Source organism: Streptomyces sp. NPDC001848, from assembly GCF_042891915.1.
GTDB lineage: Bacteria > Actinomycetota > Actinomycetes > Streptomycetales > Streptomycetaceae > Streptomyces.
The window spans coordinates 26370-84040 of record NZ_JBIATP010000028.1; the positions used below are offsets into that span (position 1 = coordinate 26370).

At 70.0% G+C, this 57671-nt stretch carries 42 protein-coding genes and 3 pseudogenes (1 of these 45 only partly in view); 12 read left to right on the plus strand and 33 right to left on the minus strand.

Features of this window, described 5'->3' with window-relative positions; translation table 11 throughout:
- From ACFYZJ_RS37110 to ACFYZJ_RS37140, 7 genes are all read right to left on the minus strand, one after another.
- On the minus strand, nt 1–2945 hold a 2945-nt coding region (locus ACFYZJ_RS37110), incomplete at its 3' end, for a type I polyketide synthase (protein ID WP_388576172.1).
- Entirely contained in the window at nt 2938–3273 is a 336-nt protein-coding gene (locus tag ACFYZJ_RS37115; RefSeq protein WP_388576173.1) for a phosphopantetheine-binding protein, read from the minus strand. The genes ACFYZJ_RS37115 and ACFYZJ_RS37110, both read right to left, overlap by 8 nt.
- A gap of 140 nt (nt 3274–3413) precedes the next feature.
- Nucleotides 3414–4325, minus strand: coding sequence for a methylenetetrahydrofolate reductase [NAD(P)H] (metF, locus tag ACFYZJ_RS37120; RefSeq protein ID WP_388576174.1), 912 nt, complete (start codon nt 4323–4325; stop codon nt 3414–3416).
- Complete coding sequence (locus tag ACFYZJ_RS37125) at nt 4322–5305, minus strand: carbohydrate kinase family protein (protein WP_388576176.1); 984 nt, start codon at nt 5303–5305, stop codon at nt 4322–4324. Before ACFYZJ_RS37125 ends, metF begins: the two co-directional genes overlap by 4 nt.
- 29 nt (nt 5306–5334) lie before the next feature.
- On the minus strand, nt 5335–6498 hold the full coding sequence (gene metK / locus ACFYZJ_RS37130; RefSeq protein ID WP_388576178.1) for a methionine adenosyltransferase: 1164 nt from the start codon (nt 6496–6498) through the stop codon (nt 5335–5337).
- A gap of 79 nt (nt 6499–6577) precedes the next feature.
- Entirely contained in the window at nt 6578–8005 is a 1428-nt protein-coding gene (locus ACFYZJ_RS37135; protein WP_388576180.1) for an aldehyde dehydrogenase family protein, read from the minus strand.
- Nucleotides 8005–9105, minus strand: a complete 1101-nt coding sequence (locus tag ACFYZJ_RS37140) for a phenazine antibiotic biosynthesis protein (RefSeq protein ID WP_388576182.1) — start codon at nt 9103–9105, stop codon at nt 8005–8007. Before ACFYZJ_RS37140 ends, ACFYZJ_RS37135 begins: the two co-directional genes overlap by 1 nt.
- Before the next feature lie 199 nt (nt 9106–9304).
- Here ACFYZJ_RS37140 and ACFYZJ_RS37145 point away from each other — a divergent pair, with 199 nt between their 5' ends.
- Nucleotides 9305–9652, plus strand: coding sequence for a hypothetical protein (locus ACFYZJ_RS37145; protein ID WP_388576184.1), 348 nt, complete (start codon nt 9305–9307; stop codon nt 9650–9652).
- Between the two features lie 53 nt (nt 9653–9705).
- Here the strand turns inward: ACFYZJ_RS37145 and ACFYZJ_RS37150 are convergent, their stop codons facing one another.
- The 15 genes from ACFYZJ_RS37150 to ACFYZJ_RS37220 all read right to left on the minus strand — a co-directional run bounded on the left by ACFYZJ_RS37150 (nt 9706) and on the right by ACFYZJ_RS37220 (nt 25091).
- A complete protein-coding gene (locus tag ACFYZJ_RS37150) occupies nt 9706–11085 on the minus strand; it encodes an FAD-binding oxidoreductase (RefSeq protein WP_388576187.1) in 1380 nt (459 codons plus the stop codon).
- Nucleotides 11086–11141: 56 nt separating this feature from the next.
- A complete protein-coding gene (locus ACFYZJ_RS37155) occupies nt 11142–12773 on the minus strand; it encodes an amino acid adenylation domain-containing protein (RefSeq protein WP_388576189.1) in 1632 nt (543 codons plus the stop codon).
- A gap of 67 nt (nt 12774–12840) precedes the next feature.
- Nucleotides 12841–13488: a phenazine biosynthesis FMN-dependent oxidase PhzG gene (phzG, locus tag ACFYZJ_RS37160; RefSeq protein ID WP_388576192.1), complete on the minus strand. Its 648-nt coding sequence runs from the start codon at nt 13486–13488 to the stop codon at nt 12841–12843.
- A gap of 49 nt (nt 13489–13537) precedes the next feature.
- The gene (locus ACFYZJ_RS37165; protein ID WP_388576194.1) at nt 13538–14377 is read right to left on the minus strand and encodes a PhzF family phenazine biosynthesis protein; all 840 of its coding nucleotides are present in this window, start codon (nt 14375–14377) and stop codon (nt 13538–13540) included.
- Between the two features lie 24 nt (nt 14378–14401).
- Nucleotides 14402–16285, minus strand: a complete 1884-nt coding sequence (locus ACFYZJ_RS37170) for an anthranilate synthase family protein (RefSeq protein ID WP_388576197.1) — start codon at nt 16283–16285, stop codon at nt 14402–14404.
- Nucleotides 16282–16905, minus strand: a complete 624-nt coding sequence (locus tag ACFYZJ_RS37175) for an isochorismatase family protein (protein WP_388576200.1) — start codon at nt 16903–16905, stop codon at nt 16282–16284. The genes ACFYZJ_RS37170 and ACFYZJ_RS37175 overlap by 4 nt, the downstream gene beginning before the upstream one ends.
- Nucleotides 16906–16955: 50 nt before the next feature.
- The gene (locus ACFYZJ_RS37180) at nt 16956–18140 is read right to left on the minus strand and encodes a 3-deoxy-7-phosphoheptulonate synthase (protein ID WP_388576203.1); all 1185 of its coding nucleotides are present in this window, start codon (nt 18138–18140) and stop codon (nt 16956–16958) included.
- 31 nt (nt 18141–18171) lie between these two features.
- Nucleotides 18172–18657: a PhzA/PhzB family protein gene (locus ACFYZJ_RS37185; protein WP_388576205.1), complete on the minus strand. Its 486-nt coding sequence runs from the start codon at nt 18655–18657 to the stop codon at nt 18172–18174.
- Between the two features lie 171 nt (nt 18658–18828).
- Complete coding sequence (locus ACFYZJ_RS37190; protein WP_388576208.1) at nt 18829–19782, minus strand: aromatase/cyclase; 954 nt, start codon at nt 19780–19782, stop codon at nt 18829–18831.
- A gap of 33 nt (nt 19783–19815) precedes the next feature.
- A complete protein-coding gene (gene fabG / locus ACFYZJ_RS37195) occupies nt 19816–20601 on the minus strand; it encodes a 3-oxoacyl-ACP reductase FabG (protein ID WP_388576211.1) in 786 nt (261 codons plus the stop codon).
- Nucleotides 20602–20678: 77 nt separating this feature from the next.
- On the minus strand, nt 20679–20939 hold the full coding sequence (locus tag ACFYZJ_RS37200; protein WP_388576213.1) for an acyl carrier protein: 261 nt from the start codon (nt 20937–20939) through the stop codon (nt 20679–20681).
- A gap of 295 nt (nt 20940–21234) precedes the next feature.
- A complete protein-coding gene (locus ACFYZJ_RS37205) occupies nt 21235–22446 on the minus strand; it encodes a ketosynthase chain-length factor (RefSeq protein ID WP_388576216.1) in 1212 nt (403 codons plus the stop codon).
- Nucleotides 22443–23723, minus strand: coding sequence for a beta-ketoacyl-[acyl-carrier-protein] synthase family protein (locus ACFYZJ_RS37210; protein ID WP_388576219.1), 1281 nt, complete (start codon nt 23721–23723; stop codon nt 22443–22445). Before ACFYZJ_RS37210 ends, ACFYZJ_RS37205 begins: the two co-directional genes overlap by 4 nt.
- Complete coding sequence (locus tag ACFYZJ_RS37215; protein ID WP_388576222.1) at nt 23720–24049, minus strand: TcmI family type II polyketide cyclase; 330 nt, start codon at nt 24047–24049, stop codon at nt 23720–23722. The genes ACFYZJ_RS37210 and ACFYZJ_RS37215 overlap by 4 nt, the downstream gene beginning before the upstream one ends.
- A gap of 400 nt (nt 24050–24449) precedes the next feature.
- On the minus strand, nt 24450–25091 hold the full coding sequence (locus tag ACFYZJ_RS37220; RefSeq protein WP_388576224.1) for a response regulator transcription factor: 642 nt from the start codon (nt 25089–25091) through the stop codon (nt 24450–24452).
- Between the two features lie 560 nt (nt 25092–25651).
- Here ACFYZJ_RS37220 and ACFYZJ_RS37225 point away from each other — a divergent pair.
- Together ACFYZJ_RS37225 and ACFYZJ_RS37230 are read left to right on the plus strand one after the other, a co-directional pair.
- Entirely contained in the window at nt 25652–26683 is a 1032-nt protein-coding gene (locus ACFYZJ_RS37225) for a ketoacyl-ACP synthase III family protein (protein ID WP_388576227.1), read from the plus strand.
- 30 nt (nt 26684–26713) lie between these two features.
- Nucleotides 26714–26995, plus strand: a complete 282-nt coding sequence (locus ACFYZJ_RS37230) for a phosphopantetheine-binding protein (RefSeq protein WP_388576229.1) — start codon at nt 26714–26716, stop codon at nt 26993–26995.
- Between the two features lie 50 nt (nt 26996–27045).
- Here ACFYZJ_RS37230 and ACFYZJ_RS37235 read toward each other — a convergent pair whose 3' ends face one another.
- The 3 genes from ACFYZJ_RS37235 to ACFYZJ_RS37245 all read right to left on the minus strand — a co-directional run bounded on the left by ACFYZJ_RS37235 (nt 27046) and on the right by ACFYZJ_RS37245 (nt 31808).
- Entirely contained in the window at nt 27046–29610 is a 2565-nt protein-coding gene (locus tag ACFYZJ_RS37235; protein ID WP_388576232.1) for a LuxR C-terminal-related transcriptional regulator, read from the minus strand.
- A gap of 107 nt (nt 29611–29717) precedes the next feature.
- The gene (locus ACFYZJ_RS37240; RefSeq protein ID WP_388576235.1) at nt 29718–30485 is read right to left on the minus strand and encodes a class I SAM-dependent methyltransferase; all 768 of its coding nucleotides are present in this window, start codon (nt 30483–30485) and stop codon (nt 29718–29720) included.
- Between the two features lie 339 nt (nt 30486–30824).
- Nucleotides 30825–31808, minus strand: coding sequence for a ParB and winged helix-turn-helix domain-containing protein (locus tag ACFYZJ_RS37245; protein WP_388576237.1), 984 nt, complete (start codon nt 31806–31808; stop codon nt 30825–30827).
- Nucleotides 31809–32003: 195 nt separating this feature from the next.
- Here ACFYZJ_RS37245 and ACFYZJ_RS37250 point away from each other — a divergent pair, with 195 nt between their 5' ends.
- The 4 genes from ACFYZJ_RS37250 (at nt 32004) to ACFYZJ_RS37265 (ending at nt 35469) form a co-directional block, all read left to right on the plus strand.
- Nucleotides 32004–32453 (plus strand): helix-turn-helix domain-containing protein, encoded by a 450-nt coding sequence (locus tag ACFYZJ_RS37250; protein WP_388576240.1) that lies wholly within the window; start codon nt 32004–32006, stop codon nt 32451–32453.
- Between the two features lie 78 nt (nt 32454–32531).
- Entirely contained in the window at nt 32532–33047 is a 516-nt protein-coding gene (locus tag ACFYZJ_RS37255) for a hypothetical protein (protein ID WP_388576242.1), read from the plus strand.
- On the plus strand, nt 33044–34237 hold the full coding sequence (locus tag ACFYZJ_RS37260; RefSeq protein WP_388576245.1) for an MAB_1171c family putative transporter: 1194 nt from the start codon (nt 33044–33046) through the stop codon (nt 34235–34237). Before ACFYZJ_RS37255 ends, ACFYZJ_RS37260 begins: the two co-directional genes overlap by 4 nt.
- Complete coding sequence (locus tag ACFYZJ_RS37265) at nt 34234–35469, plus strand: amidohydrolase family protein (protein ID WP_388576248.1); 1236 nt, start codon at nt 34234–34236, stop codon at nt 35467–35469. Before ACFYZJ_RS37260 ends, ACFYZJ_RS37265 begins: the two co-directional genes overlap by 4 nt.
- Before the next feature lie 69 nt (nt 35470–35538).
- Here the strand turns inward: ACFYZJ_RS37265 and ACFYZJ_RS37270 are convergent, their stop codons facing one another.
- The 4 genes from ACFYZJ_RS37270 to ACFYZJ_RS37285 form a co-directional block, all read right to left on the minus strand.
- A complete protein-coding gene (locus tag ACFYZJ_RS37270; protein WP_388576250.1) occupies nt 35539–35823 on the minus strand; it encodes a hypothetical protein in 285 nt (94 codons plus the stop codon).
- Nucleotides 35824–35921: 98 nt separating this feature from the next.
- Nucleotides 35922–36671, minus strand: a complete 750-nt coding sequence (locus ACFYZJ_RS37275) for a hypothetical protein (RefSeq protein ID WP_388576253.1) — start codon at nt 36669–36671, stop codon at nt 35922–35924.
- Between the two features lie 68 nt (nt 36672–36739).
- Nucleotides 36740–47413 carry a LamG-like jellyroll fold domain-containing protein gene (locus tag ACFYZJ_RS37280; RefSeq protein WP_388576256.1) on the minus strand — a complete coding sequence of 3558 codons (10674 nt, stop codon included), beginning with the start codon at nt 47411–47413 and terminating at the stop codon, nt 36740–36742.
- Between the two features lie 569 nt (nt 47414–47982).
- Nucleotides 47983–48483: a BMP family ABC transporter substrate-binding protein gene (locus ACFYZJ_RS37285; protein ID WP_388576258.1), complete on the minus strand. Its 501-nt coding sequence runs from the start codon at nt 48481–48483 to the stop codon at nt 47983–47985.
- Nucleotides 48484–48791: 308 nt separating this feature from the next.
- Here ACFYZJ_RS37285 and ACFYZJ_RS37290 point away from each other — a divergent pair, with 308 nt between their 5' ends.
- A complete protein-coding gene (locus tag ACFYZJ_RS37290) occupies nt 48792–50849 on the plus strand; it encodes an aconitate hydratase (RefSeq protein ID WP_388576261.1) in 2058 nt (685 codons plus the stop codon).
- A 139-nt stretch (nt 50850–50988) separates the two neighbouring features.
- On the opposite strand, the gene ACFYZJ_RS37295 is transcribed toward ACFYZJ_RS37290, so the two are convergent.
- Entirely contained in the window at nt 50989–51387 is a 399-nt protein-coding gene (locus ACFYZJ_RS37295) for an ArsR/SmtB family transcription factor (RefSeq protein ID WP_388576264.1), read from the minus strand.
- A gap of 98 nt (nt 51388–51485) precedes the next feature.
- Here ACFYZJ_RS37295 and ACFYZJ_RS37300 point away from each other — a divergent pair, with 98 nt between their 5' ends.
- Complete coding sequence (locus ACFYZJ_RS37300) at nt 51486–53462, plus strand: heavy metal translocating P-type ATPase (RefSeq protein WP_388576266.1); 1977 nt, start codon at nt 51486–51488, stop codon at nt 53460–53462.
- Between the two features lie 52 nt (nt 53463–53514).
- Here ACFYZJ_RS37300 and ACFYZJ_RS37305 read toward each other — a convergent pair.
- Together ACFYZJ_RS37305 and rpmE are read right to left on the minus strand one after the other, a co-directional pair.
- Nucleotides 53515–54048 (minus strand): annotated as a pseudogene (locus tag ACFYZJ_RS37305) (cobalamin biosynthesis protein CobW); the annotation flags it as partial.
- Nucleotides 54045–54179: pseudogene (rpmE, locus tag ACFYZJ_RS37310) on the minus strand (50S ribosomal protein L31); the annotation flags it as partial. The pseudogenes rpmE and ACFYZJ_RS37305, both read right to left, overlap by 4 nt.
- Here rpmE and rpsN point away from each other — a divergent pair.
- Nucleotides 54178–54369: pseudogene (gene rpsN / locus ACFYZJ_RS37315) on the plus strand (30S ribosomal protein S14); the annotation flags it as partial. The pseudogenes rpmE and rpsN sit on opposite strands and share 2 nt — an antisense overlap.
- A 322-nt stretch (nt 54370–54691) precedes the next feature.
- Nucleotides 54692–54916: a cold-shock protein gene (locus ACFYZJ_RS37320; RefSeq protein WP_388576268.1), complete on the plus strand. Its 225-nt coding sequence runs from the start codon at nt 54692–54694 to the stop codon at nt 54914–54916.
- A 426-nt stretch (nt 54917–55342) separates the two neighbouring features.
- Here the strand turns inward: ACFYZJ_RS37320 and ACFYZJ_RS37325 are convergent, their stop codons facing one another.
- The gene (locus ACFYZJ_RS37325; protein ID WP_388576271.1) at nt 55343–55507 is read right to left on the minus strand and encodes a hypothetical protein; all 165 of its coding nucleotides are present in this window, start codon (nt 55505–55507) and stop codon (nt 55343–55345) included.
- Between the two features lie 1700 nt (nt 55508–57207).
- On the opposite strand from ACFYZJ_RS37325, the gene ACFYZJ_RS37330 reads away from it, so the two are divergent.
- Nucleotides 57208–57671, plus strand: the 5' portion of a protein-coding gene (locus ACFYZJ_RS37330) for a GNAT family N-acetyltransferase (RefSeq protein ID WP_388576273.1). Its footprint extends 76 nt past the window's final position; the window shows 464 of its 540 coding nt (coding positions 1–464); it begins with the start codon at nt 57208–57210; the stop codon falls past the right edge of the window.

Below are 57671 nucleotides of genomic sequence, written 5' to 3' on the forward strand. Positions count from 1 at the left end.
AGATCGAAGAAACTCTCCTCCGGCCCGATGTCCGGCAGCCCCAACGCCTCCCCGAACAACCGCAACACCACCGCCAACGGCGCGTCACCGGCCGGGCCGGCACAGACCCCCGCATCCGTTCCAGCCTGCGCAACCGGGCCCTCACCGGACCCGGCCAGCTCCTTCTCGATCAGGGCCGCCAGGTCCGCGGCCGTCGCCGCCGAGAACAGCTCCCGCATCGAGATCTCCACCGGATAGACCGCACGCAACTGCCCCAGCAGCCGCGTCGCCACCAGCGAATCCCCACCCAGATCGAAGAAACTCTCCTCCGGCCCGATGTCCGGCAGCCCCAACGCCTCCCCGAACAACCGCAACACCACCGCCAACGGCGCGTCACCGGCCGGGCGGACAGGGGTGTCGGTCCCGGGGCTGCCGCCCGTTTCGGCGATGTGGTCCTCGTGGGTGTCGTCGGCCGGGTCCAGTTCGGGTGTGCCGTCGACCAGGTGGTTCCTGCCAGGCTCGGGCGGGCGGGTGCCCATCGCGCGGGCGACCTCGGCCTCCGTCTCGTCCGGGTGCCGGATCACGTAGGGGAGGCGCTCGAAGGGATACGCAGGCAGCGGAACCTTCGCATGGCGGTCCCCGTCGTGCACGCCCTCCCAGGAGACCGGAGTACCCGCGAGCCAGAGCCGACCGAGCGCGGCGTACAGCACCGGCAGGACGTCGGCGCCCTCGTACTCAAGGCCGGGCAGCGCCGCGAGCAGCAGGTGGCGGTCGTCGCCGCCGGGCAGCTGCCGCGCGAGCGAGGTGAGGCGGGAACCGGCGCCGACCTCCAGCAGGATCCGCTCGGGGTCGGCGAGCAGGGTGGCGAGGGCCGGTTCCACGGACGGCCGCCCCTGCAACGCTCGCGCCCAGCGGTCGGGGTCGGCCGCCGTCCCGGCTTCGTGCCAGGTGCCGTCGCCGGCGAGCACCACCGGGACACGGGGCGCGCGCAGGGCGATGCCGTGCAGCGACTCCGCGAGGCCGCCTGCTTCCGAGTTCTGCGCCGAGCGGGCCCGGTCGACCACGAGGCGCAGCGCGTCCGGCAGGGTGCAGACCTCCGCGACCGCCGCCGCGGTCACCGCCCCCGCACCGGTGCCCAGAACCACGGCCGGACGCACGCCCCACCGCTGCCACAGCGCGGCGAGAGAGTACTCGACGGTGAAGACGTACGCGTCCCGGACGACCGGGTCGTCCGGCCAGTCGAGGCCGCGCGCCACGTCCTTGACGGACCGGGCGAGTTCGGGATCGAGCCCGTCCAGACAGGCCCGGAAGGCATCCCGGAACGCCGGCTCGGTGGAGTGCAGCCGCCACGTTTCGGCGGGCGCCACCTCGCCCGGGAACAGGAAGGCGACGGGGCGCTCGCGCGCCGGGCCGGCCGTCCGCGCCGCGCCCTCGCCGTCCGCAGCCGGAGCCTCGCCGGCACCGACGATCCGGAAGGACCGGTAGGGGTGCTCACGGCGACCGGTTTGCAGGGTCCAGGCGACATCGGCCGGTGCGAGACCGGGGTTGCGCTTCAGGTACTCGACCAGCCGGCGTTCCTGGGCGTGCAGGGCCGAAGGGGTGCGCGCGGAGTGGACGAACAGCTGTGCCGAGCGCGCGCAGTCCGTCGTGGGCCGGGCGGGAGCCTCCTCCAGCACCAGGTGAGCGTTGACGCCGCCGACCGCGAAGGAACTCACCCCGGCGCGCCGGATGCCGCCCGCGCCTTCCCACGGCTGCGGCCGGTCGGCCACACGGAACGGGCTGGAGGAGAAGTCGATCTGCGGGTTGGGGGCGGTGTGGTGCAGGCTGGGCGGGATCACGCCGTGTTCCAGCGCGAGGACGGTCTTGAGGAATCCGGCGGCTCCGGCGGCGGCGTCGGTGTGACCGATGTTGGTCTTCACCGACCCGACGGAGCAGAAGTCCCGGTCGTCGGTGTCCTCACGGAACGCCTGGGTCAGCGCCGCGATCTCGATCGGGTCGCCCAGCGGGGTGGCCGTGCCGTGCGCCTCGACGTACGTGACGGTTCTGGCGTGAACGCCGGCCGCCTGCTGGGCCTCACGGACCGCCGCGGCCTGGCCCCGCACACTGGGTGCGGTGAAGCCGATGCGGTCGGCGCCGTCGTTGGTGACGGCCGATCCGCGCAGCACGGCGCGGACGGGGTCGCCGTGCACAAGGGCGTCCTCCAGCCGCTTGAGGACGACGACTCCGACGCCGTTGCTCGCCACGGTGCCTTCGCCACGGGCGTCGAAGGCCCGGCAGACGCCGTCCGGCGCCAAGGTGCCGTCCGGGCCGGTCCAGGCGATCCGCTTCGGCGGCACATGGACGGCGACGCCTCCCGCGAGAGCCATGTCGCAGTCGCCGGCCAGCAGTCCCCGGCTCGCCGTGTGAATGGCCACGAGCGCGGTGGCGCAGGCGGCCTGGACGGCGATGGCGGGGCCGCGCAGGCCGAGTCGCTCGGCCGTGCGCAACGCCAGGAAGTCCGGTGAGGTGGCCAGCAGGATCTCGTCCTCGGTGATGTCGCCGAGCAGTTCCCGCCGGGCCAGCAGTGCCCCGGCGTACGAGGTCTCGGTGGATCCGCCGTAGACGCCGATCGCTCCGGGAAAGCGGTCGGGATCCTGTCCGGCGTTCTCCAGTGCCTCGACCGAACACTCCATGAACACCCGGTGCTGCGGGTCGATCAGAAAGGCTTCGCGCGCCGAATAACCGAAGTACTCGGCGTCGAACCATTCCGGCATGTCGAGCAGACCGCGGGCCGGTGTGTAGGTCTGGACGGGGTCGTCTGCGCCGCTCCCCGGATACACCTGCGGGGCACCTCGGGTGATGGTGTCGATGCCATTGACCAGATTCTCCCAGAAGGCGTCGGCGTCCGGGGCTCCTGGGAAGCGGCCGGCCATGCCGATGACGGCTATGAATTCGTTCTCGCCGTCCTGGTCGTCGAGGTCAGTCACCGAATTCTCCTCGGGGCTGTGAGTCGTTGCCGCCCAGTCGCGCCCGGCGCCCGGCGAGACGGTTACCCCGTCCGCCCGTCCGCCGCCCGCCGCGGGCTCCGCCACTGCCGGCCCCGTTTCCGTCGCTGTCGAGGAAGTGGGCGAGGGACCGGACGGTGGGATGGTTGAAGAGATCGATGAGCGCGATCTCCTTGCCGGTGCGCTCGGCAATTCCGCTCTGGACCATCTGCAGCAGAAGTGAATGCCCGCCGAGGTCGAAGAAATTGTCATCGAACCCGACCTCGGAAATCTCCAGAACATCACGCCAGATTCCGGCGACGGTGTCCATGCTGGTCGCATCAGAGCGCCCTGCGGGCCCCATTGTGCTCATCCCCCTTGAATCGCCGTTCTCAGCGGCTTCCCATTCATCTTCCGTTGCTTCTGCGGGAGTGTCCAATAAATACCTGCCGCAGCCCGCAGAAACGCCGGTTATGCGGCGGCCGCCGTATGACCGGCGACCGGCGACCGCCTTGCGGACAGCACGGCCCGGTGGATGTCCCGGGCGGCCGCGGACCGGTTGAGCGTGATGTGGTGCAGGCCCGGTGCTCCCTCGGCGAGCAGTCGCTGCGCCATGGCGGTCGCGTACTCCACCCCGATGCGGTACGCGTCCGCCGGCCGGTCGCGGGCCTCGTCGAGCCGCCGGGCGAGCTCCTCGGGGAAGGCGGCCTCGCTCAGTTCGGCGAAGCGCCGGATCTGACGGACGTCCGTGGCGGGCGTGATCGCCGGGATGATCGGCACGTGGCAGCCCGCGGCCGCCACCCGGTCGCGCAACCGCAGATAGTCCTCGACGTGGAAGAACATCTGCGTCACGGCGTAGTCGGCGCCGGCCCGGCACTTGTCGACGAAGTGCCGGATCTCGCTGTCCCAGTCGGGCGAGCGCGGGTGACGCTCGGGAAAGGCCGCCACACCGACGCTGAAGTCGCCCATCCCCCTCACCAGGGAGACGAGTTCATGCGCGTGGGTGAACCCCTCGGGGTGCGGTACCCAGGGAGCGCGCGGGCCGCTCGGCGGATCGCCGCGTAGCACCAGGACGTCCCTGACGCCCGCTTCGGCGTACTGGCCGATGATATGGCGCAGTTCGGCCACCGAGTGCCCCACGACGGTCAGATGGGCCACGGGACGCATGGTGGTCTCGGTCGCGATCCTGTGGGCGAGGTCGACCGTGCGGTCGCGCGAGGAGCCGCCGGCGCCGTAGGTGACCGAGACGAACGTGGGCGCCAGCGCCTCGATACGGCGCAGCGTCCGCCACACCGTGCGGGTGCCGTCGGCGGTCCGGGGTGGGAAGAACTCGAAGGAGAAGGAGGGTGCTCCCCTGGAGGTGAGCACTTCGCGCAGGCTCATGCCTCGCCCCCCAGCACCGGGGCCAGCCGCGCGGCCGCTTCCCGGCCGTACGTCTGCCGAACGCTGTGCCGCAGCAGGGCCCCGTCCGGGGTGTAGCCCTGCGGTCCGGCACTGTCCAGCACACAGGAGGCGACGGCGCAGCCGATCCGGGCGGCATCGGTGAGGGACAGGCCCCGCGCGACGGCGGCCAGGAAGCCCGCGCGGAAGCCGTCACCGGCGCCGGTGGGGTCGGTGACGTGGCTCCGGGGCACCGCGGGCACCAGCAGCTCGGGCCTGCCCTGGCGCGCGACGCGGACGCCCCGCTCGCCGAGCGTGGTCACCCAGGCGCCGACCCGGCCGAGGATGTCCTGCGGCGAGCGGCCGGTCCGCTCGGCGAGCAGCGCGGCCTCGTACTCGTTGGTGAACAGCCACTCGGCGCCGTCGATCAGTGCGCTCGCCTGCGGGCCCGTCAGCCGGGCCAGTTGCTGGGAAGGATCCGCGGCGAAGGGGATGCCGAGTTCCCTCGCCTGCCGGGTGTGGCGGGCCATGGCCTCGGGGTCGTTCGCGCACACCAGCAGCAGGTCGGGGCGAGTGCCGTCCCCGATGACGGAGCGCAGGTCGATTTCCCGGGCCTCTGTCATCGCCCCCGCGTAGAAGGCGGCGATCTGGTTGTTGTCCCGGTCGGTGAGGCACAGGAACCGGGCGGTCTGCCGCTCGGCCGAGACCCGTACCCCGCCTGTGTCGACACCGTGTTTCTCCAGGAGCTGCCCGTACTCCTCGAAGTCGCTGCCCACCGCACCGACGAGCAGCGGGTTCAGCCCCAGGCAGCCCAGGCCGTAGGCGACGTTGGCGGCCACACCACCACGCCGTACGAGCAGGTCGTCCACGAGGAAGGACAGCGAGACGTGGTCGAGACGGTCGGCGAGCAGCTGCTCGGTGAACCGGCCCGGGAAGTTCATGAGGTGGTCCGTGGCGATGGACCCTGTCACCGCGATACGCATGAACGCGCTCCTGTCGCCGTCTCGTCCGCTCAGCTGCCGACCGCGGCGCGCAGGGCGTCCACCCGGTCGGTGCGCTCCCAGGTGAAGTCGGGCAGCTCACGGCCGAAGTGGCCGTAGGCGGCCGTCCGGGCGTAGATCGGGCGGAGCAGGTCGAGGTCGCGGATGATCGCAGCCGGGCGGAGGTCGAAGACTTCGTCGATCGCCCTCTCGATCTTCTCGGCGTCGACCTTGGCCGTGCCGAAGGTCTCCACGAACAGACCCACCGGCTCGGCCTTGCCGATCGCGTACGCCACCTGGACCTCGCAACGGGAGGCGAGGCCCGCCGCGACCACGTTCTTGGCGACCCAGCGCATCGCGTACGCGGCCGAGCGGTCCACCTTGGACGGGTCCTTGCCGGAGAAGGCACCGCCGCCGTGGCGGGCCATGCCGCCGTAGGTGTCGATGATGATCTTGCGGCCGGTCAGTCCCGCGTCGCCCATCGGGCCGCCGATCTCGAACCGGCCGGTCGGGTTGACCAGCAGCCGGTAGCCGTCGGTCTCCAACTTGATGCCCTCCTCCAGCAGTGCCTTCAGCTCCGGCTCGACCACGAACTCGCGGATGTCCGGGGCGAGCAGCGACTCCAGGTCGATGTCGGAGGCGTGCTGGGAGGAGACGACCACCGTGTCGAGACGGACGGCCTTGTCGCCGTCGTACTCGATGGTGACCTGCGTCTTGCCGTCGGGGCGCAGATAGGGGACCGTGCCGCTCTTGCGGACGGAGGTCAGGCGCAGTGACAGGCGGTGGGCCAGCCGGATCGGCAGCGGCATCAGCTCCGGGGTCTCGTCGGTCGCGTAGCCGAACATCAGGCCCTGGTCTCCGGCACCACCGGTGTCCACGCCCTGCGCGATGTCCGGTGACTGCGCGCCGATGGACACCGACACACCGCAGGAGGCGCCATCGAAGCCCTTCTTGGAGGAGTCGTAGCCGATCTCGAGGATCTTGTTGCGGACCAGGGTCGCGATGTCCGCATACGCCTTGGTCGTCACCTCGCCGGCCACGTGCACCAAGCCGGTGGTGATCAGCGTCTCGACGGCGACCCGGGAGGAGGGGTCCTCGCGCAGCAGCGCGTCGAGAATCGTGTCACTGATCTGGTCAGCGATCTTGTCGGGGTGACCCTCGGTCACGGACTCGGAGGTGAACAGGCGACGGGACACAACGCTCCCTGGGGTTGCAGCGGCTGCTGACTGACGGTGGGCAACCGGGCCGTGGCACTGCCCGGTTCTTCGCTTCGGCTCAGCGGCGGAAGACGGTCTTGCTGCGCATCAGGAACTCGCCCAGGTGGCCGTCGTGCGGCAGTCCGGGGCGGTGCCAGTGCGTGGGGTGGCTGCCGATGTGCAGGTTGCTGATGGTCGGCTCGGCGACCAGCGCGTCGACAAGGGTCTCGTCCTCGGTGACGACCGTGAGGACGAGCGTGTCGCGCAGTGGCTCGATGCCGTCCTCACGGCTCCACGGCGCCACCCAGACGCAGGGGAAGGGCACCTCGACGCCGATCTGGGCGGCGTCCGGGGCGTCGACCTGGTGGACGGCGGGGCGCAGGACGGCGCTCCCGTCGCCGAGTTCGTCGACGAAACCGGAGCCGCCCAGCCAGGCCCGGCTGCCCCGCGCCCGGTCGAGGACGAACTTCTCCAGGGCGCGTGCCGCCTTGAGGTGCTGGACGGGTAGCCGGGCCTTGTCGTCGCCGGGCGGCAGGCTGGGCAGCGCGGCCAGCCGCTCGGCGAGCGCGCCCGCCACCGGTGCCGGGTCTCCCTCGACGAGGACCGCGGTGGCGTTGACACATCCACTTCCGGCGTGCTGGGCGACCGAGTCGACGATCATGTCCAGATGGTCGCGCCAGTCCGTGCCTGCGGTCAGCAGGATCTTCGAGCGGCCCGGCTGTAGCGAGAGCACGCCCGGGTCGTCCGCGTAGCCGCGGATGATCTCGTCGCCACCGTAGGCGAGGTCGGCTTCCCGCACGATGGCGTCCGCGGCCTCGTGGCCGCACGGCAGCAGCGCCACCTGATCCCCGCCGAACCCGGCTTCGCGCAGCGCGAGGACCAGCCGGTGGGCGGTGAACGGCTCCCGGGCGGACGGGCGCACCGCGACGCGGTAGCCGAGCGCGAGGGCTTCGGGCCAGAAGCCGTGCGTGCCGGGGTGGTTGCCCGGCACGTGCACGGCCAGTACCTCCCCGCGCCGGCTCCACACCGCCTGGCCCGTGCGGGCCAGGGGGTCGCGCCAGTCGGAGACGGCACCGGAGGGGCGGGCCAGCTGCGCGCTGCGGTAGGACTGGCCGACACGCTCGGCGCAGGTGCGGGTGGCGGTCCGCACGACGCGGGCCGGAAGCCCGGAGACCGCGGTGACGGCCCGCTCGTACGCCTCCACGGTCAGACCGCCGAGCGTCGCGGTGCCGAACAACTCGGCGGCGCGGGCCAGCGCGGCGGCCCGTTCCGCGGCGGGCAGGGGAACGGCTGCGTGCAGCGCCTTCATGGTGCGGCGCACGTAGAGCGCCGGCGCCAGGCTCAGCTGCGCGATCACCGAACCCGTCACATCGGTGACGTCCTGGCGGGTGTGGGCGCGGTAGGGGCCGGAGGGGCCCAGCGCGTCCAGCACGGGGACCTCGGCTGCCTCAGGGCTTCCGGTGGCCGTCCCGGCAGGAGCGCGGTCCGGGAGCTGCTGGGCGCCCATCAGTACACGCCCTCGATGACGACCTCGTCGTCGAAGCGGGCCACGGGCGCTATGCCCGCGGCCGCGTCCCCGATCCTGCCCTCGAGCGCGGGCACGCGGACCGCGGTGTCGCGCTCCAGGTTGTTCGGCAGCAGCAGCGCCTTGCTGACGTGGTGCATCACGACCTGGCCCCGTTCGCCGTAGGCGACGCTCTGCCGGGTCTCGGGGTTCACCACCTCGAAGGTGATGTACGGCGAGAAGGTGTCGAAGACACACGGCTCTCCCGGCGGGGTGCCGTGCCGCTCACCGGCGATGCCGAGGATCATCGTGCTGCCGTAGTGGCCGTAGAGCACGGTGTCGGGGAAGATCTCGGTGCGGTACAGCTGGGCCGTGTCGGGGTCCATCTGGGTGCCGCCCCAGCGGATGGCCCGCACCTTGGCATTGACGAGTTCCACGAGGTCCTCGCGCTGGGCGATGCGCTCCAGCAGGGGCGGGGTCACCGTCAGGACGCCGATGTTCTGGGTGCGCAGTATGTGCGTGGCCTGGTCGACGACGTGCTCGGCGTAGGCGTCGGCCTGGCCGCCCTTGCCCTCGGCGATCAGACGCTTGACCCAGCGCGGGTCCAGGTCGACCTGGAAGCCGTACCGGCCGTGGGTGTGGGCGGACCGACGGAAGATCTCCCCCACGATGTGCGGGCCGGAGGGGGTGATGCCGAGCCAGTCGACGCCGCGTGGGAATCCGTGCACGTCCAGGTTGGCGTTGCTCCAGCCGACCAGCTTCTCGAGCCAGTCGCGTGGGCAGACCACGCGCTTGGGCGCGCCGGTTGTGCCACCGCTCTCGTACACGCCGACGATGTCGGGACTCTTGCCGTACCCCCGCGGCACCAGGTCGGCGGCGGGGACGTCACGCAGCTCGTTGGCGACGTTCGGGAAGAGCCTGAGGTCCGCATGGGTCTTGACGTCGGACAGCGGGTCGAAGTCCAGCGTCGCCGCGCGGCGCAGCCAGAACGGCGTGCCCGTCTCAGGGCTGAAGTGCCACTTCATCGCGGCCCGGACGAGTTCGTCGGGATCCGGACTCGCCTCATGGGGCAGGTCCAGGATCGACAGCTCTGCACGCGCCACGCGTCCTCCCGGTCGCCACCGCCGGCCGCAGCCGGCGTCGTCGTTTGTCGCGGTGTTCGACATCGAATTGCCTCTGCACCGCATTCGATCAAGGCGGGACTCCAGCTGCCTGAGTATCCGCTACTCAATTCACGTGCAGGACAGGGGTTTTCGTGGAGCGGACCGGTGAGGGGCGATCGGGCATTCGTACGCTGGCCCGATGAAGGCAATGATCGCTTGGTGGGACCTCACCGACACCCAGCACACCGCCGCGAGCCTGCGCGCGTTCCTGCGCGAGGAGGAGCGGGCCTGGCAGGAGGTACCGGGTCTACTGCTGAAGGTGTGGGTCTCGGACCCGGACAAGAACCGCTGGGGAGCGGTGTTCCTCTGGGAGTCCGCGGAAGCAGCGGCCACGGCACGGGCCCGACTGCCACGCAGTGCCGGTGAACTGATCGGCCGCCCCCTGGAGTTCCGTGAGTGGTTCGACATCGAGGCCGTCGTCGAGGGACAGCACACACTGCCGTCGCTCGCGGGACTGGGCTTGGCCCTGCAGCCGTCCGCGGACTAGCGGCCGATACGTGAACGGCGCCCCGCAGGGCGGGGCGCCGTTCAGGAGGTGGATCAACACGCTCGGTCCGGTGGGATGTTCCGGTTGCAGCGGAGCAGGTTGGCCGGGTCGATGCGGGACTTGAGCCCCGTCAGCCACTGGTGGTCGGCCGGCTCCCAGAAGTCGTCGGCAGAGCCTGGCACCTGTCCGTACACGAGGTTCTGGCAGCGGCCGCCCACCCGTTGCCGCGCGGCGAGCGCGTCGAGCACCCGGTGCTGCGCCTCGACCGCCTGGTCCGGGCTCGCCCCCAGGAGCGGCGTCAGGACCCGCAGGAGGTAGCGGGCGTCCCGGTGGCCCACGACGTTCGGCACGGCGGGTGGTCGGCCGAGGGCCCCGCCCAGGTGGCGTACGTCCACCACGCACGGCACGGGTCCTGGCGCGGTGACCAGTTCGGTCACCGCATCGGCCTCGGTCGGATCGATGCCCCGCAGCAGGACGTTGTCGCCCAGGTACGCGTGCGGCATCGCCGGGTCGTTGTAGATCGCCCCGCACTCCGTGTAAGGCATCTCGGCGACGGTGTCGGTGAGCAACTGCCCGGCCGCGCGCAGCGGCGCCACCAACCGGGCACCCTCCTCACCGTCCCCGGTGTACGCGATCCGCACGTGACCGACGCGCCGGCCGCGCAGCCGTGGCGGGAACAGGGGCAGGTCGGGGTAGGCGAGCAGCGACACCGACGAGGTCAGCTCCTCGGGCAGGGCCTCGGTCCAGCGCAGATAACGGGCGAGGAGGCCGGGGGTGCGCGCGAGGTCGAAGACGAGCTCGCCGCCGTAGAGGCGGCTCACCGGCACCAGATCGATCTCCAGACCGGTGACCACTCCGAAATTGGCCCCCGCACCCCGCAGCGCCCGGAAGAGCTCGGGGTCCCGGTCGGCGGTCACCCGGCGTGGCCGGGCATCGGGCGTGACGACGTCCACAGCCCGCACATGGTCGACGGCGTATCCGAACTGCCGGGCGAGCAGGCCAAGTCCGCCGCCCAGTACGTAGCCGACGACACCCACGCCGGGGAACGATCCGTTCAGCGGCGCGAGGCCGTAGCGGGATGCGGCCTCGACGACCTCGGCGAACCGGGTGCCCGCCGCGACCCGGGCGGTACGGGCCGCGGCGTCCACGGTCACGCCCGTCAGACCGCCGGTGTCCAGGAGGACACCGCCGTCGAGGGTGGCCGACAGACCGTGGCCGGTCGCCTGCACGGCCACGGACAGTTCGTGCTCGGCCGCGTGCGCGACGGCCACGACGACGTCCTCGGTCACCGCAGGCCGTACCAGGACCGACGGCCGGTGCCGGTGGGCGGTCTGGAAGCCCGCGCACCGGGCGTCGAACCCCGGGTCAGAGGGCCGCAGCACCGCACCGCGCACCCGGTCCGCCAGCGTCTGCGCCGTGGCGGCGCCGTTCATGTCGAACCCTCCTCGTTCCTGTCGTGCTCCCCGCACCGCGCCGCGGCCGTCCGCCGTCACAGCGGATACGCCTTGAGCTCGCCGGAGACGACCCGCTCGCGCAACACCGTGCGGTCGACCTTGCCGTTGGCGTTGAGCGGGAGTTCGTCCAGCGGATGGTAGGTGAGCGGGATCATGTACGGAGGCAGGGCGTCGCGCAGTCCCTCGTCCACCTCGGCCACGTCCAGACCGGTGCCGGAGAGCACCGCGGCGAGCACGGTCACGCCGTCCTCGTCGCCCGGCACGGCCAGCACCACGGCCTGTTCCACCCCTGGCCGACGGAGCAGGTGAGCCTCGACCTCACCGGTCTCGATGCGATGACCCAAGACCTTGACCTGCGAGTCCAGGCGTCCGACGAAGGCGTACTGGCCGTCCCCGGTGACGCGGGCCAGGTCCCCGGTGCGGTACCAGCGGTCGGGCGCGCCACCGTGGGGCGCGGTGACGTGGAAGGCTCGCTCGGTCAGTTCGGGGGCGTTCAGGTATCCGCCGAAAACCTGGGCGCCGGACAGGCACAGCTCGCCCACCTCGCCGTCGGGCACCGGGCTGCCGTCCGCGGCGAGCACGGCGGCCGCCATCTCGGGGAAGGGTGTGCCGATCAGGACAGTGCCGTTGACCGCCTGCGCGGGTGAGGCACGCCGGTCCCACCGGTGGCCCAGACAGGCGATCGTCGCCTCCGTGGGGCCGTACAGGTTCTCCAGTACCGAGCCGGGCGCGGCTTCCTGCCAGGCCTGGGCGGTCGCCACGGGCAGCGCCTCACCGCAGAACAGGCTCCAGCGCAGCGACGGCAGGGAGCCGGGCGCGAGCAGTCCACGGCGTTGCTGGAGCACGGCCACGGAGGGCACCGAGAACCAGACCGTGACGGCGTTGTCCCGGACGAAGTCGAGCGGCGTCATGAGGTCGAAGGTGTCCATGGGCAGCAGACAGCCGCCGCTGCCCCAGGCCACGAACAGGTCGAAGACCGACAGGTCGAAGGTCTGGTCGAAGGTGTTGGTGAAGCGGTCCTCGGCCGTGAAGTCGTATCGCTCGCCGCAGGCGCGCAGGAAAGAGGTGACGTTGGCGTGCGAGACCGGCACGCCCTTCGGGCGGCCCGTGGAGCCGGAGGTGAACAGCAGATAGGCGATGCCGTGGGGGTCACCGAACGCGGGGTCGGCCGGCGGGGTGAGGGTGTCGACCTCCGGCCCGGCCAGGACGCGGACACCGCCCGGAAGGCCTTCGGGGATCCCGGCGGTCTCGGGCAGTACCACGGCCGGGGCGTCGCGCAGCCCGGTCAGCAGTTCGCCCAGCCGGGGCAGGGCCCCGCCGTCGGCGAGCAGCACGTCCACGCCGGCCCGTTCGAGGATGTCCCTGTTGCGGGCCACCGGGTACTTGGTGTGCAGGGGGACCACCGTGGCCCCGGCGTACAGGGCGGCCAGGAAGCCGGCGTAGGTGACGATGCTGCGGTGGCCGAGCAGGCCCACCCTCCTGGGCCGACCGCCCGCCTCGACCAGGGCCGCGGCCCAGTGCCGGGCGAGGGCGTCCAGTTCGGCGTAGGTCCAGGTGCGCCTGCCGAGGGTCAGGGCTGGACGGTCCGGGTGGCGTCGGGCCGAGGCGTGGAACCCGGCGTGGAGGAAGGGCGGGGCGGATCCCTGCATGGTGTTCTCGCGTTTCACGTCGATGAGGTCTCTTGTCCAGGGGTCGCGTGGGTGCGCTGGTGCCCCCGCGTGTCCGGCGCGGCCGTCACGGCTGCAGTCGTACGGCGTTCCAGCCTGCGCCGACCCGGTCGTAGCGCAGCCGCTCGTGCAGCCGGTCGGTCCCGTTGGCCCAGAACTCCACGGAGGCGAAGCGCAGTTCATAGGCGGCGAACGTGTCGGGGCAGGCCAACGGCTGTCCGCTCGCGCCGAGCCGCAGCGCCCGCTGGCGCAGCTCCGCCACCTGCTCCGGGCCGTCCAGCGGCCGGCTCTGCCGGGAGGCGGTCGTCATGGCGTGGGTGAACACCGGCCGCGCGTACCACATGGCCTCGGTCTCGGGCCTTGGCAGCTGGGTCACCGGCCCGGCGACGATGATCTGCTGGCTGGTCTCACGCCAGTAGAGCACGCCCGACGCCCAGGGGTTCACGGCCAGCTCGCGGCCCTTGCGGCTGTCGGCGTGGGTGATGAAGACGAACCCGCCGTCGGTCACCTTGTTGATCACGACGATCCGTGAGGAAGACCGGCCGCGTTCGTCGGCGGTGGCCAGGGCCAGCGCACGCGGCTCGCGGACGGCCTGCTGCGCGGCCGTGTCGAGCCAGTCCCGCAGCAGCCCCATGGGCTCGGCCGGGGGTTCTTCGAACTCCGGGAACTCCATCCGCACGGTGGCGGTGAGACTTTCCGACCTGGTGCTGCTCATGTGTGAAGCTCCGTCCGCCGGGTGGTGATGAGGGGCATCGCGGTCGTCCTCACAACCGCAGGGTGCCTTCGAGTACGACGACGCCGTCGCCGCCCACCTCGACGGAGGCCACCTGGTCGCCCTCGCCGCGGGCGATCGCGTGCATGGGCGAGGGCCGGCCCATCTCGACGCCCTGGGTGATCACGACGTGTTCCCCATAGGGAACCAGTCCGTGGCGGGCGAGGTGGATCGCGATGGGGCCGGCCGCGGACCCGGTGGCCGCGTCCTCCACCACGCCGTATGCCGGGGAGAACATCCGGCTGCGCCACTCGGTGCCGGAACCGGCGAAGCAGTTGGCAGCCATGTCCGGGAACTCCGCCAAAGCCCGGTGGTCGGGGTGCAGCGCCGAGAGTTCCTCGATGCTGCCGAGGCAGACGAGAACGTGGCGCGGGCCGTTGCGGTAGATGTCCACCGGGAGCCGGGTGTCCCGGACGCCCAGCGCGGCCAGCAGTTCCTTCCGCCGGTCGAAGGGCTCCCAGACCGGTACCGGCTGCCCCATCCAGGCGCCGGTCACCCGCTCGCCGTCCCGGGTCAGCTCGAACGGGATGACACCCATGGCCGTTTCCAGCTTCAGCTGCTGCGTCACCGCGCCGCGGTTGCCCAGGGCGATGGCGGTGCCGAGCAGGGGATGGCCCGCGAACGGAAGCTCGTTGACGGGCGTGAAGACGCGGATGTGCGCGTCGCCGCCCGCCTTGGGTCGCAGGACGAACGTCGTCTCCGAGAGGTTCATCTCGCGGGCGATGCGCTGCATCTGGTCGGCGGTCAGGTCGTCGGCGTCGAAGTAGACGGCGACCGGGTTGCCCTTGAGGGGTTCGGTCGCGAACGCGTCGACGACTGCGTAGTGGTACATGGCTGGCCTCGTGGTGTGAAGGGGTCAGATGCCGAGTGCGTCGCGCACCGCGTGGGCAAGAATGCGCGGACCTTCCCGGGTGAGGACCGACTCGGCGTGGAACTGCAGGGAGGTGAAGTGCGGGCCGCGCAGGGCGTGCACCTCCCCGGTGCGCGGGTCGCGGCACACCTCCACCACGCCCACGTTGTGCACGTCTCGTTTGTCGGTCGCGCTGCGGGCGGCGAACGTGTTGTAGAAGCCGACCCGTTCAGGGATGCCGAAGAGGTCGATCTCCTTCTGCAGTCCTTGGTGGGGGCTCGCCAGGCGGACCAGCTCGAAGCCGAGCTCCAGACTGAGGACCTGGTGGCTCAGACAGACGGCGACGAAGGGCAGACGCGCGCGGAGCAGGGTGCGCACCGCCTGACGCAGGTGCGCGATCTTGGGGTGACCGGTGTCGCCGGGGTCGCCGGGGCCCGGGCCCATGACAGCGAGTTCGTAGGCGTCGAAGGCGTACGCCTCGTCGAAGCGGCGGACGGTCACGTCCATCCCCAGGGCTCTCAACTGGTGGCCGATCATCGAGGTGAACGTGTCCTCGGCGTCGACGATCAGTACCCGACGGCCGGCCAGATCCCCGGCCGGGACGCGCCGCCCGTCGGTGTCGTGCAGCCAGAAACCGGCGATCGTGTCGTTGCGCCGCTCCAGGGCGGCCCGTACCCGGGAATCGGCGGCGAAACGGCGGCTCCCGCCCGACCCGAGGGCGGCGAGCAGACCGGAAGCCTTGGCCCGGGTCTCCGCGGCCTCGGCGGCCGGGTCGGAGTGGCGGACGAGGGTGGCGCCCACGCCGATGCTGATCCGGCCGGTGGCGTCGATGTCCGCGGTGCGGATGAGGATGGCCGAGTCCAGCGTGCGCTCGCCGCGCGCGTCGCGGCCGATGAGGGCCGCCACACCGCTGTAGTAGCCGCGTCCGCGCGGCTCGAAGCCCTCGATGACCCGGCAGGCGCTCTCCAGCGGGGAGCCGGTCACGGTCGGCGCGAACAGGGTCTCCCGCAGGATCTCACGCACGTCGCGCCGAGTACGGCCCTCGATGAAGTACTCGGTGTGCGCGAGCCGTGCCATCTCCTTGAGATAGGGTCCACGGACGCGGACGCCCGTCCCGCAGATCCGGGCCATCATCTTCAGTTCCTCGTCGACGACCATGTACAGCTCGTCGGCTTCCTTGCGGTCGGCGAGGAACTCCAGGACCTCGGACAGCACAGGCCCGCCAGGCGGATAGCGGTAGGTGCCGCTGATGGGGTTCATCACGGCGGTGCCGTCGTCGAGGCTGATGTGCCGCTCGGGCGAGGCGCCGACGAGGGTGCGCTCCCCGGTGTGGATGAGGAACGTCCAGTAGGCGCCGGTCTCCTGGGCGACGAGCCGGGCGAAGAAGGAAAGGGCGCTGTGCTCGCCGTAGTCGGTGATGTCCGCCACGAAGGAGCGCTTGACGACGAAGTTCGCGCCCTCACCGGTGCCGATCGCCTCGTCGACGACCCGGCGCACGACGGACTGGTAGGCGTCGTCGTCCACGTCGAAGTGCGCGCCGCTCAGCACGGTGGGCACCTGCGGCAGCCGGGCGAGTGCCTCCGCGAGGAGGACGCGCTCCTGCGCGGTGACGGTGAGCGCGATCAGCGGGGCCCCGTCGTCCACCGCGGCGAAGCCACGCTCGGCCACCTGTCGGTACGGGATGACGGTCAGGACCTCGTGGTGGGCCGGTGTGGGGCGGGCCGGGGCCTCCCGCAGGGGGATGTCGGCCAGCGTGGCGGGGGTCGACACCTCGCCGACGAGTACGTCGAGCACGCCGGGACCGGCGGCCTCGGGCCGGTACAGGAGGGCGTAGGCGGCGGGGCGGTCGCCGAGGATGCGATCGAGCAGTCCGCCGGGTCGTTGGGTCATGCGAAGACCTCCTTGGCGAGGACGAGCGACGCGCAGCACTCGGCGGCGTAGGTGAGCGCCATCCGGTGGTGGTGGGCGGAGAAGTCGCCGACCGCGTCAGCGACGAGGAACGGCTGGATGTCGTTGCTGAACGCCTCGATGGCGGTCACAAGGACCCCGATGTGGGCATAGACACCGCAGATGATCAGCTGGTCCCGTCCGGCGTCCCGCATGAGCTGCAGCAGCGGGGAGTTGTGGAAGGCGCTGTAACGCCACTTGGTCAACTGCCAGTCGCCGTCCGCCGGGGCCAGTTCGTCGAGCACCGCGCGGTCGTCGGAGACACGGCGCATCCCCGGTCCCCAGAAGTCCTTCAGCAGACCGCGCTGTTCCTCGGTCATGCTGCCCGGCTGGGCCGTGTACGCCACCGGTACGCCGGCGGCGGCACAGCGGCTCCGGAGTTCGGCGGCGTTGCGGATGAGCGGTTCGCGGACGGTGTCGGGGAACCGCGCCAGGAAGTAGCGCTGCATGTCGTGCAGGAGCAGGACAGCGCGGTCGGGGTCGGGCGCCCACCGGGCGGTGTTGGGGGGAAGATCGCCCGCGGTGGGTATCGCGTACGGCTCGATCGGGGGGATGCCGGCCATGGCCTCGCCTTCCAGTGACTGCTATGAGAGGTGTGACGGAGGGTTCGGAGTCATGCGTGCCAGCCCGCCACGACCGAAAGGGCCTGCCGCGGATTGAGTCTCGGGTCGCAGAAGGTCGTGTACTTGTCACCGACGTGGTCGAGTTCACCCTGGTGCATGACGCATTCCGTGACGTCGTTCGGGGTGGTCTCCAGATGGAGGCCACCGCACACTCCCCCGGCTGCCGAAACAGCCTCCTGAAAGAGCGTCACCTCGCGGGCCACGGTCTCCACGTACCGCGTCTTGATCCCGTCGGGGGCGGTGACCGTGTTGCCGTGCATGGGGTCGGACAGCCAGATGACCGGGTGGCCCGCCTCCCGCACCGCGGCGACCAGCCGTGGCAGCCGTCCGGCGACCAGGTCGGCGCCCATGCGCGCGATGAGGGTGAGCCGACCGGGTTCCCGGCCGGGGTCCAATCGCTCGCACAGGTCGAGCAGTTCTGCGGGACGCATCGACGGGCCGACCTTGCACGCCACGGGGTTGCTCACCGCGGCGAGCAGGGCCACGTGCGCCGCGTCCGGTTGCCGGGTGCGTTCACCGATCCACGGCCAGTGCGTGGATCCCAGGTGGAGGGTGCCCTGGCCATCGGTGCGCAGCATGGGGATCTCGTAGTCCAGCAGCAGCGCCTCGTGGCTCGTCCAGACCGGCGGTCCGAGCGGGTCCGGCTCGCCCGGCCCGGCGCAACTCCGGCTCCAGCCCAGACGCTCCATGATCTCGCCGGCGGCCGTGTATCCGGTGAGGATGCGGCCCGGATCGGGGCGTCGGGAGACGGGGTCCGGTTCCGGTCCGTTGACCATGTGCCCGCGGAAGGCCGGCAGGACCGTGTCCCCGAGGGTCTCGGTGGCCCGGGAGCGGGGCTTGGCGAACTGGCCTGCGATGCGCCCGACGCGGATCACCGGTTTGTGCGTGTTCATGCGCAGGGTACCGGCGAGCAGTTCGAGGAGCGCGACCTTGCGGGAGACGTCGCCGACGGCGCACTCCGCCGGGTCCTCGGCGCAGTCCCCGGCCTGCACGATCAGGGCCTCGCCGGCGGCCACCCGGGCCAGCCCCGCGCGCAGGCGCCCCAGGTCCTCGGCTCTCACCAGGGCGGGCCGGGTGGCGAGTTCGGCCCTCACCCGGGCCAGGTGCGGTATGTCGGGCCAGTCGGGCTGCTGCAGGGCCTCGCGGCCTCGGATGTCGCGCAGCACGTCGTCCACAGGATGACTCCTACGGGGCGGTGGTGGCCAGTCAGGTGGGTATGCCTGCGCGCTTGATCTCCGGAACGGGAATTCCGAGCGCACGCAACTGCTCGAACGGGTTCATGAACTCCCGCTGCCGCTTGATCTTGCCGTTCTCCAGCTCGAACGAGTGCAGGAAGTGGTTCTCGTAGTAACCCGCCGGATAGTCCGCGAAGAGAATTTTCCCGTGTCCGTCGCATTCCACCCAGAAACGGTTCGGATCCTGGGTCTCGAAGATTTCGACGTTGTACCACTCCCAGTCAGGAAAGGTCTTCAGGGACCATACGGCGTGCTCGCCGAGCCGGTCGCGGCCGTTGATGCTGATCGGGGCGCCGGTGTCGGTGGTCCACAGGCCGCCGACACCGTCCTCGGTGAACAGCAGATGCCGACGGAGGCGGTCCTCCCCCTTGGTGGCCATGTACTTCTCCACCGTCGCGCGGTTGATCCGACGCAGCTCGCGCTCGTCGGTGAAGCCTTGCGGAGCGGATTCCGGCATGCCTGCTCTCCCAGTCTTGAGAAATAGGGACGAGAAATGAAGGTCGTTGGCTCGATTCTTCCCTCGGCCCGACTTCCGCACAAGAATGAGACATTCAGCTCAGCGTCATACTCGGTCAGCTTCGTCACACAGTTGCGGGGACCGGTTCGGGAATGTCAGAGGAATGTCAACTCACCGTGCAGAACGGCCTTCCGCGTACTCCTTGGCATGCCCCAGCGTGGCGAGACTGTTGGCGCTCAGCGCGCCGTGCACATAGCCGCGGGCCTCCGCCGTACCAGCGGTCTCGCCCAGTACCCGCGCGATGTTCGCGGGGTTGAGGACGACGGAGTGCTGGGAGGTGGCGGCGACCCGGCCGTCCTCGCGCTCGACGAAGGTCCAGCACCCGGTGTGCAGCGTCATCAGTGCCGGCAGGGTCACCTGCTTGTAGGCGATCTTGTGGTGCGGGAAGCAGACACGGTACGAGTGCGTGGTGTGCGTCGAGCCGTCCTTGGCGCGGGTTTCCATGCGCAGGCTCTGCACCCCGGGGTTGTCCTCCCGCAGCTCGACGGAGGCGACGTGCGGCAGCCGTTCGGGCCACAGGTGCGCCTCGTTGACGAAGTCGTAGAGGTCCTTCGCCGACCCGTCCACGACCACGGTGTCCTCGAAGGAGAAGGCCAGTTCCTCCTCCGCCCGCACGCGTTCCACGTTCGCCTTGAGGGCGGCGAGTTCGGATCGGGAGTTGCGGTCCACGGCCCGGTCGATCCACTCCAGCCCGGTGGGGTCGTCGTCCACCGCGCGGTAATCGTGCAGCAGCCGGACGCGGGAGGCGTCCGCGCCGGTCGGTTCCACGATCCAGGCACCCCCCATCGCGGCGACGGGTGGTGCCGAGACCTCCTGACGGAAATCGATGCGCAGGGCCTCCGGGTCGAGGGTGCGGCGCGACGCCCAGTTCTTCACCTCACCGTTGGCGGTGGCCCAGATCGCTATGCGTTCCCGGTCACCGTCGCACTCCAGCTGTTCGACGTGGATGGTGGGCGGAAAGATGCGGGGCCAGTTCTCCAACCCGGCGATGAGCCTGAACACGGCCATCGCCGGGGCTTCGACGGTGATCCCGTGTTCCACTTCTCTCAGTCCCTCGGCTGCCATGGCTTCCTCTCGTACGGCGTCTGTGTAGTGGTGTCAGAAATTGCCCAGACCGCCGCACACGTTGAGGGCCTGGGAGGTGATGGACGCGGCGGTGTCGGAGGCGAGGTAGCCGACCAAGCCGGCCACCTCTTCCGGAGTGGAGTAGCGTCCGAGCGGTATCTTGGCCTGGAACTTCTCCAGGATGGCTTCCTCGGTGGTGTCGTAGGCGGCGGCGTAGCCCTGGCGCACGCGCTGCGCCATCGGCGTCTCCACGTAGCCGGGGCAGACGGCGTTGACCGTGATGCCGGTGGGTGCCAGCTCGTTGCCCAGGGCCTTGGTGAAGCCGACCACGCCGTGTTTGGACGCGGAGTACGGGGCCCCGAGCACGACGCCCTGCTTGCCGGCCGTGGAGGCGATGTTGATGATGCGGCCCCGGTCCTTGGCCCGCATGCCGCCCGTGTTGAGCACCTCACGCGTCATCCGGAAGACGCTGTTGAGGTTGGTGTCGATGACGTCGTGCCACAGCTCGTCGTCGATATCGGCGGTGACTCCACCGCCGCTGCGGCCGGCGTTGTTCACGAGGACGTCGATCGTGCCGAACCGCTCGACGGCGGCACGCACGAAGGCCCGCACGTCGGCGTCCCGGCGCACGTCCACGGCGGCACCCGCGACGTCGTGTCCCTTCTCCCGCAGGGACTTGACGGTGGTGGTCACGTTCTCGGCGGTGCGCGCGCCGATGAACACACGGTGACCCGAGGCCGCCAGGGTCTGTGCAACGGCGAGTCCGATACCGCTGGTCGCACCGGTGACCAGGGCGACCCGCGGCTCCTGCTCGGTCATACCCGCTCCTTCTCCTGCTCGATGGTTGATTGCTGAACCTGTCACTCTCGACGTTCGAGCCGCCGACGTACGCCGCTTCAGGCGGCGGCGAGCAGTCCGTTGACCGTGTCGATCACCAGCCGGGGGGTGGCGTCCTCGGCGAGCACCGTGTCGTCGAGTGACACGCCGTAGTCGCGCTCGATGCGGCCGCAGGTCTCCAGCAGAGCCAGTGACTCGTAGCCGAGGTCCTTGAACGTCCGGTCCAGGATGTCGCCGTCGAGGTCGAACTCGGCGTCGTCACCAGCGCTTTCCACAAGGATCCGCTTGAGGTCGGCCAGGCTGAACTCGGTGGTGGGCATGTCGCTTCCTTCTCACTGCTCGGTATCGGCTGGAGGCACCGTCCGTCGGGACAGCACATGTGTGATCTTGGGTCTTTGGTCGGGATCAGGCCGGGTCAGGGAGCGTGGCCCGGTGCGTGGAGCTGCACGGCGGGGCCGGGGGTCGACGCGGCGGGGTCCTCCCGGGCCGGCGTGTTCCAGCGAGGGCGAGTCCGGGACCGACGACGACAGCGCCGCTGGGGGTGCCCTCATGCCGTGGGGCAGTGGGGCAGCGCGGCCAGGTCCCGCGCGTCCGGCGTGATCCGAACGAGGGGCCCTAGGCGGCGCGTACGGCCATGGCGGAGTTGAACCCGCCGTACCCGCGGGCCAGCACCAGCGCCGTGCGCAGGCGTGCGGGGCGCGGCTGGGACACGACCAGGTCGAGGGCGTGCCCTGCGGCCGGCTCCACGTGCACAGTGGGCGGAACGAGCTGGTCCTGAAGGGACAGCAGCGCCGTCGCCAGGTCCAGGGCGGCGCCCCCGGAGTGCAGCCGGCCGGTCATCGTCTTCGGGGCGGTGACGGGTACCCCGCGCGGTCCGAAGACCGCCCCGATGGCCTCCGCCTCGGTCCGGTCCAGTTCCGCGACACCGGCGGCGTCGGCGAAGACCACGTCGATGCCGGACGGCTCCAGATCCGCGTCAGCGAGCGCCAGCTCGATGGCCTTGCGCAGGCCCGCCGGGCGCCCCGAGCCCGGCGCGGGGTCGATGGTGGCGCCGTACCCGGCGATCTCCCCGTACACCCTGGCACCGCGCGCCCGCGCGGCCACGGCCTCCTCCATGACGAGGATCGCCCCGCCCTCGCCCGGCACATGCCCGTTGGCTTCCTCGTCGAAAGGCAGATAGGCGCGGGAGGCCTCCTGGCGGGTGCTCAGCCGTCCGCCGGCCATCTGGGCGACCCAGCCCCAGGGGCAGATCGAGGCGTCCACTCCCCCGGTGACGATCAGCGGGACACCCTTGCGAATCTGCCTGCGCGCCTGCGCCACGGCGTCCAGACCTCCGGCCTGGTCGCTCACGACGACCCCGCTGGGACCCTTCATACCGTTGCGGATGGAGATCTGGCCGCTGTTGACGGCGTAGAACCAGGCGAAGGACTGGTACGCGCTGACGTACCGGCTGCCCCGGCTCCACAGGTTGCGCAGCTCACCCTCACCGAACTCGAAGCCCCCGGAGGCGCTCGCGGTGATCACCCCCATGTCGTACGGGGACCGCTCCGCCGGGTCGACGCCGGCGTCGGTCAGGGCCCAGTCGGCTGCGGCGAGCGCCAGCTGGGTCATCCGGTCGGTCTGCGGCAGCAGACGGCCCGGCAGGTGGTCCTCGGCCACGAAGCCGGGGACCTCACCGGCCAGACGGGCCGGGTAGCCGTCCGGGTCGAAGCGGGTGATCCTGCCGATGCCGCTCTTGCCGACCCGGGTGGCGGCCCAGAAGTCGCGGGTTCCCAGACCGTTGGGCGCGGCCACCCCGAGCCCGGTGATGACTGCCCGCGCGTTCATGCCGCCCTGCCCTTCAGCCGGTCCGGTCGGGTCAGCACCATGGCGCTCTGAAAGCCTCCGAATCCGCTGCCCACGGTGAGGACGGCCTCCGTGGTCTGCTCGCGGGCGGTCAGCGGGACGTAGTCCAAGTCGCACTCCGGGTCCGGCGTGGTCAGGTTGGCCGTGGGCGGCACGACCCCGTGCTCCATGGCCAGTGCACTGGCGGCGATCTCCAGGGAGCCGATGGCGCCCAGCGAGTGCCCGATCATCGACTTGATGGAGCTGACCGGTGTGCGCCGGGCATGTTCGCCGAGACTGGTCTTGAAGGCGGCGGTCTCGTGCCGGTCGTTCTGCTTGGTGCCGGAGCCGTGGGCGTTGATGTAGTCGATGTCCTCGGCGTTGAGCATGGCCTCGGTCAAGGCGGCCCGGATTGCTTCGGCCATCTCGGCGCCGTCCGGGCGCAGTCCGGTCATGTGGTAGGCGTTGCTGCGCGTGGCGTAGCCCGCGATCTCCGCGTAGACATGGGCTCCGCGCCGTCGCGCACTGTCGAGTTCCTCCAGCACGAACACCGCGCAGCCCTCGCCGAGCACGAAGCCGTCCCGGGTCGCGTCGAAGGGACGCGAGGCTGTCGCAGGGTCGTCGGTGCGGGGGGTGGTCGCCCGTATGGCGTCGAAGCAGGCCATCGTGATCGGTGAGATCGGTGCGTCGGAGGAGCCCGCGATCATCACGTCCGCGCTGCCCTCACGGATCAGCTCCGCCGCGTGGCCGACCGAGTCGATGCCCGAGGTGCAGCCGGTGGACACCATCGCCGAAGCGCCCTCGGCGCCGACGGCCCAGGCCACTTCGGCGACGAAGGAACTGGGCACCATCGCTTCGAAGAGGTGGGGAACGGCATAGTGGTGGTCCACCAGATCGAGCCGGCCGCCATCGCTGACCACCCGGTACTCGCGGTCCAGGCTCATGGTGGCACCGACGGCGCTGCCGAGGGTGACCCCGACACGATGCGGGTCGTACGCATCCAGCTCGACACCACTCTCGGCGACCGCCCGGCGAGCCGCGACCACTGCGAACTGCGCGGCACGGTCCATACGGCGGACCTCCTGAGGCGTCAGGCCGTGTTCCTCGGCATCGAAGTCCATTTCCGCGGCGACGCGGGAGCGGAACGGCGAGGCGTCGAAGAAGGTGATGCCGCGGGTCGCTGTGCGCCCCTCGCTGAGCAGGCTCCAGAACCGCGACAAACCCAGGCCGCCCGGGGCGAGCACCTCCATCCCCGTGATGGCGACACGTCTTCCGGTCACGACCGGGCCTCCCAGTGGTAGAAGCGGGTGGCCATGGCGTCGGCCGGCGAACGCCAGGTCTGCGGGTCGTAGGCCTCGATGTACGGCTTGAGGTCGTCGCTGATCCGCACGAAACGGGGATCGGTCTTGGCCTCCTCGATCCGCCGGCCGCCGTCTTCGCCGTCGAAGTCCTGCAGGTGGAAGTACAGGCCCCGGTACGAGAACAGCTGCCGACGGCGCGTTCCCATGCGGTGCGGCATGTGGCCGGCGTCGAAGTCGGCGAACAGCTTGGCGACGTCCTCGCTTGCGCTGGGGTGCATACGCGCCACAATCAACGTGGTGTGCAAGGTTCTCTCTCCTTCTGAGCCCACGGGTGGCTCACAGGGCTCGACGGGTCCGGAAGGCAGGCAGAAGGACCGGAAAGGAGCGGCAGGCGCCGCACACCGTCCAGGAAAAGGCGGGGATTCACAGACCACCGGTGCGTGCCCGCGACGCGTCGACAGTGGAGGCCTGGCCCGGGATACCGGACACCGGAACTGATGCACACAAGGTTCGCCGCTGAACGAGCCCGATTCAAGTCAAACTCGTTCAGGGCGAGGTCAGGAACCGTCAGGAAAAGCTGTGCAATGGCGCGGAGTTCTTGTCAAAGCGGTGTCAGGCGTGTGTCAAGTACCCAGCTCAGCCGGGTCCCTGAGCCGCTCTGGCCTGCCCGGGGCCGGCGCCGACCCCGGAGCGGTTCGTCGGGAGTCAGACTCCACCGAGCTGGAAACCGACGCCGCGAACGGTCAGGATCCAGTCCTTGTTACCCAGCTTGTTGCGCAGGCTGCTGACGTGCGTGTCGATGGTGCGACGGGACCAGTCGCCGCCCCAGACCTCCTGCATGATGCGCTTGCGCGGGAAGACGGTGTTGGGCTGGGAGGCGAGCAGGTAGAGAAGATCGAATTCTTTGCGGGTCAGGTCGATCCGGCGGCCGTCGAGGCAGACCTGCCGGGTGGTGGCGTTGATCCGCAATCCGCCGTTCGAAATCACGGACGGCGTGACCTCGTGGGCCTTGACGCGACGCATGACGGCCTCCATGCGCGCCATGAGCTCACGGAATCCATAAGGTTTGACGAGGTAGTCGTCCGCACCGGACTGCAATCCCAGAACTCGGTCGAGCTCGGTTCCTCGAGCGGTAATGGCGATGACCGGAACGGTGCTCGTCGAGCGAATCCTGCGGCAGACCTCCAGGCCGTCCAGATCGGGCAGTTCGAAGTCCAGCAGCATCATGTCCGCCCGGTCGTAGGACTTCAGCGCCTCGGCGCCCGTCTGCACCAACCGCACCTCGTGGCCGTGCCGCTGCAGGCCCTTGATCAGGGGCTCCGCGTCCTCACCGTCGTCCTCGACCACGAGGACCCGCCAGGTGGGCGCCGGTTGCGCAGCGTCTCCGCCCGCAGCCTGCGTATCCAATTCACTCGCCAATACCCTCGCCGCCCGGAATGTCGCCGGTCGATGAGCCTCCATCAGGCCAGTACGGCTCACTGTCTCCCCCTGTGAAAAGTCCGCACAAGAAAAACATAGACTTCATGGAGTGGCCGGGCGCGATTGTCATGCCGGACGCGCCAGTTCTCTCAAGCGCTACTCCGAAGGATGACAACCTCTGCCAACTGCACGGTCAGTTGCAGTGGACAAGTCCCCCTGATCACGTCTCAGCACCATAACAAACGTTCATTGCACACGCCTCAACAAAACAACATCAAAACCTGACGCTGCCTGACACAACTGCGTCACAGCCGGTCCCCCACCTGCGGCGGACCGCTCCGCCGCCGTACGCCCGGCATCCGCGCGCGGCCGGAATCTGAGTAGCCGTTACTCAGGCGTGCCCGAACGCGGCGTGGTCGCCTTGCCTACGGCGGTGTGCGCGGCACGCCACGCCGCATCCGTGTGCAGTGCGTCGGAGGGAATCGACGATGAAGTTCGAGGGCACCTACCTGGCAGGCCTCGGCACCTATGTGCCCGATCTGGTGACGACCGAACAGGCCGTGCAGGAGGGTTGGTACGACGCGGCCGTCCGGGAGGCGTCGGGGCTGGAGTCGGTGGCGGTCGCCGGCGACCTGTCGGCCCCCGACATGGCGGTCCGGGCCGCCAAGGCCGCCGTGGAGCGCTCGGGCCATGCCCCGGAGGACTTCGGCGCGTTGGTGCACAGCTCCGCCTACCACCAGGGCCCCGACGGCTGGTCTCCGCCGCACTACGTCCTCGCCAACGCCCTGGGCACCCCCATCACCGCGATGGAGCTCAAGCACGGGTGCCAGGGGATGCTCTCCTCCGTCGTCCTCGCGGCACACCGTCTCGCCTGCGAGCCGGAGCGGTCGGCGGTCCTGGTGACCGCTGCGGACAACTACTCGGCACCGCTGGTCGACCGGTGGACCACCTCCAGCCTTTCCATCTTCGGCGACGGCGCCGCCGCCGCAGTCGTCTCCCGCGTCTCCGGGTTCGCCAAGGTGCTGTCCGTGGGCACGCACTCGGCACCGACGATGGAGGCGGTGCACCGGGGCAACGAGCCGATCTTCCCGCCTGCCGTGACGGTCGGCCGGGAACTGAACTACGACTCCCGTGTCGCGTTCTGGATGGGCGAGTGGGCCGGCGGCAACACTCCGCCCATGGTGCACCCCGGCGAGGTGCTGAAGACGGCGCTGGACGAGGCTCTGAAGGATGCCGGTATCACCGCCGAGGAGGTCAGCCGGGTGATCCATCCCAGCGCCACTGTCGAGGCGCTGCGGGACCAGTGGCTCGAGCCGGTCGGCTTCACGCTGGAGCAGGGCATCTTCGACCACACCAAGCGCCTCGGCCACATCGGGCCCGCCGATGTCTTCATCGGACTGGAGCACGCCTGGAGCACCCGCCTGGTGGGTCCCGGGGACAAGGTGCTCCTCTTCACGGGCAGCCCCGGCTTCGAGGCCGGATGCCTGGTGGTGGAGATCCTCTCCGAGCCGGCTGCCTGAGCGGTGTAGGGCAGGAGGGAGAAGCCGACCATGACCAGCAGCGGCAACCAGCCGGACGCGGTGCCCGCCACGGGCGAGCAGCTGCGTTCGGCGCTCGGTTCCCTCATCGGTCTCGCCCCCGAGCAGATCGAGGACGACGCCAACCTCATCCGGCTGGGGCTCGGCTCGCTGCAGATGATGCGCCTCATCACCCAGTGGCGCCGGGCGGGCCTGACGGTGACGTTCCAGGAGATGGCCGAGCAGCCGACGTTCGGGTGGTGGAACGAGCGCATCAGCCGGGAACTGTCGGCGAGGACCGAGCGTTCCGGCTGAGACACACGTCGTGGGGACCCGGTGGCCGGGGTCCCCACGACGGCGCAGGCTCAGGCGATGCGAGTCGGCCGGGCGGGGCTCAGCCCCAGACGGTACGGAAGTTCGGAGCGTGAGGTGACCCCGAGTTTGCCGTAGGCACGGTAGAGGTGGTTCTCCACTGTGCGCACCGACAGCACCAGGCGGTCGGCGATCTCCTGGTTGGACAGCTGTGCGGCGGCCAGAGCGGCGACTTCCCGCTCCCTGGCGGTCAGGGACGGATCGGCCGGCGTCTCGGGTCGCCCGATCGCGGTCGGCTGGTGGTACGGGCGGGCGTCGCAGCGGGAGGACAGTTCCGTGCTGGCGGCCCGGGAGGCCCGGGCCCTGCGGCGGTCGTGGTGCGCTCTGGACGCCTGCGCGGCGGCCTCCGCGGCGAGAGGCAGCAGGCCCAAGGCGGCGAAGCGCTCCGAGACCTCGTCCAGAACGTCACCGTCGGCCGTGCTGAGCGCGCGGACATGGCGGATGACAAGCGCGTCGCGCTCCGCCTCGGCGGGACCCTCGGGCAGCAGCGCGACGGCGCGGCGGGCCGCCCCCGCTCGCGCGGCCAGGTGCAGTGCCGTGCGCGCCTGGACGACCCGGCCGGCGGCCGTGGCCCGCTCCGCGACGCCCAGCGCCCGGCGCACCGCGGCCGTGCTGTCCCCGAGCCGGGCCGCGACAACCGCGTTCTCCAACTCGACGGCGTCGGCCACGAGCGGATGGGCGAGCTCCTCGGCCTGCGCGCAGCGGACCTCGTCCAGCAGGCACAGCGCCTGTGCGCTCTCCCCGTGCTCGGCCAGAGCACCCGCCAGCTGGGCGAGCCGCCACGCCCTGGTCGCGAACCACTCACCCGCGCCCCGATGGGCGGCTGCCCGCCGGAGCAGTTCCATCGCCTGCACCGTCCGGCCGGCGGCACGATGGACGCTTCCCTCCAGCAGGGCGAGCTGCGCACGGTGCCGGGGCCCGCCCCGGGTCGCGTGCGCGCGCAACGGGTCGAGCAGCGCAGTGGCCTCGGCCACGCCTCGGGCATGCAGAGTGATCCAGGCCCTGACGAACAGGTGGTCCCACGTCGTCTCACGGCGGGCCGCAGTGGCAGGGTCGAGCAGGGACAGGGCCGTCTCGCTCGCGCCCCGCAAGTGCAAGGCGAGCGCGGTGACGGGCGCGGTGCCTTCGGTCACGGCCGCCGACGCCAACTCGTCGAAACGGCCGGCGAAGAGACGTACCAGCGCGAGTGACTCGGCGCAGGCATCGGCCCCGCCTGCACCCGGGCTCCCGATCGCCTCGGCCACGACTGCCTCAGCCTGCGTCGGTCTGCGCAGACCGACGGCGAGGTTGAGGACCCGCGCGCGCAGCAGCCGGGGGGCAGGGCCTGCGGCCGCTCGTGCCCGTGTCGCCCTCCGGAACTGCGTGTCCGCCTCGACGTGGCGGCGTTGCCCAGCCAGTGACTCGCCGAGCAGCAGGGCGAGTTCCGCGTCCGCGTCGGGCCCGTCGGCCTGATCGGCCCCGGTGCCCGCCACCGTGTCCAGAGCCGTGCGGCACAGCCGCTCGGCGGTGGCGAAGTCCTCATTCGTGAGGGCGCCCTCGATCGCGGTCCGCAGCTGCGCGAAGGGCGCCTGCCGACCCGCCGCGAGCCGCAGCGTCACGACGCGCGCCGTGTCCTCGGAGCGCCGTCGCCCTGCCGCCTCGATGGCGTCGGCTATGCGAAGTCCCAGCCTGCGTGCCGTGAGCTCGGGCAGGGCCGCCCGGAGCACCGAAGCGCACAGCGGGTACGACAGTCTCAGCGAGAGCCGGGCTCCGGTCCGCTCCGTCACCACGACGCCACGCCGGTTCAACGACTCGGCAGCCTCGCCCAGTTCGGTGACGGCCGGCAGCCCGGCCTCGAGTGATCCGGCGAGCGCCAGCATGTCGGCCAGTTCCCGCTCGTCCGGGTTCAGATCCCCGAGCAGCAGACCAGCCAGGTCGGTCAGGCGGCTGCCGGGCAGCTTGCTGAGTCCCTGCCACTGCCAGCTTCCCCTGACCACGCGCAGGCTGCCCTCCGCGAGGGACTGTTCCGTGAGTTCCCGCAGAGCAAGGGCGTTGCCGCGGGTCAGGTCCCACAGGCGTTCGGCGGTGTCGACCGTGACGGGGCCGCCCAACCGTGCGGTGAGGACCTTCGCGGCGCCCGTTCGCCCGAAGGGCTCGACGTGCACCCTGCGGATCCGTGCGTCGATCAGCAATCGCCGCACGCCTGACGGCAGTTGGCCGCTCGCTGACGCGGAGGCCAGAAGCAGGGCCTGACCTCCGGTCACCAACTGCTCGGTCAGGACGAGTGCGGGGGTGTCGGCCGATCGCAGGTCGTCGGCCGTGATCACGAGGCGTGGCCGGCGGCCGACGGGAAGCCGGGCTTGGAGGGAGTGCCAGGACCGCTCCAGCTGGTCGAGGCGCACGATCTGCGCACCGCCGCGGCGGGCACGATCCAGCGCGGCGTGCAGCAGCGTGCTCTTGCCCACTCCAAGATCGCCGGTCAGCAGGACACCGGCTTCCGTCCCCATGGCCCGCTCGATGTCCGTCAGTTCGGCATCCCGGGCAGTGACCGGCCAGGCAACGCAGATTGCTGAACTCACTTGCTTTCCCCCATGCTGAGCAGTCGACGAGTGTCCCGGACCGGTGCGGCCGGGCGCCCACGTCTCGCGAACGGACGTCTGCCACCCGCTCGCCGGTGACCGCGCGGCTACGCGCCCGGCGCCGCGGCGCGGATGTAGACGATCGGGACAGGAGTCGTGATGAGGCCGTTGTCGTCCTTCAGGCCGTCCAGCCGACGCGCCACCTCCGGGATGACCTCGTCGCGCTCCTTCTCTTCCATCCGCTCCCACATGCCCCGCATACCGGTGGTGTAGGTGAACTCCACCCATTGCTCGCCGGAGGTGCAGACGACGGGCAAGTCCTCCTCCGTGATGTCCACGTCGACGAAGCCCGCCCCGGTGAGCGTCTTCTCGATCAGCTGCGGGGTGCCCAGCCAGTTGGCGCCGGCGTTGGCGAACTGGGAGTCGTAGGCGCCGTTGGCCTTCACCGACCGCAGCAGGTAGGGCAGGAGCAGGTCATTGACGGCGTCCGGGAAGAGCGACCACTTGCCCTGCAGCGTGCCGAAGAAGGACGGCGCCGCGGTGGCGAACCGGCCGCCGGGCTTGAGCAGCTTCGCGTAGGGGCGGACGTCGTCCTCGCCCTTGGTCCAGATGAAGAGGGAGCAGCTGCCGATCACCGCGTCGAACCGCCCGGCGGGGAAGTCGGGGGACTGACCGTTCATGACGGACAGCGTCACGTTGCCGAGTTCGCGTTCACGGACGCCGTCCGTGGCATACCTGATCATCTCCTCGGAGATGTCGATGCCGACGACCTCGCCGCTCGCCCCGACGGCGTCCGCCGCCGGGAAGAGGGCGGCACCGCGACCGCAGCCGACATCCAGAACGGAAGCCCCGGCCGGAAGCTGCGCGAATTCCACCAGCCGTCGACCGATGGGACCGAAGAATTCTACGCCGCTTTGATCGTACACTTCAGCCGTCTTGTCAAAGAGACGGTGCATCTCTTCCGTATTGTCAACGGTTCCCACGGACAGCCCCCTGGCTCAGGTCAATTAGTCGAGGCGATAGCTCATCTCACCTGGGCACATATCAACACGACACGCGAACTACCGTCCAATAGCGATGCGTTCTCACCCTCAGTGCGAACCGTTATGCCAGAAGCCATGGACAGGCTTCGACGGTCCGGCATCAGCAATGCTGGATACTCTTCTCTCCCGAGAATTCTCCGGCGTCGCCGGCCGTATCACAGATAATGCGGATCAGCGATCTCCCTCAAGGCTCCGGGCGACCTGGAGCCACGCGTCCGCGTAGCCGCGCGCGACCCGCGCCACGAGGTCAGCGCGATGCGAAGGCACTGCGCGCACCAGCTGCCACCATCCAGCCGGCTCCGCCGGATGGGCGCTCAGCAACCGAAGGAGTCTGCGCCCCGGCTCGGACAGGCGCACGGCCGGGTCCCGACGCAAGCTTTCCACTATGGCGGCTCCATCGGGGAGCTCCGGCGCCAGGGCCACGCGCGGACCGCCATCTTCCTCCACGGGCGCGGACCACTTCGACTCCGTTGCCCTCGACCCGGCCGCTGTCGCACGCTGCTGGAGCCTGGGAGGTAGCACGTCACGCCCGTCGAGCACACGCCGGCGCACATCGCTCGCGGTCGCGAGGGAGATCCCGGCCCGCCGCGCGATCTGACGCACGGAAGCGTCGGGCTCCTTCGCCAGCAGCTCTGCAGCGAGGACGCGTCGCTCGGCCGGATTGACGGGGCGGACCCGGCCGTCCCTGCCCACCCGGGTGTTCGACCGAATACCGTCCTCAGTCGAACGCTTGCGGATGACGGCCACGGTCTTCGGGGCCATATGCGTTACGGCAGCGATCCTCCGGTCGGACCAGTCCGGCCGGGCAGCGATGATCCGTTCCGCGGCAGCGGTGCGTTCGGCGAAGGAGAGCGGTTTGCCGTGTGCCGCGTTCAGCTGCACCGCGAGAATGAACGCGTCGTCCTCCCCGCCGTTGAAGTAGCGGACGTCGACTTCGTCGGCACCGCGCAGCTCAGCCGCGCGTATCCGATGCACCCCGTCGAGGACGCGCATGGTCCCCCGGTGCACGACCACCGGCGGCAGGGGGACGTCCAGCTGGGCGAGCGCTCGGGCATGCTCGCCATCCGCGCCGGACGTGCGCGGCGAACTCACCCCCGTCAGGGCACGGATGGGTACGCGATGCACCTCCTGGCCGAGGCCGCCTTCCCGCATCACACCCCCGACTCCCCCGGTACCGGGCCCGGCCGGACCTTGGCTCAGGAACAAGATCCACTCGAATGGGTTTCACCTCAGTTGCAACGCCGAACCGGACGCTAGCGCAGGGACCGACTTCTTTCAACTGTTGTAACTCCGGTAGACTCCACACCCATTCACCTCAGTAGAAACCCAGGGGCATGGCGAGGAGGCGTGATGACACACGGGTCCGAACGCAGTCTGTCGGACAAGATCAACCAGCTCTTCGCCTCGGTCCGCCCCGAAGGTGGACGCGAGTACAGCAACGAGCAGGTGGCTGCCGCCATCAGGGCGAACGGCGTCACGATCTCGCAGAGCTACATCTGGCAGCTACGGAGGGGCACGAAGACGAACCCGACCCTGAGGCACCTGGAGGCCCTGGCCGACTTCTTCGGGGTCTCCACCGCCTACTTCCTCGATCCGGATGCCGGTGACCGCATCTCGCAGCAACTGCAGCAGCTCGCCGAGGCGCAGGCGCGGCTCGCGGAGGCCGGTAAGGGCGGCGATGTGAAGCTCATGGCCATGCGTGCGGGCCAGCTGTCGGACGAGCGCCGCAAGCAGGTCATGGACCTCCTCGACGTCGTCTATCGACTGGAGCAGGCGGAACGCGGGAATCCACCTGCCTGACGGCGCGATGCCGTATGTTCTCCGTGATCGCCGTACGGACCGCGGCAATCGGACCATCAGGACCCGGGGGACACTGTCGTGCAGGAATGGAAGCTGCGCCGACGCTGCAGGCGAATGCTTCAACAACTCGACGTCAAGCCACCGTTGGATGTGGAGGCCCTCTGTCGGCTGCTCGGCGAACAGCGTCGACGTCCCATCCAGCTCATGCCCTACCCATTGCCGGTGCCCGGCCCGTTCGGCCTGTGGATCGCGTCGGCCTCGGCGGACTACGTCTTCTACCAACTCGAAACCAGCAAGGTCCACCAGGACCACATCATCCTGCATGAGATCGGCCACATCATGGCGGATCACCAGGGTTCCGAGTCGGACGACGCGTACCTGGAACGGCAGTTACCCGATCTTTCGACCGATGTCGTCAACAAGGCGCTGCGCCGCTCCTCATACGCCGAGAAGCACGAGCGGGAAGCCGAACTCGTCGCCACCATCATCCTCGAATGGGCCTCGGTGCTGGACTGCATCGACGCGCCGGCGTCCGCCGACCCCTCGGTCGACCGCGTCCGGTCGGCACTCGTCGATCGGCAGGGCTGGCAGTGACCGGTCTGGGCATCCTCATCGCCACGGCGTTCGTCCTGATCCTGGGCTGGAAGATCCGCCGGCTCGTCAGGGCTCCGCAGGACACCACGCTGCGTGCCGTCACCTTCTGCCTGGTCAGTGCGGCCGCCTCCTTCGGCCTGGCGCTGCCCCCTGCGGCCGAAGTCATCCGCCGCTTGGGTGGAGCAGGAGCACCCCGCCTGGTGCAGAACGTCTGTGCGTTCGGCATGGTCTTCTGGCTGATGTTGTTCTACCTGTATTCCGCGACGGAACCCCGCGCCGGACGAATACGGGCCCGCTGGGAAGCGCTCCCCCTGGGACTGGCCGTGCTCGGCACCACACTGGCGACGATCGCCGCCGCAGGCCAGGACACGGGCAGTCCCTACGACAGCGCCGACCTGCGAGTCACCGCCCTGGCGGCCTTCTACACCGTGGCGAACCTGTATCTGGTGTACGCGCTGTCCACGGCCCTGTACTGGACCCAGCGCTATGCGCGGGGCTCCCAGCGCCCCCTGGCCATCGGTCTGTGGATGATCGCGACCGCCCTCGCGATCATGGCCGCCGCGAGCGTGGTCCGTGGGGTTTTGACCGTCATACGCTGGCAGGGAGTCACCGTCGCCCCGGCCATCACGGCAATCTCCGGCCACCTCATCGCCGTGGCCATCCCCTTGTTCCTGCTCGGCATCGGCTACCCGGCCGCCCGGGCTCGTCTGACGGTCATGCGGCTGCGCCGACAGCGACGCGTCATGTACCGCCGGCTGTATCCGCTGTGGAGAATGCTGCACGAGGCGTACCCCGAGGACGCCCTGCACCACACCCGCGCCAAGCCCTGGGGGCTGCCGCGGCCCCGCGGGCTGGACCGCCGCTACTACCGGCGGGCCATCGAGTGCCGCGACGGGCTGGTGCGCATCAGCCCCTACCTCACGCAGGCCGTGCTGCCCGCCACCGGCCTCTCCGAGGCATCGGCCGCGTACCTGGCCGACCAACTGTGCGTCGCCCTGCAGGACCAGGCAAAGGGCCGCGAGGTGCCCTGCGACGCGATCGCCGTCGCGATTCCGCCCGCCCCGGGACTGGACGCCGACGTGCGCGAGCTCGTCATGCTCTCGGACGCGCTGAGCCGCCGCGGAACACGTACCGGCACCCGGGATCGCCGGCACACGCACCACCATGGATCAGGACAGGAGTTGTCGTGACAAAACTTCTCATCACTGCGGGACACCTGTTGTTCGGCACAGACGACGAGTACGTCGAGGACGGTGCGGTGCTCATCTCCGACCGTACCGTCGTCGCGGCGGGTCGGCGCGCCACTGTCGAGAAGCGCGCCGGCCAGGACCACCGGGTGCTGTCCTTCCCGGATGCCACACTGCTCCCGGGGCTGATCGACTGCCATGTCCACCTGGCCTTCGACGGTAGTCCCGATCCGGTGGCCGCACTGCGTGCGAGCGACGACGCGACGCTCTTCGAGGGCATGGCGCGCCGTGCCGAGCGACTCCTCGACTTCGGTGTCACCACCGTCCGGGACCTCGGCGACCGCGGCGGTCTCGCCGTCCGGCTGCGGGACGAGATCGCAGCCGGACGGCGGCCCGGGCCGCGCGTTGTAGCGGCAGGTACGCCACTGACCTCACCGCAGGGGCACTGCTGGTTCCTCGGCGGCGAGGTCCAAGGCCCCGACCGGATCCGGGACGCGGTGCGCGCCGCCGCACAGCAGGGCGCGGATCTCATCAAGGTGATGGCCACCGGTGGCGGTCTGACCTCCGGCGGCCCGGCCGTCTGGGAGACACAGTTCACGCCGGAGGAACTCGCCGCGGCCGTCGACGAGGCACGCCGGGCCGGACTGCCGGTCGCCGCGCACGCGCACGGGACGGCCGGCATCGCCGACGTGATCGCGGCAGGGGTGAACACCATCGAGCACTGCACGTGGATGGGCAAGGACGGCAGCATGGACCTGCGGGAAGACCTTCTCGCCCAGCTCGTCGCCAAGGACATTTCCGTCTGCCCCGCCTCCCACCCCAACTGGCGGTCCTTCGCAGAGCGGGTCGGTCCCGAACGGGCCAGGGAGCTCTTCGCTCCGGCACGCCGGATGGCCGAACGGCGTGTACGGCTGATCGCCGGCACCGACGCCGGAGTTCCACGCTCCGGCGTCGACGGCCTCGTGGCCGGCCTGGAGTTCTTCGAGTACATCGGCCTGTCCAGGACCGAAGCCATCGCCTGTGCCACCGTGGAGGCCGCCCGAGCCCTCGGGCTCGCCCACGACACGGGACGCCTGCGCCCCGGCTACCGTGCCGATCTCATCGTGGTGGGGGGCAACCCTCTCGACGACCTCAACGCCCTCCGCGACATACGGCTCGTGTTGGCGAACGGCCTCGTCCACTCTCCTGGGCAGGCTGACGCCAAGGCCGGCTGTGCCGGCAGGGCGATCACCTAGGGCGACCGTGGAACGTCACGTACTCCCCCAGCGGCGTCAACTGCCCCGCCGCTCATCCCCTAGCCCCACTCAGGACTGGGGGATCCGTTCCACGGGAGGGGGCGTGCGGCTGTAGTGGGCCCCTCTGGTGCCGTAGTGGGCGAGGTGCAGGGTCTCACCGTCGATCTGGATCTCAGCCGGAGGAGGGTTGGGAACGGAGACCCGCGGGTGGGCGTAGGGGTGGCCTTCGATGAAGACAGGCTCCCGGAAGTGGTTCCGGGCGTCCGCCCATTCCTGAGCCCGCTCACGGGTCCACGGGTTCTGCAGGGTTCGCGGGGCGGCCGGGTCGTGCTCGTAGCCGTTGAGGCTGCGCACCAGAGCTTTCCGCAGGAGTCAACGCTTGAAGGAAACCACTCGTAGGGCAGATAAATCCGCCCGTCCGCCCGGCCTTCGCGAGAAGAGTCCGTCCGGCGTCACCTCGTCAGGTTGACCAATGAGTTTTCTACGATTCTGACGGCAAGCCCAGCATCACTTTCAGTGATACGGGCCACCTCCTGGTCGATCACACCGCCGACCCGCTTGAGCTCCTCCAAGGGATCGAGCGGGAACAGCCACCGCATCCACTCCACGATCTGCCTGATCCTGGCGGAGCGAAGCACAGCGGAACGCGGAGAGGTGTCCGTCAGCCACTCATGGATCACCAGATCCACGGCATTGATGAGGCGCGCTTCCGGGAAGTTGGAATCCGAAAGGATAAGGTTAAGAATATCGGCGGCAGCGAGAGGAGCGGAAACACCCGCGACGGCCGGTACAGGGTACTCGCGGACCCTGGTAAGTTCCATCCGATTTTCCCCGCCGTCCAGCACGAGATCAACTCTGGACGCTTCACCCACCTCATCCACGCGGACGGTGAGGCGGCGAACCCCGGGAGCTCCGCACTTGCGAGAAAACACCGTGAGACGTTCGACATCGAGAACAAACAATGACCCGTCGGGCAAATAGATGGATCCGTCGAATACGACGGTGCCCACATCCGGGTGGGGGCCGCGCCAGATGTGAACCAGCACGGGCGCCGACTGAGCCCGCGTACGAGCGGCAAGGTGGCCACCTTGCTCCACATTCGCCTGAGGTGACGGGATTTCGCAGAAGTCCTCCACCACCTCGTCGGAGCCGAAGATCACATGCGGGTTGTTGACCAGCATCTGGACAGCCGCAATTTTCATGTCCTGCTCCCTTGACTCCACGGCACGGGGGCCGCCTCAATGAGGCGACCCCCGTCGACCCTTCCGGACTATCCGCTGGTGTGGCTGTCCAGAATTGACAGCAGTTTCTCATAGTAGCCAGGAACTTTAGGGTCCGGCATGTTGAAGTGATCACGCATCAGCTTTTGCGCCCTCACGACCGCTTTCGACTGGTCTCCGCTGCACTCAGGACACTGCGGAAACAGATTCTGCGAGGCCTCGGGAGCGAGTCCCGTCGGCGGCTGGTGGTCACCAACCATCGTGACGTCCTCAGGGGCCTCGCCACAAGAATGACAGGGCAGCCCCTGCATGGCTTCCGACTGGGTCGACGTCACCTCTGCGCCGGTTGCGGGTACCGACTCATTCGCATGTGGTCCCTCCCTGATGAGACTCACCTGCCGAGCGGTAATCGTGGTGTTGCAGTTGTGGACGAGTACCGGAATGTCTCCGGCTTCCACGTAGTACGTGTGGAGGCCGTCGATGGTGAGGTCGTAGGTGGTGGTGTCGGCGTGGTAGAGGCGGAGGCCGGTGACCTCGGCGATGCCGGTGGGGGTTTGGAGGAGGTCGCCGATGCGGAGGTGGTCGGCGGCGACGAAGGAGGACTGCGTCTCGTCGTAGAAGGGGTGGTGGAAGGTGGTGGTCAGGGTTGAGCCATGGACGGCGATGTCCGTGGCAGCGGCGTGGGCACCCTCGTGGTGGTGGCCGGCCGCCATGGCGGGCTGACCGCCGACCAGGACTGTTGTGGCTGCTGCCAGGCCGGCGAGGCCGAGCCTTGCCTTGCCCAGCAGGCGAGATCGCAGTGAGGTCGGTGTGGGCTTCGCCGTGTCTCTTGCCTGAGCGATGGTGACGTCGACGAAGTCGTGGTCGGTGTGGGTGACGATGACCTTGTCGACGGTGTGGGTCTGGGTTCCTGGCTGACCGGGGACACTGTTCTTGATCTTGTCGCCGACCTTGATCCGGTCGATGGGCTTGGCGGAGCCGTCGGCCATGACGACGCTGGTCGAGCCCGTGAAGCTGTGAGGCTCGCTGTCCTCGCTGGTGGGGGTCGGGCAGGCTCCCCCGGCCTCTTCCTCGGGGACCTCGGAGGACGCCGGCTCGCCACCCCCGCCGGAGACTCTCGCCTTGGCCGCGGCCACACCGGTTCCGACCGCTCCACCGAAGGCCCCACCGATGGCGCCGTCCGCCGCTCCGCTGAGGGTGGCGTCGGCGGCCCCGCTCCAGGAGCAACCGGTCCCGCTGTCGGGACAGTTCATACCGTAGGCGGCGGCTCCGGTGACAGCTCCGGAGACGCCTCCGAAGGCTGCACCTTCGAGGGTGTTGGTGACGAGCGAGGGCAGTGCCTCCCCGAGGGCGGACTCGGCCAACTTGCCGCCGAGGGATCCGCCGAGGGCTCCACCAACCGCGCCCCCGACCGCGCCGAGCACGGTGGATTCGGCGAAGGCCCCTACGGAGCAGGCGCCGGACTGGCCGTCCATGCACTTCGTGCCCTGGTCGACGGCTCCGCCGACCGCGCCGGCCAGCGCGCCGCATCCGGCTGCGCCGACGACGGCTCCGACACCACCGGTACTGACTCCGAGGACGGCCTCGCATCCGGCGAAGACCGCGGTGGAGGCCGCGAAGGAGGCGATCGCCGCGGCGTGGTTCTTGAAGTATGTCGCGGTGGTGCGCACGGCACGGGCGGCCGCGTGGTAGGCGGTCGTCACCACGTTGACTGTGCCGCGGTAGGCGTTACCGGCGAATCTGGTCGCCGCGTGCCAGCCACGGGACACTCGGCGGGAGACTGCGCGATATCCGTCGTAGACCTGCGCGCTGAGCTGGGATATCTCACGATCGAGCTGCGCGATCTCGCGATCGAGGGAGGAGATGACGTCGTCGAACGCCGAGACGGCGCTGTCCCATGCATCCGAGGCCCACCTGGTGGCGGTGTGCCAGGCGTCCGATGCCCAGTTGGAGACCGTGTCCCACGCGTCGGAGGCCCAGCTGCTCGCCGTGTCCCACGCGTCGGAGGCCCAGCTGCTCGCCGTGTTCCAGGCGTCCGATGCGGCCCCGGTGATGTCGCTCCACCAGCCGTGGCCGGTCGGGTCGGTGCGGGTGAGCGGGTTGTCGTCGACGTAGGCGAAGGGGTTGGCCGCAGCCGAGTTCGGGATGGGGCTGAGGGAGGCGGTGTCCTTGTTCATGAACTGGCCGGTGGCCGGGTTGTACCAGCGGGCAGCCATGTTGACCTTGCCGGTGGCGTTGTCGGTCCAGCCGGACTGGTAGCCGAGCTTGCCGGCCATCGCGGTGTTTCCGCTTGCGGTGACATTGCCGAGCGGGTCGTACGCCGTGGAGGCGGTCATCGCCGTGCCGTTGGCCGAGAAGTTGCCGACGACGTCGGTGTGCTGGTCGGCGAAGGCCAGGGTCGCGGTGCTGGTCGTACCGCCGACGGTGCCGATGCCGATCAGGGAGCCGCCGGGGGTCCAGGTATAGGTGTTGGTGCCGTCCGAGGCGAGGCTGTTGCCGGCTCCGGTGTAGCTGAAGGTGGTGTTCGGGCCGTTGGTGGAGGTGTCGGTGATGACCCGGCCGAGGGCGTCGGTGAGGTAGGTCTGGGTGCCTTGGGTCGCCTGCTGGCCGAAGGCGTCGGAGGTGACGTTGACGGTGCCGGAGGTGGAGGTCTGCTGGGTGAGCGTGCCGCGGGCACTGTAGGTGTAGGTGTGGGTGCCGTCGGACGTGAGCTGGTCGCGGGCGTCGTAGGTGTAGACGTTCGAGCCGACCTGGATGCGGTTGCCCGAGTCGTCGTAGCCGTACGCCGTGGTGGTGGTGCCGTTGTTCCAGGACGTCAGGCGGTTCGCCCAGTCGTAGCCGTAGGTGTTCGACGAGGCTCCGGCGAGGCCGGTGGTGGTCTTCGATGTCTCGTTGCCGTTGCTGTCGTAGCCGTAGGCGATGGAGGCGATGGTGGCGCCGCCGGGTGCGGTGAGCGTGTCGCTGGTGAGGCGGTGCAGGTGGTCGTAGCCGTAGGTGCGGACGTCGCCACCGCTGCCGTAGGTGACGGTGGTGGGCAGGGACAGGGAGTTGTAGCCGTAGGACAGCTGGGTGCCGGTCGCCGGGTCGGTCAGCGTGGCCAGCCGGTCGGCGGTGTCGTAGCCGTAGCTGGTGGTGCCGGCCGCGTCCGTGCGGGAGGTGGGCAGGGAGTCGCCGTTGTAGGCGAACGAGCTGGAGCCGGCTGAGCCGCCGGCCGTGAGCAGTTGTCCGCGGTCGTTGTAGGTGAAGGTCTCGTTGGTGGCCGCGGTGGTGGTGCCGATGGCGGCGGTGGCCGCGGTGAGCATGCGGTTGTCGGCGTCGTAGGTGAAGGAGCGGGTGGCGGTGGCCGCGTCGGCACCGGTGCCGGACTGCGAGGTGACGTTGCCGAGGTTGTCGTACGCCGTGGTGACGCTGACGCCGCCGGGTTGGGTCTGGGTGACCGGGCGGCCGTCGGCGTCGTAGGCGGTGGTGAAGGTGGAGTCGGCGGCGGTGGTGTAGCTGTAGGTCGAGGTCGTCACCGACGGCTCGACGGTCGACTCGGGCAGGTTCCAGGAGTTGTAGCTGTAGATGGTCGGGTTGCCGCGTCCGTCGGTGTACCGGGTGCCGTTTCCGGCGGCGTCGTAGCCGAAGGAGGTGGTGATGGAGTGGGTGGCGCTGACGGGCTGGACCTCGGCGGTCACCTTGCCGAGCGCGTCACGGGTGTAGGTCGTGGTGTGGTTGCTGGGATCGGTGGCCGACATCAGCCGGCCGGCCGCGTCATACGTGGCGGACCGGGTGCTCAGCACCGTGGTGTGGTCGGTGTCCAGCGCCTGGACCTGCGTGGGGTCTCCGAGCTGGTCGTAGCCGACGGTGTTGCGCGTACCGTCCGGGAGCGTGACCGCCGTCCTTCGACCCTGCAGGTCATAGGCGTACTGGGTGGTGTTCCCGGCCCCGTCGGTGACCTGGAGCTGCTCGCCGATGTTGTCGTACCCGTACGAGGTGGAGACACCGTCCGGGCTGGTGGTCGAGGCGAGGAACGCGCCGCCGGGGTTGCTGCTGGAGGCGGTGTACGAGTTGGTCGTGGTGTAGGAGGCGGTGCTGGGGTACCGCTCGAGCACGGTGGAGGTCAGCGGGCGGCCCAGGAAATCGTAGGTGGCCTGGGTCTGCGCCCCGGTGGGGTCCGTGACCGACAGGGCCTGGCCGTTGGTGTCGTACACGGTGTGGGTGACGCCGTTGTCCGCGTCGGTGACCTTGGCGACGTCGCCGAGCTGGTCGTACAGGTAGGAGGTGGCGTTGCTCAGCGGGTCGGTGACCTTGGTGACGTTGCCGCCCTTGTCGTACGTCCAGTTGGTGGTGGCGTTGCTGATCGGCGTGGTGGAGCCGGGCGGGGTGTAGGACGGCAGGGTGCGGGCGGCCTTGCGGCCGTCGGCGTCATAGGCGGTGACGACGGTGTTGCCGTCGGGGTCCTGGGTTTCGGTCTGCTCGCCGAAGGTGTCGTAGCCGACCGTGGTGGTCGGGTGGGCCAGGCTCGGGGTGCCGCCGCCGGTTTCGACGTTGACCGCGGGGGCGCTCGTCACGGCGAGGCGTCCCGCCTCGTCGTAGGTGTAGTTGGTGACGTTGCTGTCCGGGTCGGTCATCGAGGTCGGCAGGCCGCGCTGATCGAGCTGCCAGCTGGTGGTGGCCTGGCTGGTCGAGGCGGTGGTGCCGCCGGTGCGGCCGGCGGAGTACAGGGTCGAGACCTCGCTCGCGCTCAGCGCCCGCGCATACGCCTGGACATTGTCGACCTGGCCGTTGAGCGGGTTGGTGGTGGTGCCGTTGTACTTGCCGTCGCCGACCACGAAGGAGCGGGAGGCGTTCCACGGACTGCTGTCGCTGCCGGTGGCGGCCTGGGAGCCGTTGACGTACAGGGTGCCGGTGGCGGTGGAGGCGTTGAAGACGTAGGTGAGCTGGGTCCAGGTGCCGGCTGTCGCGCTGTTGGACGCGGCCGTGATGGAGGAGCCGGTGGTGCCGGCGGTGTCGGTGGCGGCGAGGTTGACCGTCCACGCCTGGGTGGCGGCCTTGTAGCCGAGTGAGAAAGCGGTGGCGCTGGCGCCGAACGCGGCGGCGACCGTCTGGTCCGAGCCGGTGCCCGCGGAGGCGAGGTTGACCCAGGCGGTGACCGAGTAGGAGGAGGCGGTGTTGAACGCGGGCCCGTTGGTGGAGATCGACTCACCCGCCGCGCCGGAGAACGAGGCGGCCCCGCTCGACCAGCTCACCCCGGTGGCGCTGAGGTTGCCCGTGTTGCCGGTGCCGGACTTGTCGGTGACCGTCGTACCGGAGGTCTGCGTCAGCGGCCACCACACCACCGGGTGCCCGGAGCCGTCCTCCTGTACGGAACTGCTGGTCAGGTGGCCCATCGGGTCGTAGGTGAAGCTGGTGGTGTGGGTGGCACCGGTTGCGTCGCTGAGGGTGCTGGTGGCCACCTTGTCGTCGGGCGTGTAGGAGACGGTGGTGGTGCGGTCCACTCCGGTCGGGTCGACGGAGGTGGAGGTGGCGCGGTCGGCGGCGTCGTAGACGGAGGTCGTGGTCGTGGCGCCGTTGTTGGTGACCTGCTGGGTCAGGTTTCCGGCCGCGTCGTAGGTGTCGGACTGCTGGACGTAGGTTTGCTTGCCCGTCGGATCGGACTTGGTGATGGTCGCGGTCAGCCCGTTGTCGGTGTACGTGTAGGAGGTGGTGTTGCCCATCGAGTCGGTGATGGACTGCAACCGTCCGGCGGGGTCGTAGGTGCGGGAGGATTCCACCAGGTCCTGCGCGGCCTGGGGGTTGACCGGGTCGCCGGTGTAGCTCTTCAGCGTCTGGCTCAGCAGATGACCGTTCGCATCGTAGGCGTAGGCGAGGGTGTTGCCGTTCGGGTCCTGCACCGTGGCCTGGTTGCCGTAACCGTCGTAGGTGTAGGTGGTGACCCCGCCCGCCGCGTCCGTGCCGGTGGCCACTTGGTCGTGGGTGTTGTACGTCGACGACACGGTCCGGGAGGCGTCACCGCCGCTGAGGTCGGCCACCGTCTGCGAGGTGACGTTCCCGTCCGCGTCGTACACGGTGGTGGTCCGCGCCTGGTGGACGGCGCCGGTGACCCGGTCGGTCACCGACGGGTCCGTCTCGGAGGTGACCTGCGAGACGCCGTCGTAGGCGTACGAGGTGGTCAGGCCGTTCGGGTAGCTGTCGGAGGTGACCGTCTTGGTCAGGATCCGGCCGATGTTGTCGTAGGTGAATTTCGTGACCTGGCCGTCCGGGTCGGTGATCGAGGCTATGTCACCGTCCTTGAAGTACCCGATCGTGGTGGTCGCCCCGCCGGGCGAGACCGTCTTGTACGGCAGGCCCTTGGGGGCGTAGCCGCTGTCCGCCGCGGCGATGGTGGTGCCGTCGGTGTAGGAGATCGTGGTGGTGCGCCCGTTCGGGAAGCCCGCCACCGCCGGAGTCGTCACCCCGGTGCGGTTGCCGGAGGAGTCGTAGCTGTAGGAGGTCAGGTAGGTGTTGTCGGTCGCCGATGCCGAACGGCCGTCCCGGGACGTGGCCACCAGGTCGTTCTGGGCGTTCGGGGACAGCTGCGTCGAGGTGTCGTCCGGCAGGTAGGTCATGTAGGAGGTCGAGCACTTCTGCCCGGCCTGGTTCTGACAGGTGGTCGTCGAGACCGTGTTGCCGCGCACGTCGTGACCGGTGGTGGTCGCATCGCCGTCCGGGTTGGTGACGGTGTGCTGGAAGCCGCCGGTGTCGTACCCGTACGACGTCTTGTTCCCGAGCCCGTCGATCTGGTCGACCAGCCGGTCACCGTTCCACAGGTCGTACTGGTAGGTGTCCGTCTTGCTGCCCGGGTCGGTGACCTTGACCGTCTCCAGCGGAGTCAGCCCGCCCGACTGCTGGCCCGCCGCATAGTGCGTCGCCGCGTCCTGACCGGTCAACTGGGTGCGGTAGAAGGCGACCTCGGCGATGGAGCCGGGGAAGTAGCCGAGGGTGTTGGTGGGGTGGTTGGCCCAGTTGCCGCCTGCGGCGCCGGCGCCGATGTAGGTGTACCCCTGGCCCGTCGCCGACAGCGTGCCGGAGGTGCTTCCGGCCTTGTTGCCGTCCAGGTACAGAACCTGTGCGTTGGTCGAGGCGGCCAGGATGACGTGGTGCCACTTGCCGTCGTTGACCGAAGTGCTGGTGACCATCTGTGAGGAGGTCCCGTTGCTGTCCCAGAACTTCGCATGCAGCTTGCCGTCGGTTCCCACATACAGTGCCGGGTCGTAACCTCCGCAGCCGACCGGGTTGTTGCTGATCGCGCACTGCTCTTGGTCGAAGAGCACACCACCGGCGGTGTTGCCCGACGGCATGTTGAACCACATCTCCACCGAGTTCGGGCCCGTCGTCACGGTGTCGGCCGCTGAAGGCAGTTGCAGGTAGGACGAGGTGCCGTTGAACCGCGCTGCGGTCTTGTCCGAGAACGGGCCGGACGCACCGAGCGTGACATTGCTGTACGTCGCCGGACCGGAGTTGACCTCGTCGACCGCCTGGGAGGCGCCGGCCGACTCACCCAGCCGGTAGTAGGTGGTGGGCCCTGCTCCCAGTACGGCGCCGCGGTAGACCTGGCTCGAGCCCGACACGGTGGGTGCGGCCATGGACCACGAACCGCCGTTGTCGTCCGTCAGGTTCGTGACGGCACCCGTGACCGCGTCGTAGCCGACCGACGCGTACGCCTTGCCCGACGGCCGCGTCACCGAGCTCATCAGGCCGGCCGCCGTCGTACCCGCCTTGTACAGCATCGACACGTCGGCCTGGACCAGCGGCCGGCCGAAATACGCCGCGTCCCCGATCGAACCATTGAAGTACGTGGCGTAGATGGTGGAGGAGTTCTGGTGCGGCTCATCGGGCCAGGTGGAGCCGAGGTAGCCGGTCCCCAGATAGGGATGCGTGAAGAGCCACGGCATGTTGCCGGTGAAGCCGAACGACCCGTATCCCCCGGCGGTTCCGGCCTGCTTGCCGTCCAGCCACATCGTCTGCGCGGTCCATGAGCCGGCCAGCACGACATGGTGCCACTTGCCGTCGGCCACCGATGCCGAGGTGGTGATGGGCGTCGTGGTGGACCCGTACCAGAACAGGCCGTTGAGTTTGCCGTCACTGCCGACATACAGAGCGGGGGTGAAGTTACCCTGCGTCGCGCTCGGCTCGATCGGCATGTCGGAGTAGGAGAACAGCACGCCCGCCGAAGCCGTGGAGGTCTTGAACCACAGCGAGACCGACTGGGAGGAGGAGTTCCCGAGGTTGAGGTTCGGCAGGGCGACATAGGACGACGACCCGTTGAAGCCGGCCGCCGTGGCGGTGCTGCCGGCGAGCGGACCCGACTGGCCGAGCGTCACGTTGTTGTAGGTGCCGTCGTCATTGCCTTCCTGGGCGAGGACGGCGCTGTTCGCCGTGGTTCCCGAGGATTCGGTGAGCGGCCAGAACGAGTGCGGGCCCTCGTCCAGGGTCTCGTTGTAGTACTGCGAACCCGAGGCGTAGCCGTACTGGGTGCAGCCCGTGGTGTCCACCGGGGAGCACACCTTCGTCAGCTGGTCCCCGCTGTAGCTGTAGGTCCAGGTCAAAGCGGTCGACGAGTTCCCTGCGGTCACCGGGTCGGTCGAGACCGTGGCCACATGCGCACTTTTCGCACCGGACGGTGTGGACCAGGTCAGGTGCAGTACCCGACCCGAGGCCACCGATGTCACGGTCGTGATCTCGCCCGAGGACCAGGTGAAGTTCTCCGCCCGGCCATTGGCGTCAGTGATCGACGTGATCCCGTACGCGCCCGAGCCGAGCGACTGGGTGAAGGTGTACACCGTCGCGTTCTTGTCGGTCAGCGTGTAGCCGCCGCCGGTCACGCTCTTGAAGGTGGCGAACCGGCCCTGCGGAGGTGAGAACGAACCGTCGGAGTTCTTCCCGTACCCGATGACCGACCCGTCCGGATAGGTCACCTGCACACTCGAGACCGCACCCGACGAGTCGTACTGCTCCGTCGCCCTCGCGTCGAACACGGTCGACCAACCCGCTCCGAAGGCTCCCGCGGTGCGCGGGTCCCGCGAGTTGTAGTCGCGCACCACCGACAGCGAGGGACCGGGCGTGGCCACGTTGGCATCCGTGGCCGAGGTGGTGTAGTTCCCGATCGCGGGACTGTAGCCGTGACCGTCCGTGTTCTGCGACAACCCCGAGGTGACCACCGGCTGGGGCACCTGCGTGGTCATGGCCTGCCAGTTCGGCCCCGACGACCAGTTGGTGCCGTCGGTGCACTCGACGAACCAGTAGTAGGTCTTGCCCCAGGTCAGCTTCCCGGCCGGCACGTTGTAGTAGTTCGCCGTGATCGTGCCGGAATCGACGATCTTGTTGCCCGAGGTGTCGTAGACCTGGAAGTCGTACTTCGGGTTCACAGCGAGGTTCGGATCGATCTGGCCGGTCGCGGACAGTTGGGGGGTGAGCGTCTGCACCGGAGCGTTGTTCGGAGGGCTCGAGCTCACGATCTCGGGCAGCATCGCGCCGGTGTAGGTCAGCGCGAGATACGGCTGGTAGCCGTCGTCGTAGATCGACCCGAACTGCTTCCAGTGCAGGTTGTCCGTCGTCGAGGCGTAGACGGCCAGACCGTAGTCGTTGGTGGCGCCGGAGGCCGACGCCCAGGTGTTGAACTGGCTGGTCGACAGGTTCACGGCAACCCAGTTGCCGGTCGCCAGGTTTCCGCCGGTGTTGCCGCAGGCGTTCGAGACCGTCGGCGTGGCGTTGCCGATCGAGGAACCGTAGGAGGGCCCGGGGTAGGAGGTCACCTGCGACGGCGTCCAGGCCTTGGTCACCGGGGCCACATCGAACCGCTCGGCGGTGCACGTCGACGCCCACACGTCGTACAGGTTCAGTGTCGCCGCGGAGACCGACACCTTCGAGTCGTCCAGGCCGAGAGCGGGGAAGGAGAGGTAGGACACGGCGTCGTGCGTGCCGGAGTCGTAGGAGCCGATCTTGATGACCGCTTCCATCGAGTGATCGCCGGGGTTCTGCGACTCCGCGTAGGTCGTGGTCGCCTGCGCGTTGTCGTAGGACGGGTCGACCGTCACGGGGAAGACACGTCCCGCCGCGTGCAGCCATGCCGGGTCCAGCGTCACCACCAGCGCGGTACGGCCTTGCTGCCGCGTGAGTTTGTAGCTGACGGCGTGGGTGGTGGCGCGCTCGCCGGACTTCGGGTCGACCTTCGAGTCGTACGCATAAGCGGGCGGGATCTCCCCGACCCGCTTGTCCGAGGCGTCGCGCAACTCGATGGATCCGTCCTTGGCCAGGACGGGTGTCAGACCCTTGAGGTCGAGCGGGAACGTCCAGGAGTTGGCCGCGCGCGCGGTGTGCAGGACGATCGACTCCTTCATGCCGACCGCGGTCGGCCGGAGCACCAAGTCCGTCCCCGGCTGCACGTGGGGGTAGGTCACCGAGGAGCCGGACACCTGCGATGCCGCCGATGCGGCACCCTGCAGGCGGTAGGAGAAGACGTGTCCGTTCCCGTTGTCCACGCGCACCAGTGCGGAGTCGGTCGCGGACGGCGCGAAGTCCACGCCCATCGAATTGGCCTTCTCATGCCAGCGCCCGTCCGAGCCACGCTGCACGCCGGTGTCGATCGGCTGCCAGTTCCCCGCCGCATCCCGGTAGTTGATCGGATCTTGGGCCAACCTCCGGGTGTAGGAACCGTCCGCATTCCGGTAGTAGTCCGACGTCGCCGTCGACTTCGACGCCACACGCTTGCTCGTCCTGGCGTCGAAACCCCGGTGAACGGCGCTCGGCCCCTCAGCCGCCTTCCGTGCGTACGGGGCGTAGGCCGGCAGTTCGCCCTTGCCGGGTCCAGGTCTGTGACCGGCGCCTCGTCCGGAGCGTGTCGACGCGGCCGATGCGTAGTGGCCTCGCCCCGCCGCCGTACCCGACGCCTGATGGGGCAGATGCCCCCACCGCGGCGACGCGGGGTTCCTCAACCAGGCCGCGACGTCCGACAGCGTCGGCATCGACAGCGCAGGCCAGCCTCGGTCCACAGCCGGCGCGTCCTGGCCCGTCAGCATCACCGCCAGTCCCGCGAACACCAGCACGGCAACGGCTCGCCTGAGGCGACGCCGCAGCCGTATCCACCGGGCAGAGCGGCGGAACGGGCGAGAGCGCATGACAACTCCCAGAAGGATCGGCATGAAAGTCAGCCGAGAATCCTGGAACTGATCACCCCGCCGCCAGAGGGTGCGTCATGTCTAGATCAAGACTTTGCGATCAAGGAACTGGCCTTTGCGCTTACGTCAACATGCGGAAACCAAACGCAACTTGGTCACATTTTCGTCGCATCCCTCACGACATGGGCCACCGCAACGCGTACCCCCGATGAACCGGAGACCACCGCGACATTGCGTCGGGCACGGCCCCCGCCTACCACCACAAAGCGAACCTTGGGGTTCCTTGGGGCCACCTGCTCCACCGCCGCGGTCTGCGTGTCACCTACCGCGAGCACCACGTCGCAGCGCCGCTGCACCAAGCTGTTCACATACGGCACCGCGTTCGCCACCGTAGCCGGTCCGAACACAGGCAGCGAGGTCACCTTCGTACGGGTCGCAAGCGACGCGTCCTCCATCCCGGCCCACACCAACGCCGCCTGAGCACCCGTCACGCCGTGACTGTCGGTCAGCAAACAGGCGTCGGATGCGCTGTACTGCCGGGCTCTCGGCGCCGCACCCCCACCACCTGCGGCCAGCAGCCCGCCCGCCACGGCTCCGGCCAGCACCACGACGCCGATCCCACCCCACACCACGACCTTGCGCTGCACCACAGCCACCTTTCGGACACCTTGATCGGCCCCGCGCCGTTCTCCAGGTCGCGCGAGCATAAACCGCAGCGCACCTGCTTCTCTCACTGGCCGATCACGCGCGCTGACCTCGGTGCCCGGCTCGACAGCGCCCTGGAGCAGGTCTGCCGGCCATCGTGCCTCTGGGGCTCGAGGGACACTCTCGGGCCCCGGGCAGGCCCCGGAACAGCCGTAGCGGGCAAGCACACGCCCCGTGCCCGCTCGGGCACCTTCCAGGCTGTTCGCAGGGGACCGGTGTCGGCTTGCCGCTCGGGAGCCGGGCGCGCAGTCTGGGCCTTGTGACGCTCTCCCACGGCACGCTGGCGCACCGGCTCATCGCCGGTCATCTCGTCGACGGCCGGATGGAGCCAGGCTGTGAGATCGGGCTGCGGATCGACCAGACGCTCACCCAGGACGCCACCGGCACGCTGGTGATGCAGGAAGTCGAGGCCCTCGGCCTGGACCGGGTCCGTACCGAGGTCAGCGTCCAGTACGTCGACCACAACCTGCTCCAGGCGGACGAGCGCAACGCCGAGGACCACGCCTTCCTCCGTTCCGCCTGCCGTCGCTTCGGCATCTGGTACTCCAAGCCCGGCAACGGCGTCTCGCACCCCACGCACATGCAGTACTTCGGCATTCCCGGCAAGACGCTGGCCGGATCCGACTCCCACACCTGCGCCGCCGGGTCGCTGGGCATGCTCGCCCTGGGCACCGGCGGCCTGGAGGTGGCACTTGCCATGGCCGGACGGCCGCTGCACGTCACCATGCCGGAGATCTGGGGCATCCGGCTGACCGGCCGCCTGCCGGACTGGGTGAGCGCCAAAGACGTGGTGCTGGAGATGCTGCGGCGGCACGGCGTCAAGGGCGCGGTCAACCGGATCCTGGAGTACCACGGCCCGGGCCTGGCCTCTTTGACCGCCATGGACCGGCACGTCATCGCCAACATGGGCGCCGAATTGGGGGCCACCACCTCCGTCTTCCCCTCCGATGCCGCAGTGCGCGACTTCCTGCACACGGAGGACCGCGAGGCCGACTTCCGGGAGCTGAGCGCCGACCCGGACGCCGTCTACGACCTCACCGACGAGATCGACCTCTCCGCGCTCGAACCCCTCGTCGCACGCCCCACCTCGCCCGGCAACGTGGAGCCGGTGCGCGAGGTCGCGGGCGAACCGATCGGGCAGGCGGTCATCGGCTCCTCCGCCAATCCCGGGCTGCGCGACTTCGCCGTCGCCGCCGCCGTCGTCGCCGGCCGCCAGACCCACCCCGCCGTCAGCTTCGACGTGAACCCCACCTCCCGGGAGATCCTCGCAGACCTGACCAGGACGGGTTCCACGTTCGACCTGATCGCCGCCGGGGCCCGTATCCACCAGGCCGGATGCCTCGGCTGCATCGGCATGGGCCAGGCCCCCGCCCCCGGGCGCAACAGCCTGCGCACCTTCCCGCGCAACTTTCCCGGCCGCTCCGGCACCGAGGATGACGCGGTCTGGCTGTGCTCCCCGGAGACGGCCGCCGTCTCCGCCCTCGCCGGGGAGATCACCGACCCCCGGGAGTGGGCGGCCCGGGAGGGGGTGCCCTACCCGCGGGTGCGTCTGCCGGAGCGCGCGTCGGTCAACCGCGCGATGTTCGAGCCCCCGCTGCCGCCCGAGCAGGCCGCACGGATCGAGCTGGAACGCGGACCCAACATCTCCGGCCTGCCCGATCTCGACCCGCTCCCCGACGTGCTGCAGGGCCCCGTCCTGCTGAAGTGCGGCGACAACGTCTCCACCGACGAGATCTCCCCCGCCGGCGCCAAGGCGCTGCCCTACCGCTCCAACATTCCCAAGCTCGCCGAGTTCACCTTCACCCGCATCGACCCCGACTACCCCCGGCGCGCCGCCGAACTGGCCGGCGACGGTCGGCCCGGCCCGCACTTCGTCGTCGGCGGGGAGAACTACGGCCAGGGCTCCTCCCGCGAGCACGCCGCCATCACCCCACGCCATTTGGGCCTGCGTGCCGTGATCGCCACCTCGTACGCCCGTATCCACTGGCAGAACCTGGCCAACTTCGGCGTCCTGCCGCTGGAGTTCACCGACCCGACCGACTACCACCGCATCGATGCCGGCGACCTGCTCCGGCTGGACGACCTGCGCGCCGCACTCGCCCCCGGAGCCGAACCCCGCCTTCGGGTGCACAACGCCACGAAGAACGAGACCTACCGGGTCCACCACCACCTCAGTGACGGCCGCCGTCTCACCATCCTGGCCGGAGGCACCATCGCGGCCCTCGCCCGCGAGGAGCGTGCGGGGCCCGGCCACGAAGGCCCTCAAATCCTGGGCACGCCGGCAGACCCGGGCGACCTCAGCCACGGCGACGGGTGACCCCGTTCACTCGCCTCGTGACGCACACGTCCAGCAGCAAGCCCTCAGTGGATCGTCAAGGACATGCTCGACGAATCCTCCTTCGAGGCCGGCCCCGGACAGGGGCCCCTCCACGTTGCCCTGACGGTCGTGGACGGCTTCAGCGGGTCACGCCGAGGGCGGCCTCCTCCGCCCGGTCTGCGTGGGCGGCGTCGCTGAGCCCGAGGCGCAGGTGCTCGATGTGGTAGACGGCCTGGTCAAGGAGTTCGGCGACATGGTTGTCGTAGAGCGCGTAGATCACCGAGCGGCCCTGGCGCCGGCCCACGACCAGGCCGAGGTTGCGCAGCAGGCGCAGCTGGTGCGAGCAGGCGGACTGCTCCATCCCGACCTCGGTGGCCAGTTCGGTGGCGGCGCAGGGGCCCTCCCGCAGGCGGGAGAGGATCAGCAGCCGGGAGGGGGTGGCCAGCGCCTGGAGGGTGGTGGCCACCCGGGCGGCACTGTCCGCGTCCAGGCGGGTGCGCGGGACGGGGTTGTCGGCGGGAGCTGCTCCATGGCCCATGACCGCCATCATACAAGCGATGCTTGAAGAGATCTTCATATGTACCTGTATGTTGGTTGGGTTGGTACGTCCCGCCCTCCCGAAGGGTTTCTCCCGTCATGTCTTCCACCCTGACCGAGCGGCCCGCGCCCGCCGCGACCAAGCGCCCGGACGCCACTCCCCGGCGGCGGACCCGGGTCCTCACGCTGCCCGAGGCCCGCTGGGCCGCAGCGGCCACGGTGCTGTTCCTGCTCGCCCTGCCACTGCAGCTGACCGGCGCACCCACCTGGGTGTGGGGATCGCTGTACGGGCTCGCCTACGCCGCAGGTGGCTGGGAGCCCGCGCTGGCCGGACTGCAGGCGCTGCGGGAGAGGACCCTCGATGTCGATCTGCTGATGATCGTGGCCGCTCTGGGCGCGGCCGCCGTCGGCCAGGTGATGGACGGCGCCCTGCTGATCGTCATCTTCGCCACCTCCGGTGCTCTGGAGGCACTGGCCACCGCCCGCACCGCCGACTCGGTACGCGGGTTGCTCGACCTGGCTCCCGCCACCGCGACCCGGCTGCGCGCCGACGGCGGCGAGGAGACCGTGCCCAGCGCCGACCTCGTCGTCGGTGACATCCTCCTGGTGCGGCCCGGCGAGCGGATCGGCGCCGACGGCCGGGTGCTGGAGGGAGCCGGCGAGGTCGACCAGGCCACCATCACCGGTGAGCCGCTGCCCGTCGGAAAGGAGCCGGGCGACGAGGTGTTCGCCGGCACCCTCAACGGCACCGGCGCCCTCCGCGTCCGGGTCGAGCGGGACGCCTCCGACTCGGTGATCGCCCGGATCGTGCAGATGGTCGAGGAGGCGTCCGAGACCAAGGCACCGACCCAGCTGTTCATCGAGAAGGTCGAACAGCGCTATTCGATCGGCATGGTGGCGGCCACGCTGGCCGTGTTCGCGGTGCCGCTCGCATTCGGCGCCGCGCTGACCGGCTCGCTGCTGCGGGCCATGACCTTCATGATCGTCGCCTCGCCGTGCGCGGTCGTCCTCGCGACCATGCCGCCACTGCTGTCGGCCATCGCCAACGCCGGCCGACACGGCGTGCTGGTGAAGTCCGCCGTGGTGATGGAACGCCTCGGCCAGGTCGACGCGGTCGCCCTGGACAAGACCGGCACGCTCACCGAAGGCACCCCGCGCGTCACCGACATCCGGCCGCTGCCCGGCTCCGGCGTCGACGAGGAGGAGTTGCTGGTCCTGGCCGCGGCGGCGGAACACCCCAGCGAGCACCCGCTGGCCCGCGCCATCGTGGACGTCGCCCGCGCCCGCGGCCTCGACGTGCCGGCCGTGGAGAACTTCACCTCGACCCCCGGCGTCGGAGTCACCACCACCGTCGACGGCCGCAAGATCGCGGTCGGCTCCCCCGCCCGGCTGCTCTCCGGTGCCGAGGGCGCGCCCGCTGCCGTCGCCGCCGAACTCGAGGACGGCGGGCGCACCGCGGTCCTGGTGGTGGCCGACGGCACGCCGGCCGGAGTCCTGGGCGTCGCCGACCGCCTGCGGCCGGACGCCGTCGCCACCGTCGCCTCCCTCACCGCGCTCACCGGCACCGCCCCGATGCTGCTCACCGGCGACAACCCCCGCGCCGCCGCCCGCCTGGCCGCCGAGGTCGGCATCACCGACGTCCGCGCCGGACTGCTCCCCCAGGACAAGGTGGCCGCGGTCAAGGCACTGGAGCAGGCCGGCGGCAAGGTGCTGGTCGTGGGCGACGGAGTCAACGACGCGCCCGCCCTGGCCGCCGCCCACACCGGCATCGCCATGGGCCGAGCCGGTTCCGACCTGGCGCTGGAGACCGCCGACGCGGTGATCGTGCGCGACGAACTGGCCACCGTGCCCACCGTGGTGGCCCTCTCCCGACGGGCCCGCCGCCTGGTCGTGCAGAACCTGGTCATCGCCGCCGTGTTCATCTCCGGCCTGGTCGTCTGGGACCTGGCCGGTACCCTCCCCCTGCCCCTCGGCGTCCTCGGCCACGAGGGCTCGACCGTCATCGTCGGCCTCAACGGCCTGCGCCTGCTGCGCGAGACCTCCTGGGCCCGGGCGCGGGCGGAGGGCCGCCGCTGACCCGTCGCACCCCACGGCCCGCCGCACCTGCGCCGGTGCGGCGGGCCGTGCCCTCAACGAGGGCGATGACCGTCGGGTATTCCAGTTGCCGGGCGAAGGTGTCGGCGACCGTGCGCTGGTCGGTCGGGGCGGCGGCGAGGCCGGCATCGGCCAGGTCGTCGCCGTTGGACAGGTACGGCAGGACGAGTGCGGGGTCGACCGCGGTGAGGACTCCGGTCAGCGCCAGCGGAGCGCCTGCGGCGGCGATGACCGGGGCCATGCCCTGGGGTTCGACGGAGTCCCACAGTTCCACGACGGCCGGCCGGTACCTGCCCTCCTCCGCGAGCCGCAGCAGTTCGGGGACGAGGTCCTCGCGCAGCGCGCAGCACGCGCAGTCGTTCACCAGGGGTGCGTCGCCGCTGCCCAGCAGGCCGGCGGCGTCGCGCACCGTGCGGTGCACCGCGCTGTCGACGGCGGACGTCAGATCGTGGTGCAGCGCGACCGAGCCGGGGACCGTACGCAGGATCTCCTCGACGGCTGGCCGGCGGGCGTCGGCGTGCAACCCGGCGACGATCGCGACCGGCAGCCGCGCCTGGCCCCCGCTCACCGCTTGCTCCGTCCGCGTCCGTAACGCCGCTCGAAGCGCTCGACCCGCCCCGCGGTGTCCAGGACTCGCTGGGTGCCGGTGTAGAAGGGGTGGCTCGCCGAGGAGATCTCGACATCGATGACCGGATACGAGGACCGCGCCGCCGCCCAGAGGGAACTGCGTCGACAGCCCCGCGACGCCGGCGCCACCCGCCTGCGCAACCGCGACTCCGCGGACGGGCGCCCCCGCGGCCACCTGCGCGACTTCGGCCTGTCCCGCATCCGCGTACGCGAGATGGCCCACGCGGGCGAGCTCCCCGGCGTTTCCAAAAGCAGTTGGTGACCCGCGCCCGATCCGTCCATGCCGCGAGCCCTCTGGGCTACCGCACCGGCCCCCAGATGTCGCGGCGGGTCGAGAGCCCCGTGATCGACGTACGGTGAACAGACGGCCCCTGTTGTTCTCGCGACGATGCGGGCTCAAACCACGACTAGCCGCTCCCCTACTCTTCCTCAGAGCCGCCGCGCAGAACCGGCTCAGCAGGCCGGGCGGGCGCCCCTCTCGCCGGGGCGGCCCCGCGCTGGGGCGGGATGGGCATGGGACGGGCGCCAGTTCCCGAGCCTGATACCAGGCGCGTCGGCGCAGACGAAGCCGTAGGGTTCCGCCCATGGTGACTGCGACTGTCCGCGAGTGGGACGACGAGGAAGGGTGGGGCGTTCTCGACTCCCCCGAGACCCCCGGCGGCTGCTTCGGCCATTACTCCCACATCCAGGCGACCGGCTTCCGCACGCTGTCGCCCGGACAGCAGGTCGACCTCACATGGGAAGCCCCTGGCTTCAAGCAGGACGGGTACGACTACCGCGCGGTGAGCATCGTGCCTCGGCCTGCCTGACATCCACAGCTGACATCCATGACGGCGTACGTCCACGGTCCCCAGCGGTCCGCTACGCCACCGCACCCCTGCCGCAGCATGCAGTAGCGCCCGGTCGGAGGCCGATCTCGTCAAGGAGCACCACAAGGTGGAGGTCGGAATGCTCTCGCGTTGTTTCACCGAGAAGAGCATCGACGCCCAACCGCCGTCCACCCACACAGTGGCTCCGATGTCCCCCAGCAGTGCCGGAACTTCGGCTACGTCACCGATCACGCGCGCACTCTTGCAGACGCCGCCGACCTGCACCATTTCCTCTCACGGCCACACCGGTGGCGGCCTTTTGCCGCGAGTTCGGGACGAAGAGGCCCCGGCCTGGAAGTTGCCAGGTGGTCAGCTGTCATACGTGTACGTCGTCGTCCTCCGAACTATGGCCGTAGGTCCGGTACATCAGCCCGGCTGGAGCTGTCCCGTCGCGGTGAGAGTGACCGACGCCGTCCACCAGTCGCGTGGTCCGCACGGATCGTGCGTGGTGTGGTGCACGAGCCGCACCAAGGTGTTGGTCCGGAGCACCTGGTGTCCCGCCTGGTCCGCGGTGAGGGTGATGGTCACCATGCGGCGTGGGTCGGTGCCGGGCGAAGTCGGGACGTGCAGCTGTGCTCCGACTTCCCCAGCTGGATACGACACGCAGTGAGCGTCGGCGCAGGCTCGCACTGTCGCCTGTGGGTGCGATCGCGTCCAGGCCGAGACGTTCAGCTGGACGGAGGGGACCGCCAACACCGCTGAAGCCGGGCACACGGTCGGCTGGGTGGTGCAACCGGCAGCCGCACCGATCACGACCGTGCCCACCCCGAGCAGGCGGACCATGCTGAGTCGTGTCGCACCCGGCACTGTGAAACGAAGGCTCATATCCATGAGACCTCGCTGCACCGATATTGGTTGCCGCCGTAGCCCTTGGCTCGCAGCCGAATACACAGCCGTGCACGGCGAGAAAGCCCCGCGTCCCTGACGGTCGCGGCCACGCCATGACTCGACCGTCTCGGCAGCCACGGACCCTCGCGAGCTCGTCGAAGTGTTCACCGGGCTCCGTCCGCGCCAGTTCCAACGGCTTGCGCAGGTGGTTCGCAGGGCCGGCGGGCAGGCACCGGACACGGCCCGACCCGGACGTCCGTGGTCGTCGGCCGGCTTCTGCCCAACGCTGTGGTGAGCGCCGTTGTGTCGCGACGGCGTGTTCCGGGCGGCCAAATGCGTCGCCCACATGCATGCCCTGACGGAAGCCAACAGCCGCAGGCGGGGGTGACGCTGGAAGCCCGTCGAACAACCTCTGGATCACGGACCGCCCGCAGCACCCCAGCGAAGCTCGACAACGAGGCCACAGTTGGGGGCCGTTCGCCAGGTCAGCGCCCGAACCGGCCACGAGTGATCGCCGCTTCCGCAGCTGGGAGCCCCAAGTCTTTCGTCTGTGTGGCACGATCGCCGGCGTGGAGTGGGGAAGCCTGGTAGGGACCGGCCTTGGCGCCGTGCTTGGTGTGGGAGCCACCTTGGCCGGCGACCACGTGCGTTGGCGACGCACCACCAGGGCGAGCAGGCTGCAAGATCGGCGGACCGCGTACGTCGACTGTCTCGTCTCCTTTCGCCGCGCGCACGAGGCCATGCGGTTGGCCGCGGACCAGGACCATGCGAGCCCACAAGCCAGGGCCACCAGCATCAGGCAGGCGTTCCAGGCGTCGGGATGTGACGAGGCCCGAGAACGTCTGATACTCACGGCCACCGAAGAAGTGGCAGCGGCGATCGACGCGTCCTACCTCTCGCTGCGGGAGGTCCGTGAGGTGCTTGCCTCGGGTCGCACCATCCCATCGGCGGACTATCAAGCGGCCAGGCAAGCGCACGGAGATGCGACCCGAGCAGCTCGTACGGTTCTTCGTCGGGATCTGAGCAGCCTGGAGCCCTGACCGCTACCAGCGGGCCGGCCAGGCCGGTTGCCGTAGGGACGGTCTGTCTGGGGTGAGGGCTTGGCACACTTCTCGGACGGGCGAGCGCCCTCCCGGGCCGTCCTGGGACCGTGACGGGCGCTCAGCGGTGACCAGTGTCGACCACTGCCGGCAGTTCGGCAGCTGGTGAGCGCATTGATCGCGTGTTGTGAGCGGGTGAGTGGGTGCTCGCGCTGGTCGTGGACGGATGCCAATCGTGACGGGAGCCGTCGGCGGTACTGGCGGACATCACGGCCGGGTTCGAGAGTCCCCGGAAATGCCGGTGAGCCGTTGCCTGCCCCCAGTTACCCTGCCTTGTTCTGAACAAGTCAGGAAGGCCCCACCATGAGCAGCGCCACTCCCTTTCCCGAGCGCATCGAGCTCTCGGGGGAAGGTCTCGTTCTCCGCGACTGGACGGAGGCGGACCTGTCCGCGATGCCGGAGCTGTTCGACCACCCCGACATCGCGTACTGGACACCGATCGTCTCCCCCTTCGACGAAGCGGCCGCCCGCGCACGACTGGACCGGGACCGGCAGCTGCGAGCGGAGGGCACGGCCATCCTGCTCGCCATCACCGTCGACGGCGGCGCACCGCTCGGCGAGGTGATGCTGCGGCGCGCCCCCGAGGGCACAGAGCTCGGCTACGCGGTCGGCCCGGCGCACCGCGGCCAGGGGCTGGCGGCGCGGGCGGTGCGGGTGATGGCCGCGTACGCCTTCGAGCAACTGGGCGCCGGGCAGGTGATCCTGGAGCTGGAGGCCGAAAACGCCGCCAGCGTCGCCGTGGCCACCAAGGCGGGCTTCAGACTGCT

What these genes read in the sequence shown, in the direction of transcription:
- ACFYZJ_RS37165 (WP_388576194.1), bottom strand. Translation starts at nt 14,377, where the DNA reads ATGTACCACTACGCAGTCGTCGACGCGTTCGCGACCGAACCCCTCAAG.
- ACFYZJ_RS37300 (WP_388576266.1), top strand. Translation starts at nt 51,486, where the DNA reads ATGTCTTCCACCCTGACCGAGCGGCCCGCGCCCGCCGCGACCAAGCGC.
- ACFYZJ_RS37150 (WP_388576187.1), bottom strand. Translation starts at nt 11,085, where the DNA reads ATGAACGGCGCCGCCACGGCGCAGACGCTGGCGGACCGGGTGCGCGGT.
- ACFYZJ_RS37115 (WP_388576173.1), bottom strand. Translation starts at nt 3,273, where the DNA reads ATGGACACCGTCGCCGGAATCTGGCGTGATGTTCTGGAGATTTCCGAG.
- ACFYZJ_RS37205 (WP_388576216.1), bottom strand. Translation starts at nt 22,446, where the DNA reads ATGAACGCGCGGGCAGTCATCACCGGGCTCGGGGTGGCCGCGCCCAAC.
- ACFYZJ_RS37225 (WP_388576227.1), top strand. Translation starts at nt 25,652, where the DNA reads ATGAAGTTCGAGGGCACCTACCTGGCAGGCCTCGGCACCTATGTGCCC.
- ACFYZJ_RS37190 (WP_388576208.1), bottom strand. Translation starts at nt 19,782, where the DNA reads ATGGCAGCCGAGGGACTGAGAGAAGTGGAACACGGGATCACCGTCGAA.
- ACFYZJ_RS37135 (WP_388576180.1), bottom strand. Translation starts at nt 8,005, where the DNA reads ATGGGCGCCCAGCAGCTCCCGGACCGCGCTCCTGCCGGGACGGCCACC.
- ACFYZJ_RS37170 (WP_388576197.1), bottom strand. Translation starts at nt 16,285, where the DNA reads ATGACCCAACGACCCGGCGGACTGCTCGATCGCATCCTCGGCGACCGC.
- ACFYZJ_RS37185 (WP_388576205.1), bottom strand. Translation starts at nt 18,657, where the DNA reads ATGCCGGAATCCGCTCCGCAAGGCTTCACCGACGAGCGCGAGCTGCGT.
- ACFYZJ_RS37295 (WP_388576264.1), bottom strand. Translation starts at nt 51,387, where the DNA reads ATGGGCCATGGAGCAGCTCCCGCCGACAACCCCGTCCCGCGCACCCGC.
- ACFYZJ_RS37320 (WP_388576268.1), top strand. Translation starts at nt 54,692, where the DNA reads ATGGTGACTGCGACTGTCCGCGAGTGGGACGACGAGGAAGGGTGGGGC.
- fabG (WP_388576211.1), bottom strand. Translation starts at nt 20,601, where the DNA reads ATGACCGAGCAGGAGCCGCGGGTCGCCCTGGTCACCGGTGCGACCAGC.
- ACFYZJ_RS37125 (WP_388576176.1), bottom strand. Translation starts at nt 5,305, where the DNA reads ATGCGTATCGCGGTGACAGGGTCCATCGCCACGGACCACCTCATGAAC.
- ACFYZJ_RS37175 (WP_388576200.1), bottom strand. Translation starts at nt 16,905, where the DNA reads ATGGCCGGCATCCCCCCGATCGAGCCGTACGCGATACCCACCGCGGGC.
- ACFYZJ_RS37145 (WP_388576184.1), top strand. Translation starts at nt 9,305, where the DNA reads ATGAAGGCAATGATCGCTTGGTGGGACCTCACCGACACCCAGCACACC.
- ACFYZJ_RS37230 (WP_388576229.1), top strand. Translation starts at nt 26,714, where the DNA reads ATGACCAGCAGCGGCAACCAGCCGGACGCGGTGCCCGCCACGGGCGAG.
- ACFYZJ_RS37200 (WP_388576213.1), bottom strand. Translation starts at nt 20,939, where the DNA reads ATGCCCACCACCGAGTTCAGCCTGGCCGACCTCAAGCGGATCCTTGTG.
- metF (WP_388576174.1), bottom strand. Translation starts at nt 4,325, where the DNA reads ATGAGCCTGCGCGAAGTGCTCACCTCCAGGGGAGCACCCTCCTTCTCC.
- phzG (WP_388576192.1), bottom strand. Translation starts at nt 13,488, where the DNA reads ATGAGCAGCACCAGGTCGGAAAGTCTCACCGCCACCGTGCGGATGGAG.
- ACFYZJ_RS37325 (WP_388576271.1), bottom strand. Translation starts at nt 55,507, where the DNA reads ATGGTGACCATCACCCTCACCGCGGACCAGGCGGGACACCAGGTGCTC.
- ACFYZJ_RS37250 (WP_388576240.1), top strand. Translation starts at nt 32,004, where the DNA reads ATGACACACGGGTCCGAACGCAGTCTGTCGGACAAGATCAACCAGCTC.
- ACFYZJ_RS37275 (WP_388576253.1), bottom strand. Translation starts at nt 36,671, where the DNA reads ATGAAAATTGCGGCTGTCCAGATGCTGGTCAACAACCCGCATGTGATC.